Below are 56,836 nucleotides of genomic sequence, written 5' to 3'. Positions count from 1 at the left end.
TTCTACGTCGGGTTCGCCCCGCGGGTCGGCCGCGTCGACGGCGCCACGCTCACGAAGATCGCGGACCTCGCCGAGGCCCATGGCTCGGGCCGGGTGCGTACCACCGTCGAGCAGAAGATGATCGTCCTCGATGTCGAGGAGGGTCAGGTCGACTCGCTCGTCGAGGGCCTGGAGGCGCTGGACCTCACCGCCCGGCCGTCCTCGTTCCGGCGCGGCACCATGGCCTGCACCGGCATCGAGTTCTGCAAGCTGGCCATCGTCGAGACCAAGCAGCGTGGTGCGCAGCTGATCGACGAACTGGAGCGCCGTCTGCCGGACTTCGACGAGCCGCTCACCATCAACCTCAACGGCTGCCCCAACGCCTGCGCCCGTATCCAGGTCGCGGACATCGGTCTCAAGGGCCAGCTGGTCATCAACGACCAGGGCGAGCAGGTCGAGGGCTACCAGGTGCACCTCGGCGGCGCGCTGGGCCTGGAGCCGGGCTTCGGCCGCAAGGTCCGCGGCCTGAAGGTCACCTCGGACGAGCTGCCCGACTACATCGAGCGGGTGCTCAAGCGCTTCCAGGCCGAGCGCGAGGACGGCGAGCGGTTCGCCACGTGGGCGGCGCGCGCTTCCGAGGAGGCGCTGTCGTGAGCGAGCGTGCGGCGCCGTTCTACTGCCCCTACTGCGGCGACGAGGACCTGCGTCCGAGCGAGCAGGGTCATGGCGCCTGGGAATGCGGGGCCTGCAACCGCGCTTTCCAGCTGAAGTTCCTCGGGCTGCTCGCCCAGGGGCTGCAGCGTGCCGACAACGGAGGGGATGAGCGCAGATGACGACGGCTCAGGAAGAGCGTACGAGCGAAGGGTTGAGGCGGCTCGCCGAGCAGGCGGGCCGTGATCTGGAGGACGCCTCCGCCCTGGAGATCCTCCAGTGGGCGGTGGACACCTTCGGCAAGCGGTTCTGCGTCACCTCCTCCATGGAGGACGCGGTGGTCGCCCATCTCGCCTCCCGCGTGCTGAAGGGCGTGGACGTCGTCTTCCTCGACACCGGCTACCACTTCCCGGAGACCATCGGCACCCGGGACGCCGTCGAGGCCGTGATGGACGTCAACGTCATCACCCTCACGCCGAGGCAGACGGTCGCCGAGCAGGACGCGGAGTACGGCCCGAAGCTGCACGACCGCGACCCCGACCTGTGCTGCAAGCTGCGCAAGGTCCAGCCGCTGGAAGAGGGCCTGAAGGGCTACCAGGCGTGGGCGACCGGCCTGCGCCGCGACGAGTCCCCGACCCGGGCGAACACCCCGGTGGTCGGCTGGGACGAGAAGCGGCAGAAGGTCAAGATCTCCCCGATCGCCCGCTGGACCCAGGACGACGTGGACGCCTACGTCGCCGAACACGGCGTCCTGACCAACCCGTTGCTGATGGACGGCTACGCCTCCATCGGCTGCGCCCCGTGCACCCGGCGGGTCCTGGAGGGCGAGGACGCGCGCGCCGGCCGCTGGGCCGGGCGGGCCAAGACCGAATGCGGGCTGCACGGATGACGAGCGTGCTTTCGACGAACCAGGAGAACCAAGTGACCACCGGAGCCACCGTCTGGCTCACGGGTCTGCCGAGTGCCGGCAAGACCACCATCGCGTACGAGCTGGCCGCCCGGCTGCGCGGCGAGGGGCACCGCGTCGAGGTGCTCGACGGCGACGAGATCCGCGAGTTCATCTCGGCGGGCCTCGGTTTCTCCCGCGAGGACCGGCACACCAACGTGCAGCGCATCGGCTTCGTCGCCGAGCTGCTGGCCCGCAACGGCGTCAAGGCGCTGGTTCCGGTGATCGCCCCGTACGCGGACAGCCGTGAGGCGGTGCGCAAGCGGCACGACGAGAACGCCACGCCGTACCTGGAGATCCACGTGGCGACCCCGGTCGAGGTGTGCTCGGTGCGGGACGTGAAGGGGCTGTACGCCAAGCAGGCCGCGGGCGAGCTGACCGGGCTCACGGGGGTCGACGACCCCTACGAGGAGCCCGAGACGCCCGACCTGCGGATCGAGTCGCAGCACCAGAGCGTGCAGGAGTCCGCGGCGTCCGTGTACGCCCTGCTCAGCGAGAAGGGACTGGCATGACGACCGTGGCGACGACCGAGGAGGGTACGGGCACCCCGTACGCCCTCTCGCACCTGGACGCGCTCGAGTCCGAGGCGGTGCACATCTTCCGCGAGGTGGCGGGCGAGTTCGAGAACCCGGTGATCCTGTTCTCCGGCGGCAAGGACTCCATCGTCATGCTGCATCTCGCGCTGAAGGCGTTCGCGCCGGCCGCGATCCCGTTCTCGCTGCTGCATGTGGACACCGGACACAACTTCCCCGAGGTGCTGGAGTACCGGGACCGTGTGGTCGCCGCCCATGGGCTGCGCCTCCATGTGGCCTCCGTACAGGACTACATCGACCGGGGTGTGCTCAAGGAGCGTCCCGACGGCACCCGTAACCCGCTGCAGACGCTTCCGCTGACGGAGAAGATCCAGAGCGAGAAGTTCGACGCGGTCTTCGGCGGCGGCCGCCGGGACGAGGAGAAGGCCCGCGCCAAGGAGCGGGTGTTCTCGCTGCGCGACGAGTTCTCCCAGTGGGACCCGCGCCGGCAGCGGCCCGAGCTGTGGAACCTGTACAACGGCCGGCACGCCCCGGGCGAGCACGTCCGTGTCTTCCCGCTGTCCAACTGGACCGAGCTGGACGTCTGGCAGTACATCGACCGCGAGGGCATCGAGCTGCCGGAGATCTACTTCGCGCACGAGCGCGAGGTGTTCAAGCGCAGCGGGATGTGGCTGACGGCCGGCGAGTGGGGCGGGCCGAAGGACGGCGAGACCGTGGAGAAGCGGCTCGTCCGCTACCGGACCGTGGGTGACATGTCCTGCACCGGCGCCGTCGACTCCGACGCGACCACGCTGGACGCCGTCATCGCCGAGATCGCCGCCTCCCGGCTCACCGAGCGCGGCGCGACCCGCGCCGACGACAAGCTCTCCGAGGCCGCGATGGAAGACCGCAAGCGCGAGGGGTACTTCTAAGCATGAGCACGACCACGACCGAGGCGCTCTCGGCCACCACCCTGCTGCGGTTCGCCACCGCCGGCTCCGTCGACGACGGCAAGTCCACGCTCGTCGGACGGCTGCTGCACGACTCCAAGTCGGTCCTCGCCGACCAGCTGGAGGCCGTGGAGCGGGCGTCCGCGAGCCGCGGCCAGGACGGCCCGGACCTCGCGCTGCTCACCGACGGCCTGCGCGCCGAGCGCGAGCAGGGCATCACCATCGACGTGGCCTACCGCTACTTCGCCACGCCCAGGCGCCGGTTCATCCTCGCCGACACGCCCGGCCATGTGCAGTACACCCGCAACATGGTCACCGGCGCCTCCACGGCCGAGCTGACGGTGATCCTGGTCGACGCCCGCAACGGCGTGGTCGAGCAGACCCGCCGGCACGCGGCGATCGCCGCGCTGCTGCGCGTGCCGCACGTGGTCCTCGCCGTGAACAAGATGGACCTCGTCGACTACCAGGAGTCCGTGTTCGCCGCGATCGCCGAGGAGTTCACGGCGTACGCGACCGAGCTGGGCGTCCCCGAGGTCACCGCGATCCCGATCTCGGCGCTCGCCGGCGACAACGTGGTGGAGCCGTCCGCGACCATGGACTGGTACGGCGGCCCGACCGTCCTGGAGCACCTGGAGACCGTCCCGGTCAGCCACGACCTGGCGCACTGCCACGCCCGGCTGCCCGTGCAGTACGTGATCCGGCCGCAGACCGCCGAGCACCCCGACTACCGGGGGTACGCCGGCCAGATCGCGGCCGGCAGCTTCCGGGTCGGCGAGGAGGTCACCGTTCTGCCGTCCGGCCGGACGACGCGGATCTCCGGCATCGACCTGCTCGGCGAGCCGGTCGACGTGGCCTGGACGACGCAGTCGGTGACGGTGCTGCTCGCGGACGACATCGACGTCTCGCGCGGCGACCTGATCGTGCCGACGAAGGACGCCCCGGCCACCACGCAGGACGTGGAGGCGACCGTCTGCCACGTCGCCGACCAGCCGCTCACCGTCGGGCACCGGGTGCTGCTCAAGCACGGCACCCGCACGGTCAAGGCGATCGTCAAGGACATCCCGTCCCGGCTCACGCTCGACGACCTGTCCCTGCACCCGCACCCGGGCCGGCTCGTCGCCAACGACATCGGCCGCGTGAAGATCCGTACCGCCGAGCCGCTGCCGGTCGACTCCTACGCCGACTCGCGGCGCACGGGCTCGTTCATCCTGATCGACCCGAGCGACGGCACCACGCTCACCGCGGGCATGGTCGGCGAGTCGTTCGCGTCCCCGGAGCCGGTCAAGGACGAGGCCGAGGACGACGGGTGGGACTTCTGACATGAACCCGTACGACGTCTACTCCACGTTCGCGAAGGAGGGCGGCCGCGTCGGCAGCGGTGCCCTCGGCAGCGGGCAGGGCGGAGTGGCGCGATGTGTGCGTTGACGTACGCGCACCGCTTGCGCGCCCTCACCCCCCACCGCCTGCGTAAACGAAGACCTGCCGATCTCCCGGCCACGACCTGAGAGACCGTGACCGCCGGGCCAACGAGAGGAAAGCCTCCCGTGCCTGCCAACCGCTCGACGTTCCTTCGCCGCGGCATAGCCGTGGCCGTCGCACTCCCGCTCCTCACGCTCGCCGCCTGCAGCTACGGCTCCAAGGCCGACAAGGACAACACCACCAAGGTGGCCGCCGGGGCCAAGAAGATCGACGGACTCGACTCCGTCAAGATCGGCTACTTCGGCAATCTGACGCACGCCACGGCGCTGGTCGCCAACCAGAAGGGCTTCTTCCAGAAGGAGCTGGGCGCGACCGAGGCCAAGTACCAGGTCTTCAACGCGGGTCCCTCCGAGATCGAGGCGCTCAACTCGGGCTCCATCGACATCGGCTGGATCGGCCCGTCCCCGTCGATCAACGGCTACACCAAGTCCGACGGCAAGAACCTGCGCATCATCGGCGGTTCCGCGTCCGGCGGTGTGAAGCTGGTCGTCAACCCGAAGAAGATCAAGTCCCTGAAGGACGTCAAGGGCAAGAAGATCGCCACGCCTCAGCTGGGCAACACGCAGGACGTGGCGTTCCTCAACTGGGTGGCTGAGCAGGGCTGGAAGGTCGACCCGCAGAGCGGCAAGGGTGACGTCTCCGTCGTCCGCACGGACAACAAGGTGACCCCGGACGCCTACAAGTCCGGGTCCATCGACGGCGCCTGGGTGCCGGAGCCGACCGCGTCCAAGCTGGTCGCCGCGGGCGGCAAGGTGCTGCTGGACGAGGCCTCGCTGTGGCCGGACAAGAAGTTCGTGATCACGAACATCATCGTGTCCCAGAAGTTCCTCAAGGCGCACCCGAAGGCCGTCGAGGCGGTGCTGAAGGCGTCGGTCGAGACCAACAAGTGGATCAACGCCAACCCGGACGAGGCGAAGGCCGCCGCGAACAAGCAGCTGGGCGCCGACTCCGGCAAGGAGCTGCCGGCCGACGTCCTGGACCCGGCCTGGAAGTCCATCCAGATCACCGACGACCCGCTGGCCGCCACCCTCAACACCGAGGCGCAGCACGCGGTCAAGGCGGGCCTGCTGGAGAACCCGAAGCTGGATGGCATCTACGACCTCACTCTCCTGAACAAGGTCCTCGTGGCCGCGGGTGAGCGCTCCGTCAGCGACGCCGGTCTCGGCGCGAAGTAAGTCCGGATCCGAGTTCCCAGGAGGTGACGACCATGGCAACCGCCCTCGCCAAGGCCGCCGATGCCGAGGCAGTCGAGTACGCCGCCCGCATCGAGCACGTCTCGAAGTCCTTCGCCGGGCCGGCCGGGCAGCAGCTCGTCCTCGACGACATCACGCTGGATGTCGCTCCGGGCGAGTTCGTCACCCTCCTGGGAGCCTCGGGCTGCGGCAAGTCCACGCTGCTGAATCTGGTGGCGGGGCTCGACAAGCCCTCCGCCGGCGACATCGCGACCCATGGGCGGCCGGCCCTGATGTTCCAGGAGCACGCCCTGTTCCCGTGGCTGACCGCGGGCAAGAACATCGAACTCGCCCTGAAACTGCGGGGCGTTCCGAAGAACCTGCGGCGCGACCGGGCCGAGGAGCTGCTCGAACTCGTACGGCTGAAGGGCTCGTACGGCAAGCGGGTGCACGAGCTGTCCGGCGGTATGCGCCAGCGCGTGGCCATGGCCCGTGCGCTCGCGCAGGACAGCCAGCTGCTGCTGATGGACGAGCCGTTCGCGGCGCTGGACGCGATCACCCGCGACCTGCTGCACGACGAACTGACCCGGATCTGGGCGGAGACGGGGGTGTCGGTCCTGTTCGTCACGCACAACGTGCGCGAGGCGGTGCGGCTCGCCCAGCGGGTCGTGCTGCTGTCGTCCCGCCCGGGCCGGGTGGCCCGCGAGTGGCGGGTGGACATCCCCCAGCCGCGGCGCATCGAGGACGCGCCGGTCGCCGAACTGTCCCTCGAGATCACCGAAGTACTGCGTGGGGAGATCCGCCGACATGGCCAGCACTGAGACGAAGACCCCCGCGGACGCGGGCAGCGTCGAGGCGGGCCTGGACGCCCTGGAGACGGCCGTCACCGGCCGGACGCCGTTCCGGCAGACCTTTACGAGCAAGATCCTGCCGCCGCTCGTCGCCACCGCGCTGGTCCTGCTCGTGTGGCAGGCCCTGATCTCGTTCAGGATCGTGGACGACCCGACCAAACTGCCGTCCCCCGCCGACGTCGGCGCCGAGTTCAAGAAGGCCTGGCTCGAGGGCACGCTGTTCGACTACATCTGGACCAGCGTCTCGCGCGGTCTGCTCGGGTTCCTGTTCGCGCTGGCCATCGGCACCCCGCTGGGCCTGCTGGTGGCCCGGGTGAGGTTCCTGCGCGCCGCCATCGGCCCGGTGCTGTCCGGCCTCCAGTCGCTCCCCTCGGTGGCGTGGGTGCCGCCGGCGGTGATCTGGCTGGGCCTGAACAACTCGATGATGTACGCGGTGATCCTGCTCGGCGCGGTGCCGTCCATCGCCAACGGCCTGGTCTCCGGCATCGACCAGGTGCCGCCGCTGTTCCTGCGGGCGGGCCGCACGATGGGCGCGACCGGCCTGAGGGGCGCCTGGCACATCGTGCTGCCGGCCGCGCTGCCGGGCTACCTGGCCGGTCTGAAGCAGGGCTGGGCCTTCTCCTGGCGCTCGCTGATGGCCGCGGAGATCATCGCCTCCTCTCCCGACCTGGGCATCGGGTTGGGCGCGCTGCTGGAGAACGGCCGCAACGCCAGCTCCATGTCCATGGTGTTCGAGGCGATCTTCCTGATCCTGTTCGTCGGCATCGCCATCGACCTGCTGATCTTCAGCCCGCTGGAGCGGTGGGTGCTGCGCAGCCGCGGCCTGCTGGTGAAGGGCTGAGGCACGGCATGAGCGCTCCGGTTCTCCTCGTCATCGCCCACGGCAGCCGCGATCCGCGGCACGCGGCGACCGTGCACGCCCTGGTGGAGCGGGTGCGGTCGCTGCGGCCGGGGCTGCGCGTGGAGACCGGCTTCCTGGACTTCAACGTGCCCTCCGTGCAGGGGGTGCTGGAGTCGCTGGCGGCCGAGGGGGTGCGGGACGTCGTGGCGCTGCCGCTGCTGCTGACCCGCGCCTTCCACGCGAAGGCCGACATCCCCGCCGTCCTGCGGGACGCGCCGCCGCGGCTGCGGATCCGGCAGGCGGACGTGCTCGGCCCGTCCCCGCTGCTGCTGTCGGCGCTGGAGCGGCGGTTGTACGAGGCGGGGCTGAACCCCGCCGACAAGTCCTCCACCGGGGTCGTGCTGGCCTCGGCGGGGTCCTCCGACCCGGAGGCGATCGCGGTGATCGCCGATATCGCGCGGGAGTGGTGGCACACCGGTTGGTGCGCCGTGCGACCCGCGTTCGCCTCCGCATCTCTTCCGCGCACCGAGGACGCGGTACGGGAACTGCGCGCGGCCGGCTGCGAGCGCGTGGCCGTCGCCCCGTACGTGCTGGCGCCCGGGTTCCTCCCGGACCGCATCGCGCGGGGCGCGGCCGACGCCGATGTGCTGGGTGACGTGCTGGGCCCGGCACCCGAGGTGGCGCGGGTACTGCTGGACCGCTACGCCGAGGCCGCTCGGTCGGTCCCGTTGGCGCTGGGCGCCTGAGGCGGTCGCCCGGGCGGCACGGGCAGCCCGGGCGGTTCCGGGGTGGTCACAGTTCCAGCTCTTCCAGGAGCCGCCTGGTGAAGCCCAGGCTGCCGGTACCGGCCCCGGCCCCGATCACCACGACTTCCAGGTTGCTGCGGATCCGGCCCCGGTTGGGCGGCAGACCGTCGTCGACGGCCTGGGCCACCTCGGCCTGGACCACCTCTCCGTGCGGGACGAGGTGCGGGTACTCCACGCTGAGTGCGTCGACCAGCCCGTCGGCGAGCCGTGTCAGGGTTTCCAGGTCGTAACCGGAGTCGTGGCGGCGTGGGGTGCTGCCGTGGAAGTTGTAGGTGCTCAAGTCCTGTCCTCACTCCTGACCCGAGGGCCGGTCGGGCGCGGGCTACGGCGAAGGCGCACCGCCGAATTCGCTGGTGCCGACGACGTTACCGATGCGGTGGACCTCCCACCGACTCCCTACCGTGGACCTCAGGGTCGGTGACGCGGACAGAAGGCCGAAAACCGTCACCCGTTCGGGTGAATGACGTCCGTTGACCCGGCCGCGTCGCGTGCTCTCGCGCCGCCCGTCCGCCGTTGTGCGCCGGTCCCGCCCCAGGGACCGCGAGGTGGGTCCGGCACCGGGTTCGCGCGGGTCGGGTCCGCTCCGGGCGGCGGGGATCGTGGGCCGGTCGCGGTCCGGCGCTCCCCTGTGACGTCGGACCGCGACCGGCTCTTCGTTCTGCGTCCCGCCGGGCCCGCGTGTCACAGGGAACCGCCCGTCGTCGCTGCTGAGGGGCGGTTATCGGCCAACCTCTCGACGGGCATGGGAACTTGACACATCGGTCTCCGCCGTGATCGTGGCCGCGGGACCCGGATCAGTCGAAGCGGAGCGCTCCCGTGCGGGTGCGCTTGAGTTCGAAGAGGTCGGGGTGGCGGGCCAGCACCCGGAAGCTGTCGAAGAGTTCCGCCGCGTCCGCGCCGCGCGGAACGGCCCGCAGGACCGGGCCGAACCACACCGTGCCGTCGACATGGATGGTGGGCGTGCCCACGTAGCCGCCCGACTCCGGCTCGACGCCCGCCTCGTGGCTGCGGCGCACCGCGTCGTCGTACGACGGGTCGTGCGCCGCGTCCGCCAGCTCCGCCGCGAGCCCGAGTTCCGCCAGGGACTCGGCGACCACCACGTCGAAGTCCTTGACGCCCCGCTCGTGGATGCGGGTGCCGAACGCCGTGTACAGGTCGCGCAGCACCTTCTCGCCGTGCCGCTCGGCGGCTGCCACGGCGACCCGCACCGGGCCGATCGAACGGTCGACCAGGTCGCGGTACCAGTCGGGGAGTTCGTTGCCGATGTTGTGCAGGTAAAGGCTCATGGCGTGGAAGCGGAGGTCGAGCGGGCGGGCACGCTCGACCTCCAGCAGCCAGCGGGAGGTGATCCAGGCGAAGGGGCAGGCGGGGTCGAAGTAGAAGTCGACCCGGGTCGGCGTGGTCGTACGGCCGTTCTCGGAGTGCGTCATGACGTCGACGCTAGTGTGCGATTGGCGCAGAGTCCTGGTCCATTCGCCCGCTGATTCATTGGGCCACTTCGTCCTCGAAGACGTCGATCTCGATCTCCCGCAGACGGTCCGGCTCCGCGACGACGTCGATCCGGGTGATCGTGGCGTGGTCGTCGAACGTGAAGGCGAGGACCAGGCGCGGGCGCCCCTGCGGGGCCATGACCAGGCCGGGCCGGCCGTCGAGCAGGGCGACCCCGGTGACCTGGGCGCGGGCCATGGCGGCCATGGCGCCCTGGGCGACGGGTTCGGCGCCGCGGACGGTGATCGGCTCGGGCGTGGGGACGACCAGGGCGTCGGCGTGCAGCACCACGTCGGGGGCGAGCAGGGCGACCAGGGCCGCGAAGTCGCCGCCGCGGGTCGCGGCCAGGAACGCCTCGACGGCCGCGCGCCGGCGTCCGCCGTCCGCGGTCGGCGCGGGCGTCCGACCCCGGACCCGGCGACGGGCACGGCTGGCCAGCTGCCGGGTGGCGGCCGGGGTCTTCTCCAGCAGCGGGGCGATCTCGTCGAACGGCACGGAGAACATGTCGTGCAGGACGAAGGCGACCCGCTCGGCGGGTGCCAGGGTGTCGAGGACCACGAGCAGGGCGACACCGACCTCGTCGGCCAGCAGCGCCTCGCGGGCCGGATCGCCCGCGCCGTCCGACGGCGCCGACTCCCGTGCGTGGGCGGGCTCGTGGCCCTGCCCGGGCGCGTCGAGGAACTCCTCGCGCCGGTTGCGGCGGGCGCGCAGCAGGTTCAGGCAGACCCGGGTGACGACCGTGGTCAGCCAGCCGGTGAGGTTCTCGACCTCGCCGATGTCGCCCTGCCGGGCGCGCAGCCAGGCCTCCTGCAGGGCGTCGTCGGCCTCCGCCGCCGAGCCGAGCAGCCGGTACGCCACGGCCGTCAGATGCGCCCGGTCCGCCTCGAACCGCGCCGCCAGCACCGCCCCGACGTCAGCCGCGCCGGCCGCACCGGAACCCGCGCCTGCCTCTGCCCCTGCGGTCGCGTCCCCCGTGATGTCGTCCACCGCGCTCCATCCCCTCCACTCGCACGCCGGGCGCGCGCAGTCCCGCGAGCGGCCCGGTGCCATCGAAGCGCCGAACGCGCCCGGAGATCAACTGTCCGGAAGGTCACGCCGCCCCGGCCGACTCCATGACGAGGGCGACCAGGTCCGCCAGGACCTCTGGGGCGAGGAGGGCGATCGCCTCGACCGCCGGTACCCAGTTGCCGACGCTCAGGGCCTCCGCCACCAGGGCGCGGGCCTCGGCGCCGTGTTTGGAGGCGGGCCCCTCGTCCGGGTCGGCGCGGTCCGCCCCGGCCAGGGTGAGCGCGGCGCCGACGAGGACGCGCGCCTTCACCGCGGGGTCGGCGGCGGTGCGGCCGAGGTCGGCGGTCTCCCGGGTGAGGGCGATGGCGTCGTCGGTGTGTCCCGCCTCGCCCACGGCGCGGGCGACGTGGATGAGGGCCTGGACGCGATGGTCCACGTGGGTGAGCGTGCGGGCCAGCCGCAGCGCCTCGCTCGGGCGCCCCTCGGCGGCCAGGCGGCGGACCAGGCCGCCGAGTTCGTACTCCTGACGGTCCGTGTGGGTCATCGTCCCGATCAGCTGCAGCGCCTCCGCGAGGCGGCCCTGGTCGGTCAGGAGGGCCACGACGGACACGAGCGCCTGGGCCTGCCGGTCGGTGTAGGTGATGCCGCGGGCCAGCTCCAGGGCCTCGTCGGTGCGGCCCTCCTCCGCCAGGGCGCGGACGACGTCGGCCATGGCCTGGGCCCGTAACTTGCCGTCGGTGACGCTCGCGACCTGGGCCAGGGCCTCGTCCGCGCCACGGCCGCGCGCCAGCGCCCGTACCACGATGGCGTGCGCGGCGGAGCGCGGCTGGGCCCCGGGGACGGACCGCGCGACGACGAGGGCGGCGTCGGGCCGGTCGGCCTCGGCCAGGGCCCGTACCACGGCGTGCAGCGCCTCGGCCCGGAGCTCACGGTGCGCGAGCTCGCGAGCGAGCTCGCGCGCCCGGTCGGCGTACCCGGTCAGGGCCAGCGCCCGGACCACGGCGGCCATCACCCGGTCGCGTGACTGGCGTTCGGTGAAGTCATGGGCGAGCGCGAGGGCGTCGTCGACGCGGTCCGCCTCGACGAGTGCCCGGGCGAGGAAGGTCATGGCCTCGGCCCGCCGGTCGGGGCGGCCGATGGTCCGGGCCAGCTCCTCGGCCTCCGTCAGGCGGCCGGCGCGGGCCAGCGCCCGGACCGCGACCGCCAGGGTGGTGCCGCCCCGTTCGACGTCGTCGATCGCGCGGGCCACGGCGTGGGCGTCGTCGGGCCGGTCGGCGTCGGCCAGGGCCCGTACGAGGGCCGTGAACGCGTCGGCCCTCCGGTCGGGCTGGGTGATCGTCCGCGCCAGTTCCTCGGCCTCGGTCACCCTCCCCTCCCGGGCCAGGGCGCCCACCACGACCACCGACTGGGCGGCGGCCCGGCCGGGATCGTCGATCAGCCGGGCGGCGTCGGCGGCGATGTCGGTGCGGCCGGCCTCGGCGAGGGCCCGTACGACGGCCGCCTGAGTCTCGGAGCGGCGGTCGTGGTTGCCGGCGGCGCGGGCCACGGCCATGGCCTCGCGGGCACGTTCGGCCGCCGCCTGCCTGCGGCCGGCGCGGGCCAGTGCCCAGGCGGCGACGGACAGGGCGGCGGCCCGCCGGTCCGGGTTGGTCAGGGCGGGCAGCAGGCCGACGGCCTCGTCGGCGAGGTCGGCGGCCGCGTCCAGGTGGCCGGAGCGGGCGAGGGCCCGGGCGGCGTCCGCCGAGACCTCGGCCCGCCGGTCGGCGGTGCCGGCCGCTCGGGCCAGGGCCGCCACGTCGTCCGCCCGGCCCGGCTCCTTGGCCGTCATGCGGGCGACGCCCTCCAGGACACGCGCCCGCAGGGCGGGCTGGGTGATGCCCTGGGCGAGGGTGAGGACCTCGTCCACGCGGCCGGCGTCGGCCACCGTGCGCAGGGCGGTCACCAGGGCTCCGGCCTGGCCGTCGCGGTCGCCGAGCGCGCCCGCCGCGAGCACGATCTCCCGGGCGAGCGTGACGGCCTGTGCGGTACGGCCGGCCGCGGCCAGCGCCTGGGCGGCGACCACCAGGGCCTCGACCTGGGGTTCCGGGTCGTCGATGGCGTACGCCCGCGCGAGGGCGTCGTCCGGGCGGCCGGCGTCGGCGAGGATCCGGACGACGTCCACCAGGGTCCCGGCCGCCCGGTGCGGGCGGCGCGCCCGGCGGGCGAAGTCGGCGCCCTCCTCGGCGAGTTCGGCCATCTCCTCGGCGACGCGGACGGCGTCGTCGGTGCGGCCGGCGCCGATCAGCGCCTGCGCGACGGTCTTCAGCGGGTGGGCGCGCCGGGCCGGGGCGACGGTGCGCGCGTAGGCGTGGGCGTCGTCGACGAGTCCGGCCTCGGTCAGCCCGTACACGACACCGTTCAGGATGTGGCCGCGCACTCCGGGCTGGGCGTGGGCGCGGGCGAGGCGCACGGTCCGGTGGGCCAGGGCGAGCGTTTCCTCGGTGCGGCCGGCCCGGGCCAGGGCGCGCAGGACGTGGGTGTGGGCCTCGGCCCGCCGGCTCGGATCGTCGATGGTGCGGGCGAGTTCCTCGGCGGTGTCCGGATCGTCGGCGTCGGCGTGGGCCCGTACGACGTGGGTCAGGGCCGCGGCGCGCTGCGCGGGGTCGTCCAGGGTGCGGGCGAGGGCCTCGGCGTCGTCGGGCCGGCCGGCGCCGGCCAGGATGCCCGCGATCCGCTCGTGGGCGTGGGCGGGCAGACCCCCCGGGGGCAGGCCGGCGAGGAGGGCGAGGGCGTCGTCCGCGAGACCGGCCTGGGCGAGCGCCTCCACGACGTGCACGAAGGGGTGCGGTGGCGGCCCGGGTTTGGTGAGCGTCAGGGCCACCGCGGCGGCCTCGCGGGCGAGCTCGACGGCGGCCTCCGCGCGGCCCGCGTGGGCCAGCGCCCGCACCGGGACGAGCAGGGCCCGGGTGCGCCGTGCGGGGTCGCTGACGCCGCGGGCGGCCTCGGTCGCCTGGGCGATGGTGTCCGGGCGCGCGTCCAGGCGCAGGATCTTCGGCAGCAGGTCGACGAGCCGGGCGGGTTCGTTCAGGGACCGGGCCAGGGCGATGGCCCGGCGCGCGTGCCCGAGTTCGGCCCAGGTCAGGATCACGTCGTCGGTGGCCCGACCGCCGCGCCCGCGCAGGGCCTCCCGGTGCAGGGCCAGGCGCAGGCAGGCGTGCAGGTCGGGTTCGGGGGCGCGCAGGTGGAGACGGAAGGCGTCGGTGATCTCGGACAGGGCCTGGGCGTCCGCTCCCGTGGTCTGCCACAGGCGTTCGTGCCGTACGGGGTCGGTGGCCAGGTCGGTCAGGCGTGCGGCGTCGCCAAGTTGGCGCAGCAGGACGGGGTAGCCGACGAGGAGGTACTCGGGGGTGTCCGCGGGCCAGCCGGCGTCGCGCCAGGTGCGGGCGTAGGCGTGCACACGGGCCCGGTAGGTGTCGACGGAGCCGGACATCCGGCCGAGAACGCGCTGGTCGAGTGCGTCGTGGCCCAGGGAGAACAGGGGCTCCGGTTCCGTGCCGTCGAGGGTCCACTCGGCCCGGCGGCGGCGGAAGGAGCGGCCGGCTTCCCCGTTGAGGGTCTGGGTGACCTCCCACGCGGCCCAGCGGGGGCGGTCCTCACCGTCCGCGCCCTCCTCGCGGGCCATGTGCGCGAGGTCGGCGGCGCTGAGTCCGCCTCCCGCCGCCGCGGTGACGCAGGCCACCTCGCGGCCCAGCGCCGGTCCCTCCCACAGCTCCGTCAGGGCGCGCTCGGCCGCCTGCCGGGCGACCCGGGCGGCCGGGGAGACGTCGAGCTGGTGGTCGATGGTCCGGTCGTGCAGCGGGTGTTCGTCCAGTACGTCGCTGGGGACGGGCGGGTCCGGCCGCCCGGCGACGAGGACGGACAGCCCGTCCGGCGGCCGGCGCGGCAGCAGCGCGGCGATGCTGTGTCCGCTGCCGCCGTCGGGCACGCCGGTGTCCTCGTCCAGCCCGTCGACGAGCAGGACCAGCCGGCGTCCCGCCGCCCGCGCCTGTTCGGCGGCGCGCTCCAGGCCGAGCAGGAACTGCCCCTCGGAGGTGCACACCAGGTCGGGGTCGTGCAGGTACTCGCGCAGCTGGCCCTGCATGGCGGCGAGGAAGGCGGTCTGGTCGGAGCGGCCGAGCTGGCGGCGGGTGACGAAGAACGCCAGGACGTCCACGCCCTGCGGCGGGTCCACGACGAACTGGGCCATCAGCGCGGTCTTGCCGGACCAGGCGGGGGCGAGCCAGCGCCAGTACCGGGGTGCGTCGGGGTCGTCGGCCGTGCAGAAGGCCGTCATCCGGGCCAGTTCGGGCTCGCGGCCCTCGAAGGTCTCGGCGGCGAACTGCTGGCGCACTTCCAGCCGGTAGCCCGAGGCGGGCACGGGCGGGCGGCCGTGGACGGGGACGAGCACCGGGGCGCCCACGCCGTGGCGGCGCAGGTGCGCGGTGAACTCCGGGTCGCCGGCGAAGGCGTGGGCGGGTACGGCGTGCAGCCGCCGGTTCGCGTGCAGGTCGTTGTTGACGATGGTCACGCCGACCAGGCGGTCGCGGCAGAACACGGCCGCGCCGGAGACCCCGCGCCAGGCCTGCGAGCCGTCGGGGAGCCGGTCGGGGCCGGCGCTCTGGTCCAGTGCGTAGAGGTCGTTGACGCCGGAGCCGCCGGTCATGGGCTGCAGCCGGCCGCCGAGCTGCTCCACGACCCGTTCGCCGTTCGGGGCCTTGCTGTGCCAGGGGAATCCGACGCCCTTGTACCGGATCGGGTCGCTGCCGTCGGGGCGGCCCCAGCGGACCGTGCCCGGCACGTCGACCGGCCGGTCCAGCTCCAGCAGGGCGATGTCCAGTCCGCCGGGGCCGATCCAGCACGGGGTGGCGTTCCGTTTCTGGACGGCCGCGCCGTCGTGCGGATGTCCGACCCTGACCCTGATCCGGGGCCAGGCCCGGCCCGTCCTGCGGGAGGTGACGACATGGCGGGCCGACAGGACGAGACCGGGCGCGATGAGGTAGCCGGTCCCGGCGGACATGAGGTGCGTCTCGTTGCCGCAGCGGACGTCCGTCAGGCGCAGCCGGTACGCCTCAGTCATCCTCGCCCCAGGGGACGCCTACCTCCTCGTCGCTCACCTCGGCCAGCCCACCGCCGGTGGCACGGTCCTTGACCTTGAGCTTGAGCACCAGCTTGTGGGTGCGGGCCGAGGAGTGGTTCCCGCCGAGGTCCACGCTCGCCACGCCGAAGCTCAGCTTGCCGCCGCCCTGGCCCTGGTTGCGCAGCTCCAGCATGAGTTCCAGCTGGGCTTCCTCGATCTCGAAGGCGAACTGTTCTCCCGCGCCCTCGCTCTGGGCGTCGTAGAGTTCCCGCCGCAGTTCCGCGATCGCCGCCGCCAGTCCGACCTCGGCCACCAGGTCCCCCCGCGTTCCTCGGGCCGGTGTGCCGCCGGCCGTCACACTGACAGTTCTCTTCGATCCTACGTCCCGTCAGGAGCGCGGTCGAACAACGGCTACAGGAGCGACGGACCGTCAATCCACCGTCATTTCAACGAGTTTGAGCACGGTGTTCCAGTTCCGGCTGGTGGCGATCAGCCCCTTGGTGAGCCGGGGCCGGGACAGCGCCTCGGCGAGCTTGGAGCGGCCGAGGCCCTCCGGGGCGTACAGGTACAGGCAGCGGTCGCCGAGGCGGAACTCCTCGGGGAGGTGGGCGGCGGGGTCGATCTCCGCGAAGCGCTCGGGCGTGACCGGGGCGGAGAAGTAGGTGACGTGCAGCTGTTTGGGCGCCAGTTCGGCGGCCGGGAAGGGACAGGCGTCGGCCACCGCCTTCAGGTAGGCGTGGTCGCGCACGATCACGTCGACGGAGAACCCGAACCGCTCCTCGACGGCCCGGCCCAGCTCGGCCGCCAGGGAGTCCTCGTCGCCGTGGCCGGTGGTGAAGACGGCCTGCCCGCTCTGCAGATGGGTGCGTACGCCGTCGTAGCCGAGGCCGGTCATGAGGGTGCGCAGGTCGGCCATCGGGAGCTTCCTGCTGCCGCCGACGTTGATTCCGCGCAGCAGCGCCGCATAGGTCGTCATCCCGACACCATAGAGCGGCCGTCGTGCCCCGTGGGGGCGAGCACGACGGCCGCGCCCGGGGCGTACCGCCGGGCTGCGCGAAACTCTGACCGATCAGGCCGGTGCGGATCAACACCTGGATCAACACCTACACGCAGCTGTGATTTGTTCAACAAGGTTTCGTATTCACAAAGTGGATCTCTGTCGGCGGATCGGACACCGGGCGACCGGGAAGGGAGAACCGGAGGCCGGGACGAGTAACTCCGGCGGTCGCGAGGCGGCGTCCCCGGCGGTCGCGAGGGAGCATTCCCGGCGGTCGCTCCGGGGCGTCCCCAGTGGTCGTGACGGGGCACACCGGGTAGTCGCCACGGGCCGCCCTCGGCGGACAGGAGGGGGCATCCGAGGCGAAAGGGACGGCGCCTCCCCCCGCTCGGCCGGCGCATCCCCGAGACCCACCCCCGAGAACCCCCGATAGATGTAAGGGGCCATCGTCCTCCCCAGCGGTGAGCCGGGCCCTTCGGACTTCACCGAGCAGCACGACGAGACGTCCTTATCGGGCCCATACCTTCGAATCGAACGAAGTCAACGGAGTGAAACGACGTGGCGGCTGGGGGCCGTCACCGCACACAAGGGGGCAATCCCGTCATGGGGAACGGAGATTCGCGGGTGCGGGCGCGGGGGCTCGCGGCCCGCGCCGGCGGCTGGAGCGCGCGGCACCGATGGGCCGCCGTCGGCATCTGGGTGCTGTTCGTGGTGCTGGCGATGGGGCTCGGCTCGGCGGCGGGCCGGGTCGACGTCGACGAGGCCGACCAGCTCAAGGGCGAGACGCACACCGCCGCGAGGATCATCGACGACGCGGGGATCGAGCAGCCGGCCGGTGAGACCGTCCTGATCCAGGCGAAGGACGGTTCCGGCAAAGCCACGGACGCCGAGTTCAAGGCCGCCGTCGCGGACGTCGTCAAGGCGGTCGAGGGCACCGGCAAGGCCACGGATGTCACATCGCCCTACGACACCGGGACGATCTCCAAGGACGGGCGCAGCGCCCTGGTGCAGTTCGACATGCGCGGCGACGCGAAGACCGCCGCCGACCGGGTGGAGCCGGTGCTGAACGCCGTGGCCGGGGTGCAGAAGGCCCACGGCACGCTGCGGATCGAGGAGATCGGCGGCGCCAGCATGCAGAAGCAGTACAAGGACGCCTTCGGGGACGACTTCCAGAAGGCGGAGTACTCGGCGGTGCCGGTCGCGCTCGGCATCCTGCTGATCGCGTTCGGCGCGCTGGTGGCGGCGCTGCTGCCGGTGGGCCTGGCGATCACCGCGATCATGGCGACGATGGGCCTGATGGGCCTGGTCAGCCATCTGCAGCCGATGAGCGACACCGCCAACTCCGTGATGCTGCTGGTCGGCATGGCCGTCGGCGTCGACTACTGCCTGTTCTACCTGCGCCGTGAGCGTGAGGAGCGGGACGCCGGGCGGGACCCCGGCACCGCGCTGCGGATCGCCGCCGCCACCAGTGGCCGCGCGGTGATCGTCTCCGGTGTCACGGTGTGCGTGGCGATGGCGGGCATGCTCTTCACCGGTATCTCCACGTTCGAGGCGATGGGCCTGGCCTCCCTGATGGTGGTGGCGGTCGCCATGGTCGGCTCGGTCACCGTGCTGCCCGCGCTGCTGTCGCTGCTGGGCGAGCGGGTGGAGAAGGGCCGGATCCCGTTCCTCGGCCGGCGCCGCAAGAAGACGGGCGCCGACCAGGGCAGCCGGTTCTGGACCGCCGTGCTGCGCGGTGTGCTGGCCAAGCCGCTGATCTCCGTCGTCGTGGCGGCCGGTGCGCTGCTGGCGGTGGCGGCGCCCGCGCTGGGCATGAAGACCCAGCAGCTCACGCTGGACCAGGAGTTCGGAGACTCGCTGCCGATCGTGCAGACCTACAACCACATCAACGACGCGTTCCCGGGCGGCTCCGAGCCGGCCCAGGTGGTCGTCAGGGCCAAGGACATCAACGCCCCCGAGGTGAAGCAGGCGCTGAACGACTTCAAGCAGCGGGCGATCTCCTCGGGTGCCTCGCGCGGCCCGGTCGACATCAAGCTGCACGAGACGCAGAACGTCGCCGTGGTCTCCGTGCCGCTGGTCGGCGGCTCCGACATGGACCAGGCGATCAAGAGCCTCGACAAGCTGCGCGACGAGGTCCGGCCGGCCACCCTCGGCAAGATCGACGGCGTCCAGGCGCCGGTCACCGGGCAGGTCGCGGGCAACAGCGACTTCAACGACCAACTCATCGGCTCGGTCGTCCCGGTCTTCGCCTTCGTGGTCGTGTTCGCCTTCCTGTTGATGCTGCTGTCGTTCCGGTCGCTGACCGTCGCCATCACGTCGATCGTGCTCAACCTGCTGTCGGTGGGCGCGGCCTACGGCATCCTCGTCGCGGTCTTCCAGCACGGCTGGGGCGCCTCGCTGGTGGGCGCCGAGGGCGTGGGCGCGATCGTCTCCTGGCTGCCGCTGTTCCTCTTCGTGATCCTGTTCGGCCTGTCGATGGACTACCACGTGTTCGTGGTCTCCCGGATCCGGGAGGCGCGGATGCGCGGCCGCAGCACGAAGGACGCGATCCAGCACGGCGTGGTCACCACGGCCGGCGTCGTCACCAGCGCCGCCGTCATCATGGTCGCCGTGTTCGCGATCTTCGGCACGCTGTCCATGCAGTCCATGAAGCAGATGGGCGTCGGTCTGGCCGCCGCCGTCCTGATCGACGCGACGGTCATCCGCGGTGTGCTGCTGCCGGCCGTGATGGCACTGCTCGGCGAGCGCAACTGGTACCTGCCGAAGTGGCTGCACCGGCTGCCGGACCTCACCCACGACGAGTCGCCGGAGCCGGTCGCGGCGGCGGCCCCCCTGCACGGTGAGGGCGAGCGGCTGAGCGTCTGATCCCGGCCCCCCGGGCGCCAGAGGGCCCGTCGGTTCCCGCGAGGGAGCCGACGGGCCCTTCGCCGTGCGGAGTCAGCCCGGCAGCTCCGCCTCGATCAGGTCCGCCGCCCGCCGGGTTCCGCCTTCCTCGGCCATCTCCGCCTGGATCCCCTTCAGCCGCCGGGCGACCTCCGGGTCGTCGACGAGGGCCAGGGCGGCCTCGCGCAGGCGCTCCGCGGTGGCCTCCGCCGTGGGCAACTGCCGGGCGACACCGAGGGACTGGAGCATGTCCGCGTTGCCGAACTGGTCGACGGCCTGCGGTACGGCGATCATCGGGGTGGCGGTGGCAAGACCCTCCTGGCTGCCGCCCGCACCGGCGTGCGTGACGAACAGGTCGGCCTGCCGCAGGACCGCCAACTGCGGTACCCAGTCGCGCACTTCTACATGGGCCGGTACGTCGCCCAGCTCGGCCGGGTCCACGTGCCGGCCGATCTGGAGGACCATGTGCCAGCCGGGCAGGTCCCCGAAGGCGCGTACGCACTCCCGGTAGAAGGCGGGCTGCTTGGTGAAGGCGGAGCCGAGGGAGACGAGCACCACCTTCTCGGCGCCGGCGGGCCGCCGCCAGTCGCCCTGGTCGGCGCGGTCGCCCTGGCAGGCGCCGACGAAGGTGTGCACCCGCTCGTCGACCCGGTCGGCATGCGGCTGCAGGGCCTTCGGGATGAGGACGAGGGAACGCGCGGGGCGGCCGGCGAAGGGGTCGGGATGCTGAGTGATGCCGTTGTCCTTCAACCAGGCCTCGAAGCGGGCGTAGTAGGCCCGACCGCGCTCGGTCTTCCTCGGCTCCGCCCACATCGGCTCGGCGACCTCCTCCTCGTAGCCGTCCCAGGCGACGAGGTTCGGCGAGAGGGAGATCGCGGGCACGCCCCAGCGGTGGGCGAGGACGCGGGCGGGGTAGGAGGCGATGTCGTGCAGGACGAGGTCGGGCTCGTCGCCGTCGTAGGCCTCGATCAGCTGGGGCAGCGCCTGGATCGCGTCGTCCAGGAAGGGCTCCACGTTGTCGAGCAGGGTGCTGCCCCATGCCTCGGGGTCGGCGTCGGGGCCGGGCAGGGTGGAGGTGTAGGTCACGGGGCGGGCGCCGGTCGCGGCGGCCTTGTCGGCGAGGGCCGGCGGGATGGCGTACGTGACCCGGTGGCCCCGGGCGACGAGTTCGCGGATCACCTCCAGGCTGGGGTTCACATGGCCGTGGGCGGCGATGGAGAACATGGCGACATGAGCGGGGGTGGTCCTGGTGGTCATGCGACCGAGGCTAAACGAGACGAGACGTCTCGTTCAATTCGATTATCGAGGTCGTCCGAATGCGAGACTGGCCCCGGACCGGACGGACACGCAGGGCACGGAAGAACGGCACGGAGGCGGACGATGGACGAGGCACGGGCGCGGGACGTACTGGCCGCGGCGGAGGTGCTGCCGGGCACGGCACCGGACGCCCGGCTCCTCGCCCTCGGCGAGAACGCGGTGTTCGCCTCGGGCGGCCTCGTCGTCAAGGTGGGCCGCGACGCCGAGCTGCTGGAGCGGGCCCGCCGGGAGCTGGAGATCGCCGGCTGGCTGGAGGAGGCAGACGTACCGGCCGTGCGGGCGGCCGAGCCGAAGCCCCGGCTGGTGGACGGACACCCGGTGACCGTGTGGCACCGGCTGCCCGAGCCGGTGCGGCCGGCCGAGCCCGGGGATCTGGCCCGGCTGCTGCGGATCGTGCACGCACTGCCCACTCCCCCCTTCGCGCTGCCGCCCCGCGATCTGCTGGGCGGCGTGGAACGCTGGCTGCGGCTCGCGGGCGCCGCGATCGACCCCGGGGACGCGGCCTACCTGCGGGAGCGCCGGGACGGCTTCGCGGCGGCCGCGGCCGCGCTGACGCCCCGTCTGACGCCGGGCCCGATCCACGGGGACGCGCTGCCCCGCAATGTGCACGTCGGCCCCGAGGGCCCGGTCCTGGTCGACCTGGAGACCTTCTCCGCCGATCTGCGCGAGCACGACCTGGTGGTCATGGCCCTCTCCCGCGACCGCTACGGCCTGCCCGCCGAGGCGTACGACTCCTTCACCGAGGCCTACGGCTGGGACGTGCGCGAGTGGGAGGGCTGCGGAGTGCTCCGCGGAGCGCGGGAGACCGCCAGCTGTGCGTGGGTGGCCCAGCACGCACCGGCCAACCCGAAGGCGCGGGCGGAGTTCGAGCGCCGGGTGACGTCGTTGCGGGAGGGGGACGAGACGGTGCGGTGGTATCCGTTCTGAACCGGTGAGGAGGAGTTCCCGAAGCGGTGGGCAGGGGTTCCCGAACCGGTGAGGACGGGCTCAGACCTTCTCGTCCGCCAACTCCCGCAGCGGCCACGTCCCGTCGATCACCGCGTCCGGCTCCCCCTTGCGGCGCAGGAAGTTCTGGAAGTCCTCCGCCCACTCCGCGTACCACTCGATCTGGCTTCGGTGCAGGTCGGCCGGGGCCATGGCGGCGATCTTGGGATGCCGGGCGGCTATCGCGGAGGCGAGGCGCGCGGCGGCGAGGGCGTCGGCGGCCGCGTTGTGGGCGGCGTCAAGGACTATGCCGTACTCGGCGCAGACCGCTTCGAGGTTGCGCTTGCCGCGGCGGTAGCGGTCGACCCGGCGGTCGATGGTGTAGGGGTCGACGACCGGCGCGGGCAGGGCACCGCCCAGCCGGTCGGAGAGGGACGGCAGGCCGTGGCGGCGCAGTTCGGCGGAGAGCAGGGTGAGGTCGAACGCCGCGTTGTAGGCGACGACCGGCACGCCCGTCTTCCAGTAGGAGACCAGCACGTCCGCGATGGCGCCGGCCACCTCGTCGGCCGGGCGGCCCTCGGCCGCCGCGCGTTCGTTGCTGATGCCGTGCACCGCGACCGCGTCGGCCGGGATCTCCACGCCCGGATCCGCCAGCCATTCCCGGCGCCCCATGGGCTCACCGGCCCTGACCTCGATCACCGCGCCGGTGACGATGCGCGCCGCACGCGGATCGGTCCCGGTCGTCTCCAGGTCGAAGCCGATCAGCAGCTCCTGGTGCCAGCCCATGGGCGGCCCCCCTTCTTGGTGGTGCTTTCCCCCAGTGGCCTCCACCATCGCACGCGGCACTGACAATCCGAGGACCGCGTTCCGCTTACCGGATGGACAGTTCAGGACACCGGGCGCGAATCAACCCAAGCCAGCTCGAATTCCTCGCGATATGTAGGGAAGAGCCCGGATTCCCCCACGTCGTCCGACCTGACCACCCGGCTGCCGCCCCGCAGCACCAGCACCGGCGACTCCATCCCGCGCGCCCCGCGCAGATAGGACTGCACCACCGCGATGCCGTCGGAGCCGTCCCCGTCCACCAGGTAGGCGGTGAAGCGAGGCGTCTCGTCGTACACCTGGATCTCGAAGGCGCCCGGGTCGCGCAGCCGGGACCGCACCCGGCGCATGTGCAGGATGTTCATCTCGACCGAGCGGCTCAGTTCGCCCCGTTTCATCCCCAGTTCGCGCTCGCGGCGCTTCACGGCGCTGGAGGCCGGGTTGAGGAAGAGCAGGCGCACCCGGGTGCCGGTCTCGGCGAGCCGGACCAGACGGCGGCCGGAGAAGTTCTGCACCAGCAGGTTGAGGCCGATGCCGATGGCGTCGAGGCGGCGGGCGCCGCCGAAGAGGTCCTCCGCCGGGAACTGGCGCATCAGCCGCACCCGGTCGGGGTGGACCGCCACGACGTCCGCGTACCGGTCGCCGACCAGGTCCTCGACCGCGTCCACGGGCAGCCGGCGCGCGGAGGGCACGTCGCCGCCGGTGCCGAGCAGTTCCAGCAGCCGGGCCGAGGCCCGTTCGGCCTGGCCCAGCACGGTCTCGGACAGGGCCCGGTTGCGGGAGACGACGTTGCGGGTCACCTCCAGCTCGTCCAGGGCGAGTTCGACGTCCCGGCGCTCGTCGAAGTACGGCGCGAAGCACGGCCAGTGCTGCACCATCAGCTCGCGCAGCTGGGGCAGGGTGAGGAAGCTGAGCACGTTGTCGTCGGCCGGGTCGAGCAAGTAGCCCTTGCGGCGGCTGACTTCGCGGACGGCGACCGCCCGCTGCACCCACTCCTGCCCGGCCGGGCCGGCCGCGGCCACCACCCATTCGTCGCCGTGGACGGGCTCGTAGACGGGACGCAGGACGGCGGCCACGACCGCGCGCAGCCGCTGTTCGACGAGGTTCAGCCAGATGTACGCCCGGCCGGCCCGCTGGGCGCGGGTGCGCACCTCGCGCCAGGCGTCGGCGTCCCAGTCCAGTTCCGGCCCGATGGACCCCGCGTCCATCGGACGGGCCAGGGACACCGCGCCGGGCGGGACCTCCGTGGAGTTCCCCTCGTGACCCTCGTCACCAGGGGGCAGCTCCAGCCCTCCCGAGCCCACCCGCGCACCGCCTTCCGTCCCCGGTCATGCCCCGTCCCAACGATCAAGGAAGGGTACTCCGGGAGCGGTCGGCGGTGCAGCCGGATGGACAGGTCGGTTTCTCAACTGCGCGGCCGCCAGTGGCCGTTCTGCCACCCCAGCTCGTCGGGAGTGAGCGGATTCATAGCCGTGACGTCGCGCGGAGCGATGGCGAAGCCCTGCCAGTGGATCGGCATGGGCTGCTGGTCCTCGTCCCGTGCGATGTGGTGGAAGCCGACGTTCATCCAGACCACCGGGTGAGTCAGGGTCTGGCCGTTGACCCACTTGTCGACGGACTTGCCCGCCCCGGCCGGGCAGGCGCCCGGGTTGTTGCTGGCGAACTGCTCGCACTTGTTGTACTCGGTGAAGTACACGTCGTGCCGGGTGAAGCTGCGGCCCGGGTACTTGGTGGTGGGTCCGGGGACGATCTCGTACGAACGGGCGTGCCCGTCCTTGTTCTTGCCGGTCGCGCTGACCATCCGCCACCAGCGGTAGGTCTTGTAGTCGCCGCCGAGTTCCTTGGTGACCGGGGTGCGGGTGGTCTTGTTGGTGGGCGCCTGGCGGCCGGGGGCGGGCGGGGTGACGGCCGAGTCGTACTGCTCGACCTTCGTCTTGGAGGAGCCGTCGAGGCCGAAGTCCAGCCGCCAGAAGACGTTGTGGCTGTGGCTGGTGGCGTAGGCCTTGGCGCCCTTGCCGATGGGCCAGCCGCGGCCGTCGCCGGCGTCGTAGTCGTCGTAGGAGAGGCTGCCGGTGGCGCCGACGTTCATGTTGACGGTGCCGTCGTCCTGGAAGCGCCACTCGGTCATGTACTCGTACCAGCCGACCTGGTTGACCGTGTAGACGAGCAGGTCCTTGCCCTGGGTCTGGAAGACCTTGTTGGCGCTGTCGCCCTGCATGCGATAGGCGTGGCCGCGCGAACGCGTGGTCGTGCACAGGCCGTTGACGTTCTCGTGCTCCGGGTCCCAGGCGTCGGGGACCTTGATGGTCTTGATGGTGCCGCCGGGGCACTCGCCCGGCGCCAGGTTCACCAGGCCCTGGGCGAAGCCGAAGCCGGTCAGGTCGTCGTACTCGACGCTGCCGTCGTCGTAGGGGACGTCGATCTGGGCGAGGCGGGCGCTGTTGAGGACCTTGATGGGCTGGGCCTCACCCTTGGGCTGGTAGGAGACGTTCTCCAGGACGAGGCCGGCCTTGCTGTCGTAGCGCCAGCACATCCGCCAGGTGGTGCCGGTGGAGAGCTTCTGCTCGATCCGGTAGGCGGCGCTGCAGTCGGCGGCGGCCGCGCCCGCGGCTCTCGGCTGGGTCTTCGGCTGGGCCGCGGCCGGTCCGGCGCCGGCCGTCGCTCCGGCGGCCAGTGCGGCGACGGTGAGGCCGACGGCCGCGCGCGTGCGCGTGCGGGCACGCCTGATGCTGTTCTCACGCATGAAGAAGTGGCTCCCTTGCAGGCCTTGCAAGTTGGAAAAATGGACGAACTGGAACCGCCGGGCTCAGTGGCGGTCGAGCCTGGCGACCTTGCGCGCGCTCAGGTCGACGACGAACCACCGGGCGTCGATCCAGGGGCCGTTCTTGACCTTCGGGAACAGCCGCACGCAGCGGTGTTCCCCGCACTTGTCGAGCGCGCCGGGCTGACCGCCCGGGATGGCGCGGTAGACGGCGCCGTTCAGCAGCAGCTGGTCCGGGGAGGTCAGTTCGTGGCCGGTGGCGTCCTTGTAGTCGGCCTTGAGGTCGGCGCCCAGCGGGTCGGCGATCAGCAGCCTGGCCGCCTCGGCGTTCTCGGCCCGGCTCAGGGGCGGCTGGACGCCGTGCTGGCGGGTCGTCCGTTCGACCTTGCCGGTGTCCAGGTCGACCGTCCTGGTGACCAGTTCGTCGGTCTTGTAGTCGTAGAAGGTCACGTCCGCCCGGCGTGGCGCGTTCGGGTCGTCCAGTTCGTCCGCCGTGGCCGGGTCGGCGAGGTCGACGCCGAGGCGCTGGGGGCCCCGGCCGCCGTCGACGGTCTCGCCCGCGTTCAGCAGCTGCCCGTTCAGGGCAATCTTCTCGACCCGCCGGATCTCGTCGCCGGTCAGCGGGTCGCGGCCCGTGCCCTTCTTCCCCTCGGCCGGCGCCCGCTCCACAACGCCGGGCCGGACGGCGTCCGGCCCCTGCCCCGCCTGCTGCCCGGCCTGTGTGCCCCCGCCCTTGCCGCCTCCCTCGTCCGCTCCCGCCGTGCCCGGCAGGGTGATCCCGACCATCACCGCGGTCCCGGCCACCGCCAGGGCCGCACCCGCCACCACCTTGCCCAGATGGCGGCGCACTATCTCGTGCACATCTTCCCCCTACTCCCCCGACATCCCTGGGAGTACGTGTTGCCCCACTGGTTCGGCGCACGGCGGCTGGTCGGGCCGCCGTGCGCACTGGTCGGCCGGTAAGAGGGGCGTGAGCCGGGAGAGGTTCCGTCACTTTCGGGCAGACTCGGAGCCAACGCGGCCCCGGCGGGGCGGCACACCTGGAAGAGTCGTGTCCATGCAGGTCTGGCCTGGAGAGGCGTATCCGCTCGGCGCCACCTATGACGGCGCCGGAACCAACTTCGCGGTGTTCACGGAGGCCGCGCACCGAGTAGAGCTGTGTCTGCTGCACGACGACGGCTCGGAGACGGCGGTGGAGCTGCGCGAGAGCGACGCGTTCGTGCGGCACGCGTACGTGCCGGGCGTCATGCCGGGACAGCGGTACGGGTTCCGGGTGCACGGCCCGTACGACCCCGGCCGGGGGCTGCGCTGCAACTCGGCGAAGCTGCTGCTCGACCCGTACGCGAAGGCGGTCAGCGGGGAGGTCCGGTGGGGCGAGGAGGTGTACGGCTACCACTTCGGCGCCCCCGACCGGCGCAACGACCTGGACTCGGCCCCCCACACCATGACCTCGGTGGTGATCAACCCGTACTTCGACTGGGGCGACGACCGTCCGCCGCGCACCGGGTACCACCACACGGTGATCTACGAGGCCCACGTCAAGGGCCTGACCATGCGCCACCCGGGCCTCCCGGAGGAACTGCGCGGCACGTACGCGGCGCTCGCCCACCCGGCGATCATCGAACACCTGACCAAGCTCGGTGTGACGGCGCTGGAGCTGATGCCCGTCCACCAGTTCGTGAACGACCACCGGCTGGCCGACCTGGGCCTGCGCAACTACTGGGGCTACAACACCATCGGCTTCTTCGCCCCGCACAACGCGTACGCCTCCTGGGGCGACCGCGGCCAGCAGGTCCTGGAGTTCAAGTCGGCGGTCCGCGCGCTGCACGAGGCCGGGATCGAGGTCATCCTGGACGTCGTCTACAACCACACCGCCGAGGGCAACCACCTGGGCCCGACGCTGTCCTTCAAGGGCATCGACAACCCCTCCTACTACCGGCTCGCGAACGACCCCCGCTACTACACGGACACCACGGGCACCGGGAACTCGCTGCTCATGCGGTCCCCGCACGTGCTCCAGCTGATCATGGACTCGCTGCGCTACTGGGTGACCGAGATGCACGTCGACGGGTTCCGCTTCGACCTCGCGGCGACGCTGGCCCGGCAGTTCCACGAGGTGGACCGGCTGTCCTCGTTCTTCGACCTGGTGCAGCAGGACCCGGTGGTCTCCCAGGTGAAACTGATCGCCGAGCCGTGGGACGTGGGCGAGGGCGGCTACCAGGTGGGCAACTTCCCGCCGCTGTGGACCGAGTGGAACGGCAAGTACCGCGACACGGTCCGGGACCTGTGGCGGGGCGAGCCGCGGGCGCTGGCCGAGTTCGCCTCCCGGCTGACCGGCTCCTCGGACCTCTACCAGGACGACGGCCGCCGCCCGCTCGCCTCCATCAACTTCGTGACCTGCCACGACGGCTTCACCCTGCACGACCTCGTCTCGTACGACCAGAAGCACAACAAGGCCAACGGCGAGGACAACCGGGACGGCGAGAGCCACAACCGGTCGTGGAACTGCGGCGTCGAGGGCGAGACCGACGACCCGGACGTGCTCGCGCTGCGCGCCCGCCAGATGCGCAACTTCGTCGCCACGCTGATGCTGTCCCAGGGCGTGCCGATGATCAGCCACGGCGACGAGTTCGCCCGCACCCAGCGCGGCAACAACAACGCCTACTGCCAGGACAACGAGCTGGCCTGGGTGGACTGGCCCGAGGACGGGAACGCGGACGGGACCGGGACCGGGGACGGGGACGGGGACGGGGACGGGGACGGGGACGGGGACGGGGACGGGGACGGGGATGAGGACCGGGACAAGGGCGGCGGCGACCTGCTGGAGTTCGTCCGCGCCATGGTGTGGCTGCGCCGCGACCACCCGGTGTTCCGCCGCCGGCGCTTCTTCCACGGCCGCCCGGTGGAGGGCACCCACGACGAGCTGTCCGACATCGCCTGGTTCACCCCGGAGGGCCGGGAGATGACCCAGCGGGACTGGGACTCGGCGCGGGCGTCCGCGCTGACGGTGTTCCTGAACGGCAACGCGATCTCCGAGCCGGGGCCGCGCGGGGAGCGGATCAGCGACGACTCCTTCCTGCTGATGTTCAACGCCTCGCCCGGGCCGCTGGACTTCGTCGTACCCGTCGACCACGGACGGCAGTGGCAGGTCGTCGTCGACACGGCCGCCCCGGACGGGGTGCCGTCGGGCACGGGTCCGAAGGTCGCGGCCGGCGACCGCATCACCCTGCCCGACCGCAGCATGACGGTGCTCCAGCGGCCGGCCTGACCTCCTCCCCGCCGCCGCCCGGCACGTACGCCGGACGGGCGAGGGCGGGGACGCGTGCGGGGGCCGATGACACGAAAGGGGGCGGGCTGGGTACGTAGGTCACCATGACCTCTGCGCGACCCGGACCGGGGGTGCCCACGGCCACCTACCGGCTGCAGCTCCAGCCCGCGTTCCCGTTCGCCGCCGCCGCGGCGGCCGTCCCGTACCTGGCGTCGCTCGGCGTCTCGCACCTGCACCTGTCCCCCGTCCTGGAGGCCGTCCCGGGTTCCACGCACGGGTACGACGTCACGGACCACGCGCGCGTGCGCGAGGAACTCGGCGGCGAGGAGGGGCTGCGCGCGCTGGCGCGCACCGCGCGGGAGCACGGTCTGGGCCTGGTGGTGGACATCGTGCCGAACCACATGGCCATGGTGCCCCGGCACAACCACGCCCTGTGGGAGGTGCTGCGGGAGGGTCCCGGGTCGCCGTACGCGCGCTGGTTCGACATCGACTGGGAGGCGCAGGACGGCCGGCTGCTGCTGCCCGTGCTCGGCGGACCGGTCGGCGCCGAGCGGGACCACCTGGTGGTCGACGGCGGCGTCCTGCGCTACCACGACCACGCCTTCCCGCTGCGCGAGGGCACCGAGGACCTGCCGCTGCCCCGGCTGCTGGACGCGCAGTGGTACCGCCCGGTGTGGTGGCGCCTGGCCCGCACCGAGCTGAACTACCGGCGCTTCTTCAGCATCTCGGAGCTGATCGGGGTCCGCGTGGAGGACCCGGCGGTGTTCGAGGCCACCCACGCCACGATCCTGCGCCTGCTGAGGGAGGGGGTGATCGACGGGCTGCGCGTCGACCACCCCGACGGGCTCGCCGACCCGGACGGCTATCTGCGGCGGCTGCACGAGGCGACCGGCGGACGCTGGACCGTCGTGGAGAAGATCCTCGCCGACGGCGAGCGCCTGCCGGCCTCCTGGCCCGTCGCGGGCACTACGGGTTACGACGCCCTGCGCCAGGTCGACGGCCTGTTCACGGACTCCGCCGGCGCCGGTGAACTGCTCGACCGCTACCGGGGTTTCGCGGCCCCGCAGACGGACCGGGGCGGCGACTGGGCGGCGACGGTGCGGCGGGCGGCCTACAAGGTGCTCACGCACGAGCTGGCCGCCGAGACCGACCGGCTCACCCGGGTGGCCGACCGGCTGTGCGGCGCCTCGCCGGACCTCTCGCTGCGCGACCGGGCTCCCTGGGCGCTGCGCACCGCCCTGGAGGAGCTGCTGGTACGGATGCGGGTCTACCGGCCGTACGCCTCCGAGGACGCCTCCGCCGTCGTCACCGAGGAGTCCGCCGAGGAGGCCCGACCGGCCTTCGTGGTGCCCGAGGAGGCCGGGGCCGTCGACGTCGTACGCCGGCTGCTGGTCGAGCCCCTCGGCGACGGGCCGGCCGTGGACCACGCGGACCGGACGGAGCTGTACACGCGGTTCGCGCAGACCGCGTCGGCGCTGCGCGCCAAGTCCGTGGAGGACACGGCGTTCTACCGGTACGTGCCGCTGCTGTCGGCGACCGAGGTGGGCGGCGATCCGGGCCGTCCCGGTGTGTCACCTGAGGACTTCCACGCGTACTGCGCGCGCGTGCAGCGCGACTGGCCGGTCACCGGCACGGTCGTCACGACGCACGACACCAAGCGCAGCGCCGACGTACGGGCGGCCCTGGCCGTGCTCACCGAATGCCCGGGGCGCTGGGCGGAGTTGCTCGCCGAGGTGAGCCGCGACGAGGAGGCCGTCCCGGACGGGCAGCTGGCCTGGGCGGCCTGGCAGACGGTGTTCGGGCTGGGCCCGGCGGAGGAGGAGCGGATCCAGGGGGCGCTGCTGAAGCACGCGCGCGAGGCGGGCCTGTACACCAGCTGGACCGAGCAGGAGCCGCCGTACGAGGAGGCGGTGGCGGCCTTCGTCGCGGCCGGGCCGTGCGGGCCGCCGGGTGAGCGCGTGGCCGCCTTCCGCAAGGCGCTGGAGCCGCACATCCGGGCCAATGTGCTCGGCACCGCCCTGGTCCATCTGACGATGCCGGGGGTGCCGGACGTGTACCAGGGCACGGAGAGCGAGTACCGGGCGCTGGTGGACCCGGACAACCGGCGGCCCGTGCCGTTCCCGCCGGAGGCGCCCGGTGAGAAGGACGCCCTGACGGCGGCGGCACTGCGGCTGCGCGCCCGGCGGCCCGCCGCCTTCGGCCTGGCGGCGACGTACGCCCCGCTCGCCGCGGACGGCCCGGCCGCCGGTCACTGCGTGGCGTTCGCCCGCTCCGGCGAGGTGGTCACGGCGGTGACCCGGCTGTCGCTGCGGCTGGCGGCGGCGGGCGGCTGGCGGGAGACACGGCTGCCGCTGCCGCCCGGGCGGTGGGCGGACGTACTGGCACCGGGACGGGAGTTCACGGGGCAGGCGCGCGTGGCGGACCTTTTCGAGGGGCTCCCGGTGGCACTGCTGGAGCGCGTCGGGGACGGTGGCGGGGAGCGCGGCGGGGCGGGCGGCGGGGCGGAGGGCTGAGCGGCGAGTGCGTGGCGCCCGGCACGCCGTGGAACGCGTCCGGGCGCCCCCTGGAGCCTCCCCCTCCATGTGCTTGACAGTTCACCCATGCCGTGCGGCACTTGGAGGGCGACGCCAGGCAGACACAAATCGGGGGTGAGTCTCCTGCCGGAGCTGCGCTACCCCAGCGTTTCCGAACTGGTCGCCTTCGCAGGGACGTTGGCCGCTCAGGAGCCCGGACTGTGCACGCTGCGTCAGGTGGGCCTCTCGCGGGCCGGCCGGCCCCTGCACCTCTTGTCGGTAGGGCACGCCCGGCGGGCCGTGCTGGTGGTGGCGGGCGCCCACGCCAACGAGCCGACCGGGGGCTCCACCCTGCGGATGCTGGCCGAACGGGTGTTGGCGGAACGGGAGTTACGAGCCGGGACATCCTGGCACTTCCTGCTGTGCGCCGACCCGGACGGCGCGAGTCTGCATGTGACACCGGCGCCGCGCAGCCTGCTCGACTACCACCTCGGCTTCTACCGGCCGACGGGCGCGGAACAGCCCGAGTGGGCGCCGTCGGTGCTGCCCCCGGACCGGCTGCCGCCCGAGACGCGGGCGCTGACCGGCGTCATCGACGAGCTGCGCCCCTATCTGCAGGTGACCCTGCACGGCACCGATCTGGGCGGCAGCTGGGTCCAGCTGACGAAGGACGTGCCGGGACTCGCCGAGCCGTTCGCCAAGTCGGCGGCGGAGCTGCACATTCCGGTGGAGACGGGCGCCTCGGACGCGGCGGGCTGGCCGTCCTCCGGGCCGGGCGTGCACGTCATGCCGGGCCCGGACTCACGGGTCGCCTACCCGAGCATGCCCGACGACGCGCGGCACAGCACCTGGTACCACGCGCACCGCTACGGCGGCCTGACGGCGGTGGTGGAGGTGCCGATGTGGGCCAGCGACCTGGTGGACGACCCGGCGCCGCACCCGGCGCCGGCGGCGGCCATGGGGCGGCTGGCCGCGCGGCTGCTGCGGGACTCGGTGGAGGTGGAACGGGTGCTCGCCGACGCGCTGCCCCGGCTGGACGGCGCGGACGGGCCGCTGCTGCGGGCGGCCCGCTGGGCCCTGGGGCTCATCCCGGGCCTGGCACAGGACTGGATCCACACCCAGCCGGCCGGTACGACGATGGCGTACGTCGGCAGTGTGGACGCCTTCGGGCGACGGCTGCCGCTGCGGGCGGCGGCGATGCTGCTGCGGGTGCTGCGGGAGACGGACGACCGGGCGGCGCCCCGGCTCGAACAGCTCGTCGCCACCTGGTGCGAGGCCTTCGCCGATCGCTTCCGGGCCCGCTGGGTGCCGTTGGACCACCAGGTGGAACATCAGGCCCGGACGGTACTGGTGGCGGCCCGGCAGGCTCGTGAGCATGTGGCGTGAGGCGCCATGCGCGGATCGCGTGGGGGCTCTGAGGGGTGGGTCTGAGACCCCGTGTGCGGATGGCCTGCGGGCCCTGAGGGTGGCCTGAGGGCCCCTGCGCGGATGCCTGCGGGCCCTGAGGGTGGTCTGAGGGCCCCTGCGCGGATGGCGTGAGGGGCCTGAGCGGGTGGCGTGGGGGTCGTGCGCCACCCGCCGGCTTCGTCGGCGGCGGGGCTCAGCCGTCCAGGGCGAACACCCATCCGGTCCGCGCGTTCATGACGCACCTGCTGGTGTACGTCTCCTGGAAGGAGATCGTCCGCCCGTTCCACCGTCCGTACGCGCGGGCGGTCACGGGGGCGTAGATCATCGTGCAGAAGACGTTCTTCTGCGGGATGCGGGCGATGTCGCCGTCGTCGGCGGCTAGTTCGGCGCACGCCTCGGCGGCGTGCGGGTGGCCCAGGGGCGGGTCGCACAGCAGCAGGGTGCCGCGCGTGTCGCCGGACTGCGTTTCGCCGCGGGTGACGGTCAGGTGGAGCCAGTTGCCAGCCTGCGCGTCGCGGGGCGCCGCCTGGGCGGGGCTCGCGGCGACGAGTCCGGCGGCGGCCAGCAGGGCGCCGGCGGCCGCTGTCGCTCGGGTGAGGTACGTCATTCCCGGTGCATCGGCACGACCTCCTGTGTTCCCCACCCCGGCTCACCCGAACGGGAGCCCACGCGCGCGTGGCCGAGCGCCAGTTCGAACGCGCCCAGGACGACGCGGGCCTGGTACTCGGCCTGGCGGGCGACCGGGATCCAGCAGGCGCCGAAGCCGTCGCGGTACTCGGCGCACCAGGAGTCGATGAGGCGGTCCAGGAGCGGCAGGGCGCCGGTCGGGTCGTGGCCGGTGCCGCGCACGAGCCGGTGCAGCAGCCCGGCGGTGCGCAGCGCCAGACGGCGCCCGGAGATGCGCAGGGCGGCCAGGTGGGCGTTGCTGAGCGGCGGCAGCGGGCGGGTGCCCAGGGTGTCGGGAGTGCCGGGGGCGGCGGTGTCGGGGTCCCAGGCGTCGGCGAGGCCGGGGCAGACCAGCAGGTAGTCGTCGACCGGCGCGAGCAGGCGGGCCGCGTCCGGCGCCGCGGCCAGCCGGGGGCGCACGGCGGCCAGGATGTCCGTCAGGATGCGGCTGTCGTGACGCAGCGCCCGGCTGACGGCCCGCAGCTCCGCGTCCCGGTCGGCGGGCGGGGAACCGTCCTCGACGCAGGCCACGCCCCACATGGGGGCCTCGACGACCGCGGTGACGGTGCCGTGCCGGTACGGATGGAACCAGGTGGACTCCACGGCTGCCTCGGCGATGGCCGCGGCCAGGTCGCCGCGGCGCGGCGGCGGGATGTGGTAGACGGCGGGGTCGACGGTGGGCCAGTACAGGGTGTCGTAGGCGCCGAGTTCGCGCGGGATGCCGAGGGCGGCGGCGATGCGGGCGAGGCGCCCGCCGAGGCCGGGCAGGTCGCGGGTGAGCTCCACGAATCCGCCGCCGACGTCGACGCCGTGCAGCGAGCACTGCAGGAAGGGCCGCAGTTCGTCCTGGAGGCCGAGCAGGGCACGGGTCTCGGGCAGGGCGGCGGCCTCGGCGCCGTCCGGCAGCCATTCGGGCTGCTCGAGGAAGCCGGGCCGGAAGAAGTTCCGGAAGTAGTGGCCGAGGGTGTAGGGACCGGCCAGCCAGCCCTCGTTGCGCCGGGAGCCGTCCGGGTCGAGGCAGAGCAGCAGGTTCCAGGTGGTGTCGGCGTCGTCGGTGATCCCGGGGTCGGCGAGAGCGCGTTCGGCGAGGGTCAGGACCGTGGCGCCGCCGACGGGTTCGTTGGCGTGGGGTCCGGCGACGACGAGTACCTGGCGGCTGCCGTGGCCGACCGACAGCAACCAGAGCGGCGTTCCGGCGCGGGAGGTTCCCACGCGGCGCAGCACGGCGTCCCTGGGGTGGCGCGCGGCGAGCGCCGCCGCCCGCGCGGTCAGCTCGTCCACGGACGGGTAGCGGAGGAGGGGCGGCAGAGCACACCTCCACACAGTGAGGCCATCGGTTTCACCGGATGCACACGAGACGCACACGGCGTACGCACAGTCAGTCACGACTCGTGACGTACGTCAACACCACGGCATGCAAAGCAGTTTCCGCCATGATGGCCGAAAGCGTCTCAGTGCGCAGCGAGCCGGAACGCCATCCGCCCGAACCCCACCAGATCGCCCTCGCGCACGACGACGGAGCCGACCACGCGGCGGCCGTTGACCGTGGTGCCGTTGGTGGAGCCGAGGTCCCTGAGGACCCACAGGCCGCCCTGCCGGCGCAGTTCGGCGTGCACCCGGGAGACGGTGTCGTGGTTGAGGCGCAGCCCGTTGGCGGGGTCGCGGCCGATGCGCAGCGGATGGCCGTGGTCCGGGTGCGGCAGGAGCAGCTTGGGCAGCCGCTCGGCCTGCCAGGCCAGGCGCAGCCGTACGGTGAAGCCGGAGACGGCCTCGACGGTGCCGAGCACCGCCCGGGAGAACCGGCTCTGGCGGGGCAGGTCGGCGGTGAGGACGGCGAGTTCGTCGGCACGGCGAGCGGCGAGCGCGAGTTCCATGCGGCGCACGAACGTGTCGTGCGACAGCCGGCCCATCGCGACGCCGTCTCGCAGCACCTGCAGCACCTTGTCCCGCTCCGCGTCGGAGAGCCGCGCGGGGTATGTGGGGAACTCGAAGGACGACGTCACGCTCGTGATTGTCGGTCAGTGAACCCCGGGTGTCCAGAAACGGCGGAACCGGTGCCCACGCGCGTGCACTTCCGCGACACCCGCCGGAAAAGGCCGGATCCGAAAGCGGATTGATCGTTTTCGGGGCACGATGGACGCGCTACATCACGGTGAGCAGACGAAGGGGAACCGTCCGTGCAGTTCGAGGTGTGGGCACCGCAGGCAGACCGTGTGACGCTCCAGTGCGACGACGCCACGCGCGCGTTGGAGCGCGATCCCGGGCGGGCGGGATGGTGGACCGGGGAGGCGGCGGCCGGGGACGGCTCGCGCTACGGCTTCGCGCTGGACGACGGTCCCGTACGGCCCGATCCGCGCTCGCGCCGCCAGCCGGACGGCCCGGACGGCCTGAGCGCGGTCGTCGACCACGAGCGGTACGCGTGGCGTGCCCCGTGGGCGGGGCGCGGACTGCCGGGCGCGGTGCTCTACGAACTGCACGTGGGGACATACACCCCCGAGGGCACCCTCGACGCCGCCGCGGACAGGCTGGGGCATGTGGCCGAACTCGGGGTCACCCACGTCCAGTTGATGCCTGTCTGTCCCTTCCCCGGGCGGCACGGCTGGGGGTACGAGGGGGTGTCGCCGTGGGCGGTGCACGAGCCGTACGGCGGTCCCGAGGCGCTGAAACGGCTCGTGGACCGGGCGCACGAGCTGGGTCTCGGGGTCGTCCTGGACGTCGTGCACAACCACCTGGGCCCCTCGGGCAACCATCTGCCCGCGTTCGGGCCGTACTTCACGGACACGCACCACACGCCCTGGGGCTCCGCGGTGAACCTGGACGCGCCCGGCTCGGACGAGGTGCGCGCGTACTTCCTGGGCAGCGCGCTGGCGTGGCTCAGGGACTACCGGCTCGACGGGCTGCGCCTGGACGCCGTGCACGCGCTGCACGACACGCGCGCGTGCCACTTCCTGGAGGAGCTGTCCGCGGCGGTCGACGGTCTCGCCGAGGAGGTGGGCCGGCCGCTGTTCCTGATCGCCGAGTCCGACCTGAACGACCCGCGGATCATCGCCCCGCGCGCGGAGCACGGCCTGGGGGTGCACGCGCAGTGGAACGACGACTTCCACCACGCCCTGCACACCGCGCTGACCGGGGAGTCCCAGGGGTACTACGCCGACTTCGCGCGCGCCCCGCTCGCCGCGCTCACCAAGACGCTCACCGGCGGCTGGTTCCACGACGGCACGTACTCCGGCTTCCGGGGCCGCAGCCACGGCCGCCCGCTGGACCGCGCGCGCGTGGGCGCCCACCGTCTGCTCGGCTACAGCCAGACCCACGACCAGGTCGGCAACCGCGCCCAGGGCGATCGGCTCGCCGCCCTCGTCTCTCCCGGTCTGCTGGCCTGCGCGGCCACGCTCACGCTGACCGCGCCGTTCACACCGATGCTGTTCATGGGCGAGGAGTGGGCTGCGGGCACGCCCTGGCAGTTCTTCACCGACCACACGGACCCTGAGCTCGCCGAGGCGGTACGGCGCGGCAGGCGACGGGAGTTCGCGGCGCACGGCTGGGCCGAGGGGGACGTACCCGACCCGCAGGACCCGGCGACCCGGGAGCGGTCCTGCCTCGACTGGTCGGAGCCGGAACGCGAGCCCCACGCGCGCGTGCTGTCCTGGTACCGGCGGCTGATCGCGCTGCGCCGGGAGCAGCCGGACCTCACCGATCCCGACCTCGCCGACACGAAGGTGGCGTACGACGAGGAGCGCCGCTGGCTGGCGTTCCGCCGCGGGGACGTCCGGGTGGCGGTGAACCTGGGCAAGGACCCCGCGGCGATCCCCCTGGGCACCGACCACCTGGAGGTCCTGGCGGCCTGGGACCAGGTGGACACCCCGGGCCCGGACGGCCTGCTCCAGGTGCCGGGCGAGTCCTGCGTGGTGCTGAAGCAACCCTGAGCGGGGGCGTGCGGGCGCTGGGGGTGAGCCGTCGAGGGAACACCGCGTCGGCCAGGTCCCGGCGCGCGACTGCGCCGGGCGAGCCGCGCCGGGCACGCCCGGGAGGACACCTCGCCCGAAGCCGCGGCAGGGCGCAGGCCCGGTCCGTGCGGCGGCGGACGGGCCGGGCGTTGCCGGGCCTCAGGGGACGGGCCGTCGGATTGCCACAGTCGGCCCAATCGCGGCGCGACACCCTGCAGGCGGTGGCTGGGGCTGTACGGGGCCAGCAGAACGCCTCGCGCGCGGCGGTGACGCGGCCCATGGCCCAAGGCATTCCGGGCCCCCTGAACGCCCGCCGGAAGGCACGGCCGGCCTGTTGCGGACGCGGCACCACGCGAACCGTGCCGGGCGGGCCGGGCATGCCCGGGGAGGGTGCCACACGCGGAGGGGCGGCGCGGCCCAGGCCCGGTCCGTGCGGTGGCGGGTGGGCCGGGGCCGGGGTGAAGGGGGCCTAGGGCTCTGCCTCGTCGTCCTTGAACTCGCTGACCCGCTCCAGCAGGATCGGTTCCCAGGCGCGGCGCAGCTGGGTTCTGAGCAGGGGCAGGGAGCCGGGGGCGCGGCCTTCGAGGTGGTCGGTCAGGCGGATGACGGTGTCGCAGCGGGCGAGCCACAGGCCGCGCAGGCAGGGGCGGGCGCCGTAGCCGGCGAGGGTGGCGGCGCGGACGGCCGCCGGGGAGCCGACCGCGACCGCGAGCCCGGCGATGTCCTCTGCCGGGTCACCGATCGCCGCCTCGGTCCAGTCCAGGATGCCGCGGACCCGCCCGTCGGCGCTGACCACCACGTGCTCGCCGGTGAGTCCGTGGTGGGTGAGCACGGCGGCGCCGGGCTGCGTGGCGAGCTGCGCGGCGCCCGGCGGGGTGAGCTGGTGCAGCCGCGCGGCGTCGAACTCGTCGGCGGCGGCGAGCCGTTCGGCCGCGTGCACGGCCATGCGGCGCAGCGCCTCCAGGGACCGCGGGGCGGTGCGTGGCACGCCGAGCGTCTCGGCCTGCCGTACGGGCACCGCGCGCAGCCCGCTGAGCAGCCCGGCGAGGTCGGCCTCGCCGACGGCGGAGACGTCGTGCTCGTCCGCGGTGCCGCCGGGCAGCTTGGTGTCGAGCGTGTAGGCGAGGCCGGGCGCCCAGTCGCCGTGCGCGACGCTGGTCGGAAGGGCGACGGGGACGTGCGGGCGCACCACGTCCCGCAGGCGCAGCTCCCGGCGGCGGCGCACGGAGGCCTCGCGGTCGGGCGCGAGCCGCAGCACATGGCGGGTGCCGACCCACCAGGTGTGCTCGCGGCCCTCGGCGACCGGCCGGACGTCGGGTCCCGCGGTGCCGTTCGCGGTCTCCTTGCCCGCCGTGCCCTCCTTGCCCTCCTTGCTCGCCTTGAGGGTCTCCTTGAGCAGCGAACGCACCAGTCTGCGCACGGTGTCCGCGGTGGGTGTCGGTGCCTGGGTCATGGGTCGCGTGGTCGCCGTTCTGGGATGTCGTCGAAGGGGTGTCTGGGGGCTCTCTCAGTCCACTATGACCATCTCTCGGGTGGTGTCGTTGAACCGGCGCCCGCCGTCCTCGGTCACCGTCACGATGTCCTCGATGCGCACCCCGAAGCGGCCGGGCAGATAGATGCCGGGCTCCACGGAGAAGCACATGCCGGGCACGAGGGGCTGTTCCTCGCCCTCGATCATGTACGGCGGCTCGTGCGTGGTGACGCCGATGCCGTGCCCGGTGCGGTGGATGAAGTACTCGCCGTACCCGGCGTCGGTGATCACCGCGCGCGCGGCGCGGTCGACCTCCTGGCAGGCCACGCCGGGCCGCACGGCCCGGAAGCCCGCCTCCTGGGCGGCGCGCACGATGTCGTGGACCCGGCGCTCCTCCTCGGTCGGCTCGCCGACGTGGACCGTGCGTGTCGTGTCGGAGCCGTAGCCGTCCTTGAGGCCGCCGAAGTCGAGGACGACCATGTCGCCGTGCTGGATGACGCGGTCGCCGACCTCGTGGTGCGGGTTGGCGCCGTTGGGGCCGGAGCCGACGATGGTGAAGTCGACCTGGGAGTGCCCGAAGCGGCGCAGCAGGTCGGCGAGGTCGTGGCCGACGTCGGACTCGCGCCGGCCGGCGAAGGGAACCTTCCGGATCTCCTCGAACGTTGCGTCGGCAGCCGCTCCCGCGGCTGCCAGGAGCTCCAGTTCGGCCGCGTCCTTCACCGCGCGCAGCATGGGCAGCGCGTCGGTGAGGGCGGCGTAGGAGGTGTCCGGCAGGGTGCGCTGGAAGCCGAGCAGGTGCATGGCCCAGGTGTTGTCGCTGATGCCGAAGCGTCCCCGGTCGTCGAGGAGGCCGGCGGTGACGGCGTAGGGGTCCTTGCCGTCGGTCCAGTCGCGCAGGGTGAGCGCGGTCGCGCCGGCCGCCGCCTCGGCGTCCGGCGCCTCCAGGGTGGGCACGACGAGCACGGGGTCACAGCCGGGGGCCAGGACCAGCACGGTGAGCCGCTCGGTGACGGCGGTGGGCGTGTACCCGGTCAGCCACACCATGTCCGGGCCCGGTGCCACGAGCAGCCCCGCGAGGCCGGCATCGGCCGCCGCACGCGCGGCGCGCTCCATCCGGGCCCGGTAGTCGTCGGCGGTGAAGGGCGCGGGCGTACTCCTGGTCATCCGGGCCTCCGAGCGCGGTCGAGGTGACGGGACGAAGCGGTCTCGGGCAGCATCCTGCCCGGCCGAACAGGGCGACGCGAGCCGATCGCGGAGTCCCGCGACTGCGGTCCGTGGTGACGGCGGTCGGCATGGGGCCATCATGGCGCGCGAGGCGGGGGGTGACCAGCGGGTTTCCCGGTACGGCCGGGGGCGCGGGCCGGCACTCCGGCGGAGCGGGACAGCGGTCCGGCGGAGCTGTGCGGCGGTCCGGCGATCCGCCCTGGTCAGGTCACCAGGCCCGGAACGACGGTCAACTGCTGGTAGCCGCCGCTGCGGTGGCGCACGGTGAGGGTCACCTCCGTGCCGGGGCGGGCCTCGGTGACGGCCCGGGCGAGGTCGGCCGCGCTGTCGACGCGGGCGGTACCGAACTGGAGCAGGACGTCACCGCGGACCAGGCCCGCCGTGTAGCCGGGGCCGGGGACGTGGACGCCCGTCACCAGCGCCCCCGCCTTCTCGGCGTCGACGACCTCCACACCGAGGGTGGCCCCGGGCCGGGCCGCGGCGGGGCTCGGGGTGACGGTGGGTGCCGCGGGCACGGGCTTGACCGGGGCGGCGCGCGGCGCGGCCTGCCGCTGCAGCTCGGCCAGCTTGCTCATGCCGATCACCGTGGCGCCCACCGTGCCGAGTCCGACCCCACAGAGCACCAGGGCGGTGCCGATGATCAGGCAGAGCAGCAGGGCCCTGATCCGCCGGCCCCGGCGCCGGGCGGCATGCGGGCGCCGGGCGGCACCGGTCGTACCGCTGTCCCGCCGCTCCTGACCGGGCATCGGCTTGGGACGCAACGCAGTCTGTTCCATGGTTTCGCTCGCCTCCGGCTGGAGCTCTACCCGGGGCGCGGGGCCACCAGAAGACACGAACGAGTGAGACTGGCCGGAGGGTGGCGCAGGGTAGCCATGCAGGGTCCCGCCCTCAGGTGCCGAGACGATCCGACCGGCGGCGGTCCCCCCTCAGGCGTCGAGACGGCTTCAAACCCCGCGCCGGCCCTCAGCTCCCGAGCCGTTCCCCCACCAGTCCCCGCACGACCTCGGCGGCCGCTCCGCCCGGTGTGCCGCCGTGCACGAGTTCCGTGCGATGGACGACCCGGGGTGCGGTGAGCGGGACGGTCACCGTGCCCGGTACGCCGGTGGCCGTGGAGCGGGGCAGCAGGGCGAGGCCGTGGCCGGCGGCGGTGAGGGCGGTGAGGGTGCGCAGGTCGGTGCCCTCGTAGCGCAGGGCGGTGCGGAAGGCGCCGCCGCCGTTCGCGGCACGCAGATGGGCGAGGGGCAGGGCCGCGTCCGGGGCGTCGATCCAGCGGGCGTCGGCGAGGTCGCCCAGCCGCAGCCCGGACCGTCCGGCCAGGGGGTGCCCGGCGGGGAGCAGCACGGCGACGGGTTCCTCCACCACCCCGTGCGTGGTCAGCGGCGCCACGTCGGGCAGCCGCAGCGGGTCGCTGGGCGCGGCGAGCCCGTCGACCAGGCCGAGGTCGGCGGTGCCGGTGGCGACGGCGGCCGGGATCTCGTCACGGGTGAGGACGCGCAGCGTCACGCCCGCGGGCGGGAGCGCGCCGAGGACGCGGGGGCCGAGCGCGGTGGGTGTGGTGGCGAGGGTGAGGCCGTGCGCGGGGGCGGCGGCCATACGGACGACGTCGGCACGGGCCGCGTCCAGGCGCAGCAGCAGCGGACCGGCGTGTTCCAGGAGGCGTTCGCCCGCCGCGGTGGGTGCGACCGGACGGCGGGTGAGCAGGGGCGCGCCGAGGTCCTGTTCGAGCGCCGCGATGTGCTGGGAGACCGCGGACTGGGTGTAGCCCAGCTCGCGCGCGGCCTCGGAGAAGGAGGCGAGGCGCGCCACGGTGACGTACGTGCGCAGCAGGTGCGGGTCCATGCCGGACAGCATCCCATTCCATCAGCAGTGCTTATCGATGGTCCAGAAATCATCGTTGGACGTGAACCATGGAGGCCGCCCACGATGAACGGCATGACGAACACCGCGGCTCGCACCGCCACCCTCGCCCTCGTCGGGGACCGCTCCCCCAACGTCGTCTCGCACACCCGCGTCCCGCTCCTGCTCGACGCCCTCGCCGCACGCGACCGGCTGGTCCTGGACGCCTACTGGATCCCGTCCGAGGACGCGGAGGCGGAGGGCGCGGTACGCGGTTTCGACGCGGTGTGGGTGCTGCCGGGCAGCCCCTACCGCAGCGAGGCCGGCGTCCTCGCGGCCGTGCGCACCGCGCGCGAGGAGGGCATCCCGTTCCTCGGCACCTGCGGCGGCTTCCAGCACGCGCTGCTGGAGTTCGCCCGGAACGTGTGCGGGCTGACCCGGGCCGCGCACGCCGAGAACGACCCCGACGCCGACGACCCGCTCATCGAGCCGCTGGCCTGCTCCCTGGTGGGCCACGAGGCCGCGGTGACGCTCGAACCGGGTTCCCTCGCCCACTCGGTGATCGGCTCGGCGCGCACGGTGGAGCGGTACTTCTGCGCGTACGGCCCCTCTCGCCACCTCGACACCCTGCGCGCGCACGGCCTGCGGCTGTCCGGGCACGACGAGGACGGACAGGTCCGCGTCGCCGAACTGCCGGACCACCCCTTCTTCCTGGCCACGCTGTTCCAGCCGGAGCTGTCCGGCGACGGCTCGCGCCCCCATCCGGTCGTACGGGCACTGGGCCGCGCCGCGGCCGAACACGCCTCACGGGCACGCGGCGCGGCCTGAGCCGACCTCGGCGTCACGGCCTGAGCCGGGCCCCGGCGCCGCGGCCCGTCCTCCGTGCCACGGACCGGCCTCCGCGCCACCGCCCCGCTCTGGCGTGACCGCCCGGCCTCGGCGTCACCACCCCGCCCAGCCGCCGCACCCGGGCTCAACCCGCCCTCCACGCACGGCGGAACCGTGTCTCTGCGCACGGCAGAACCGGGCCTCGCACACGGCCGGTGCCGGGCTGTCAGTGGTGGCTGTTACGTTCGGTGACATGACCGATCACGCCCTGCGGCTCCTGCGGCAGCACCGGCACCTCGCCGAACTGGCCGCGTTCCCCTTCGGCTTCGACCTGGACCGCGCCGCCCATGGCCATGTCGAGGCGGTCCGGCTGGCATCCGGCGGCCCGCTGGAGGTGCTCGCCGGGGACGACACGGGCGGTACGTACTTCCTGTGCGCGGACGGGTCGATGCTGTACGCCGACTCGGAGGGCTCGGCCGGGATCATCGGCACCGGCGTCGACGAGGCGCTGGAGATCATGATCGGTCTGCCCGGCTGGCACGATTACCTGGACCTGTCCCCGGCGGACGGCGAGGAGGCGATCCTCGCGTGCGTGGCCGAGACCGAGGACGGGATCCGGGAGTACGCCGGCATCGACGCCGAGCGCGCCGAACTGCGCGCCGCGCTGGGCCTGCCCGAGCGGTCCCCGGTGGAGCTGATCGCCCTGCTGCACCGGGCACTCCTGCGCACGGAACCGGACCATGTGCTGCTCAACGCCGACGAGGGCATGGCGTACGAGCTGCTCGACGGGCATCCCCGCCCGCCGCTGTGGGAGCCGGTGCTGGAGCGCGGCCGGGCCGACCTCGCGCTGCTGCGCGCCGGGGACGCGGCGGCGCGCGAGGCGGTGGCCGGGGATCCGGTGCGGCGCCGACTGGTGCTGCGGGCCGCGCAGTTCGACCGCTCGGACGGCGATCTCGGTCTGCTGAGGGAGCTGCTGCGCCGGGAGGCGGAGTCGTCGATGTCCGACGAGCTGCGGCTCGCGGCCGTCCTGGTGGGCCTGCACGGAGACCCGGCGGACCTGCCGCTGCTGCACGCGGTCCGGGACACGGACTTCGACACCCACTGCGGGCTGGGCGGGATCCCCGAACCGGACGCCGACGGGGCGGAACTGCGCCGCTGGGCCGAGGAGCTGGACGAGTGCCTGTTCGGCACGGATCCGTCCGACGAGCCGACGGGGACCTGGACCGACCTGGCGGCGGCCCAGGGGCTCACCGAGCTGGCCCGGGTCACCCTGATCCGGCAGCTGGACGCCCTCGTCATGAACCAGAGCATGCTGCGGCGGCCCGGCTCCCCCACCACCCTCGACCCCGCGCCGCTCAGCTCCCTTGCCTACGACTTCGAGGAGCTGGGCGACCTGGAGCAGGCGCTGCGTGCCCGGCGGCTGTACGCCGCGCTCCAGGAGACCGCCTGGGACCGGATATCGGCCCTGCGGGACCAGGCCCGGCTGGAGCGCTCCACGGGCCGGCTCGTCCCGGCCGCGCGGACCCTCGCCGTGCTCCGCTCCGTCCTGGACGCGCCGGGCGACGACAGCCTGGCGCACTGGCAGGAGGCGAACCTCGGCCGGTTCACAGCCCAGGAGCACTACGCGCTGGTCCTCGCCCTGGCCGCAGCGGACCTCACCGAGGAGGCCCGCTCCGTCCTGGCGGCGGCCGACGCGATCCGCGGGGAGTTGCGGGGCCCGATCATGCGAGGGCTGGACGACCTCGCCGCGGAGGTGGTGGAGCGGATCGGCGGCGTCAGCTGACCAGCAGGACCGGGGCCGGCGCCCGGTCGGGCAGGAAGCCGTGGGCGCGGCGGCCGAGCCACTCCGCCTTGTAACGGTCGACCTCCCGGTGCCAGTTCAGGATGCCCGCCAGCCAGTTCTGCAGATCCAGGACATAGCCGTCCAGGGCCGTGCGCGCCTCCTCGGACAGCTGGAAGTCCTCGTACAGCGCCGGCAGTTCGTGCGCGACGACGTGCTCGAACTGCTGCATGCGCTGGGTCATCAGATCGTGGACGACGCCGAGCGCGGCCGGGTAGTCCACGCCGAAGAAGTTCTGCACGACGAGGATCGCGTTGTGGATCTCGCCCCCGTACTCGATCTCCTTCTGGTACGAGAAGACGTCGTTGAGCAGGCAGGCGTAGTCGATGGCCGCGTTCTCCAGGGAGCGCACGGGGCCGCTGCGGTACACCTCCGGCGGGATCGCGGGGCCCTGGCCCATCCGGCACAGGCTCAGGGTGAGGTCGGAGCCGAAGGTGGCGCGGCGCATCTCCAGGTAGTCGACCGGGTCGGGGACGCGGTTCTGCAGCTGGTTGGACAGCTCCCAGATCCAGCTCTCGGTCATGCTGTCGACGGCCGTCTTCAGGGTGCGCCGCTGGTCGGGGGTCATCCCAGCCGTCGTCCGCGCCCACAGGTCGATCAGGCCGCGCTCCATGGCGTTGCCGGGGGCGACGGCCGGTTCACCCTCCACCGGCATGCACCGGGAGAGCCGGGCGGTGGTCAGGCGGGCGGCAGCGAGGTCGCGGCGGTGGCCGAAGACCAGGGGGTAGTAGTCGTCGCCGTACGTGCCCCAGGCGAGCCACTGGGCGCTGAGGTCGAGGGCCTCGGGGGTGGCGTCGGGGTCCAGTCCGGCCGAGCAGAGCGCGAGGTCGTGGGCGGCGAGCTTGTCCTCGTCCCAGACGCCCTCCTGGAGGATGCCCATGCGGTGCGACCAGGTGACGAGGTGGCGGCGGGCGGTGTCGAGGTGCGGGCTCAGCTCCAGGGTGAACGGCATGGGGAAGTCGGGCAACAATGCGGGGCCGACCTTCTGGAACGGCACATGGGCGTAGGCGCGCAGGCGTTCGGCGGCGGCCGAGGCGAGCAGGGCGCCGACGTCGGCGGCGGAGGTGCCGGGGCCGCCGAGCAGCTGCCAGGGCGAGTCGGTGCGCGCGCCCTTGTTCATGTAGCGGCTGGAGCGCAGGTGCCACTCGTGGCCGCCTGACTGCCAGTCCTGGAGTCCCTTGGTGTAGGCGGCGACCGCGGCCATCTCGTCGGGCCTGAGCCCCGTCTCCAGGGCCACGGCCGGGACCTCGGTGAGCGCGGTGTGCTCGAACTGGTGCAGGCGCGAGGTGAGGATGTCGTTGACGGTCTCGGCGGCCTCCTGGGTGGTGCAGCCGAAGAAGGTCTCCAGCACGAGCACGCCGTTGCTGTTCTCGCCCTCGTCCTCGACCTCCCGCTGGTAAGAGAAGAGGTCGTTGCGCAGGTGGACGGCGTCGGAGAAGGTCTCCATGAGCACCCTGAGCGGCCGGGTCCCGGACACGGCGGCGGGCACCTCGGCGGTCGCGTACTCCACGAGCCCCGCCGACCAGGGGGCGCCGCCCACCTTGCGGCGCATCTCGATGTACTCGACCGGGTTGGCGATCCGTCCCTCGTTGATGTTGGACAGCTCCCACATCGACTCGTTGAGCAGATGCTCGGTCGCCACGGAGAAGCGCCGGCGCCAGTCGACGGACATCGACGGCACCGTGCGCCGCCAGAGGTCGGCGAGGCCCGCCTCCACCGGGTTCTCCGGCTCCGGCATCGGTGTCGTGGGGTCGATAGGCATGAACAGCGGCAGGCGGTCCAGGTGGGCCTTTCCGGCGGCGCGGTCCTGGGTGCGTTTGAACATGTCCAGGAAGTGGTCGTCGAAGAAGAACACCCAGACGTACCAGTCGGTGATGAGCGAGAGGGCGGGGCCGTCGCAGTCGGGGTGGGTGTAGGCACACAGGAGCCCGTAGTCGTGCGCCTCCAGGTCGGCCTGCGCCCAGATCCCGGAGCCCTCGAGCATGCCCATCTCGCGCGCCCACGCCGTCGAGTGGGCACGGGCCTCGTCGACATGGGGGTTCAGCCGCGCGGGATACGGCATGTAGAAGTGCGGGAGTTCGAACGGCTGCGTCATGGCCGGGCCCTACCCGCGGCCCCGGAGCCGCATCCAACCGGCGGCACATGATCACACCATCGCGTGAAATGCCACGGAAGCCGTGAACTGTCAACAGACTGTGTGGCGTTGGGGGAAGCGGACAGCAGGCGACCGGGCGCGGACCGGTCGCGAGGACGCGTTGTCCGCGCCCTTGCCGAGCCCCCGCGCGCGGGCCACCGTATGCGCATGACCTCCTTCGTGCTGCCTCATGAGGTGCACGGCGACGGCGCCCACAAGGTGTTCGCCGTGCACGGCTGGTTCGCCGACCGTTCCGCCTACGCGCCCGTCCTGCCGGACCTCGACCGCACCACCTTCACCTACGCGTTGGTCGATCTGCGCGGCTACGGCGAGGCCCGGGACGCCGCGGGCTCGTACACGACCGCCGAGGCGGCCGGGGATCTGGTGGAGCTGGCCGACCGGCTGGGCTGGGACCGGTTCTCGGTGATCGGACACTCGATGGGCGGCGCGGTGGCGCAGCGGCTGCTGTCGGTCGCCCCGCGGCGGCTGCGCCGGATCGTGGGGGTCTCCCCCGTGCCCGCCTCGGGGCTGCCGCTGCCCGGAGAGCAGGGCGTGCTGTTCGCGGACGCGGCGCACAAGCCGGAGAACCGGCGCGCGATCATCGACATCACCACCGGCGAGCGCCGTCCCGCCGCCTGGCTGGACCGGATGGTGGACCGCTCGCTGAAGTGCAGCGACGCGAAGGCGTTCCGGGCCTGGCTCGACTCCTGGGCGGGGGACGACTTCCGCGCCGACGTCGAGGGCGGCGAGGTGCCCGCGCTGGCGGTGGCCGGGGAGCTGGATCCGGCGCTGTCCCCCGAGCTGATGCGGCAGACGTGGATGTCCTGGTACCCGCGCGCCGAGCTGGTGTCGCTGCCGTGCGCCGGGCACTACGCCATGGACGAGACGCCGCTGGAGCTGATCTCCGCGGTGGAGGACTTCCTGGGCGCGGACACCGCCGGCGAGGACGACGCGGCGTGAGCGTGCCCCGGGCCCGGCCGGTGCCCGACGTCTTCGACCCGCGCCGGTACGCCGCCGGGGTGCCCTACGCCGACTACCGGCTGCTGCGCGACGAGCATCCCGTGGCCTGGCAGGACGAGCACGAGGTGCTGGGCTGGCCGGCCGGGCCCGGGTTCTGGGCGGTGACCCGGCACGCGGACGTGGTCCGCGTGTTCAAGGACTCGGCGACGTACTCCTCGTACCTCGGCGCGACCCAGATCCGCGACCCCGATCCGGACGACCTGCCGTTCATCCGGCGCATGATGCTCAATCAGGATCCGCCGCGGCACGGGAGGCTGCGGCGGCTGGTGAGCCGGGCGTTCACGCCGGGCCGCGTCGACCGGTTCGCGGCGCTCGCCCGCGACCGGGCGCGCACGCTGCTCACGCGGGCGGTCGGCCAGGCGCGGAACGGCGACGGCACGGTCGATCTGGTCGCCGCCGTCACCGACGAGTACGCCCTGCTCAACCTGGCCGATCTGCTCGGCGTTCCGGAGAGCGACCGGCGGCTGCTGCTGCACTGGACCCAGCGGGTCATCGGCTACCAGGACCCGGACGAGGCCGGTCCTGCGGTGCTGGACGAGACGGGCAAGCCGGTCAACCCGCGTTCCCCGGCGATGCTGCGGGACATGTTCGCCTACGCGCAGCAACTCGCCGCGCACAAACGGCGCCATCCCGCCGACGACATCATCACCACGCTCGCCCATGACTCCGAACTCGCCCCGGCGGAGCTGGAGATGTTCTTCTTCCTGCTCACCGTCGCGGGCAACGACACGGTGCGCAGCGCGGCCCCCGGCGGACTGCTGGCGCTGGCCGAGCATCCGGAGGCGTACGAGCTGCTGCGCGTGGGGAAGGCCGGCCTGCCGTCCGCGGTCGACGAGTTGCTGCGCTGGCATCCCCCGGTGCTGACCTTCCGCCGGACGGCCGCGCGGGACACCGTGCTGGCGGGCCGCCGGATCCGGGCGGGCGACAAGGTCGTGGTGTTCCACGCCTCGGCCAACAGGGACGAGCGTGTCTTCACCGCACCGGACCGGCTGGACCTCGCCCGCACCCCCAACCCCCACGTGTCCTTCGGGGACGGACCGCACGTGTGCCTGGGCGCCCACTTCGCCCGGCTTCAGCTGCGGCTGCTCCACGAGGAGGTGCTGCGCGCGCTCCCCGGCCTGCGCCTGGCGGCGCCGCCGCAGCGCCTCGTGTCCAACTTCATCAACGGCATCAAGTCACTCCCCGTCCAGACCCTCCCCGCCGTCCGCGCCGTCCGCGCCCCGTGACGGGTCGACCTGGATCAGGGCGTGGGTGCCGGTGACGCGCCAGCCCTGCCCCTCCGCCTCGACCAGGGCGGCCTCGGTGGCCGCGGACAGGCCGGTGACCACGTCGGACTTCAGGGTGCGCAGGGCGGCGACCGGGCCGGGGAAGTAGGCCGTCACCTCCTGGAAGGGCGTGGTGGGCGGCCACATCCGGTCGCCCACCAGTCGGCGGTAGTTGAGGTCGCCCTTGAGGATCGTCAGGGTCGCCGAGGCGAACTCGGCGCGCAGGTCGTCCGGCATGCCGGCGTACGGCAGCGGGGCGGCGGCGAACGGGTGGGCACGCACGGTGAGACGGCCGTCCGCCATGGCCGACCAGAGCACGCTCCCGTACGCCGCGGCGGCTCCCGGCGCCGACCGGATCCGGCTCAGCGCGTCGACCACGTCGGAGGTCGTGGCGTCGGAGACGTAGTACGGGTACGGCTTGACGTGCAGGAACGCCCGGTGGATCCGGCCCTCGGCGAGGAGGTGGGCGATCAGCAGCAGGTCGGGGACGAGTTCGCGGCCCGCGTTGTCCGCGACCAGGCAGAGCGTGCCGGCGCCGGAGGGCGGCAGCAGCGACCAGAGGGTCTCGCTGTCGTCGGCGACCAGGCCCGGCGCCGGTTCGTGATCCTCGGCGCCGCCGGCGGAGAGACGGAAGCCGAGGTCGGCGCGGTTGCCCCACAGCGAGCCGTGCAGCAGGGCGCGGTCCCGCTCCGGCTGCGGCCGGTCCTGGAGCGCGTCGAGCGCGGCGAGTTCCGCCTCGGTCTCCAGGGTGTCGAGTTCGGCGCGTTTGAAGGGGCGGAAAGGGTCGATGCCCTGCCAGGGGCCCGGCCTGAAGTAGCCGACGGCGTCGAGCAGCCGGCGGTAGAAGTAGCTCTCCGACCACAGCCAGGGCACGTCGAACCAGGACTGCCCGACGTGGGTGTGCAGCCCCCAGTCACGCCATCGGTCCCGGTCGTCCGCGTCCTCGGGCAGCGGTTCGATCACGCCCTCGGTGCAGCTCATGAGCAGCTCGTCCAGCGCGCGGTGCTGCCCGGGACCGTAGGGGAAGGCGTCCCGCACCTGCCGGATGATCGCGGGGTGGCGCTCGGCCAGCACGCTGTGCGGGAACGCGCCGGGTTCGTCGCCGAGGATCACGGGCGCGGTGGGGGTGTCGGGCATGCCGGTCACCGTATCGCGCGGCTCCCCGGGTCAGCCGGTTCTGATCTCCCGCTCCAGCTGCGTGGCGAGGGTCAGATAGCGCGGGCGGCGGTGCACCGGGACCAGGCCCCGGATCATCAGGAACCACATCTCGGCCACCCTGCGGGGCAGCCGTCCGACCGGTTCGAGCGAGCGCCCGGCCACCCGGGTGCCCACGAAGAAGCAGACGAGGGAATGGGCGACGACCCCGACGTCGATGTCCGCGTGCACATCGGACTCCCTGACCGCCCCGGAGAACTTGCGGGAGGCGAAGTCCAGCCACTCGGTGAAGGGGTGCCTGAGCGGCGCCCGCACGGCGATGTCGGCGGTGGCGAGCCGGAGCCCGGCGCGCGGCACCGGGTCGTCCACGGCGAGCCGGGCGACCCCGAACGTGGTGCGCATCAGGGACTCCAGCGAGGAGCAGCCGCGGCCCTCGACGTCGGCCACCACCTGCTGCGATGCCGCGGCCTGCAGCTCCAGGATGGCGTGGGCGAGGTCCTCCTTGGCGGCGAAGTGGAAGTACAGCGCGCCCTTGGTGACCTGAGCATGGCCGACGATGTCGCTCAGACTGGTGGATTCGTAGCCCTGGCGGTCGAACAGGTCGGCGGCGGCCGTGATGATCGTTGCCCGGGTCTGCTCAGCACGTAACTGCCTCGCCATCGACCGACCCCTCTCTCACCCCATGAACGAACGGGACACGCGGTTTGTTTTAACCCCTCGCATACGATAACTCACCGACCTGGAACGGGAGTCAGCCGGGTCGGCAAGAAAGTCGGCATCGGTCAGGGGACGTTCGCCCCTTGCCCTCGTGGGCTGCGGGGACGTCTTCGCGGGTCGACCGAGGGCTGCTGGAGGCGTGTACCGGGCGCACCGGGCGCACAACAAAACCGCAGGACCGGTCCGTGTTCGTCGTGGCGGTCGGAGCTTCGTATGCCGGAGGGGAACTGAACGCCCCGAGCCCGCGACCCGTACTGGTCGCAGCAGACCCCCGTTCCCGTGCGCGCCGAGGAGGCGTCCCGGATGACCCGGACAACTCGGATGACCGCCCGCCTGAGCGTCACGGCGGCCGCCGCGGCGGCCCCGCTCCTGTTGCTGCCGTGGGCGGCGGGGCCGGCCCAGGCGCACGGTGCCCCCACCGATCCGGTCAGCCGGGTCTACGCCTGCTCGCCCGAGGGGGGCGACGCGAACCGGTCGGCGGCCTGCCGGGCGGCCCTCTCCGCCAACGGCGGCCCCCTCGGGGCGTGGGACAACCTGCGGGTGGCCGGGGTGAACGGCCGTGACCGGCAGGTGATTCCGGACGGCAGGCTGTGCAGCGGCAACCTGCCCGCCTACCGGGGCCTCGACGTGGCCCGGCCGGACTGGCCGGCGACTCGCCTGGCCCCGGGCGGCCGGCTGACGATGACGTACGCCTCGACGATCGCGCACACCGGCACGTTCCGGCTGTACCTCACCAGGCCCGGCTACGACCCCGCGAAGCCGCTGAAGTGGTCCGACCTGCCCGAGCGCCCGTTCGCCGAGGTCACGGACCCGCCGCTGACGAAGGGGGCGTACCACATCACGGCGACCCTGCCGAAGGACCGGACCGGGCGTCAGATGCTGTACACCATCTGGCAGAACAGCAGTACGACGGACACGTACTACTCGTGCTCGGACGTCGTGTTCCCGGGGGCGGCACAGGCGACAGGGGACTCGAAGCAGGCGCGAGGAGGCACGAAGACGCCGGACACGAAGGCGCCGGACACGAAGGCCCGGGGCACGAAGGCGCCGGACGCGAAGACACCGCACGCGCATGCGCCGGGTACAGAGACACCGCGCACGAAGACACCGGCCTCCCCCGGTGACAGCACGCCCGTGGCCGAGGAGACCCGCACGGACACGGGTCCCTCGGCCCCCTTGCTGGCGGGCGGCGCCGCCGCGGTGCTGGTGCTCACCGGGGGCGCCGCCCTCGTACTGCGGCTACGACGCCGCTGATCCCGGTCGGGGAGATCAGTTGACGAAGACCGGGACGCCCGCGTCGGTCACGGGGGCGTACTTGGCGCTGAAGTAGCCGCTGGCGGGACAGAGCGACGAACCCGAGCTCTTCGTGAACTGCTGGTCGGTGAAGGTGATGCTGTTGTCCGCGTTGGCGGCCTGCGCCGTCAGGCTCGGCGCCCGGTAGACGCAGGTGATGGTGCCCAGCAGGGTGCGCAGCTTGCCCGTGGCCTGGATGGCGGAGCCACTGGGAGGCGTCACGGTCAGGGTGCCGTCCGAGGTGATCGTCGCGCTGTAGGGCAGGTTGTTGATCGTGATGCTGTCGACGCCGAGCACGCCGGTGATGTTGCTGGTGCAGTTGGCGAGGGTGTGCGCGGTGACGGACTCGGTGGCGGTGCCCGGCGCGGTCGGGTTGCCGGTCACACTGGCCGTGAACTGGGACGTCGTGCACTTCACGCCGCTGGTGCTGTTCGCGGTGGTGTAGAGCGTGGCGGCGGTGCCCGCGGCCAGCGGCGCGGTGACGGTGTCGCCGACCGCGACGGCGCTGCCGCCGGCGGCGCCCGTGGTCAGGACGGCGTCGCTCGCCGAGGCGGGGACGGCCGCGGCCACCGTGAGCGCGGTGACGGTGCCGGCGAGGGCGAGGAGGGAGCGCTTGCGCATGCGGGTGCCTCTCTTCCGAGGTGGGGGGACAGAGGTGGGGGGTGGGGGACGGCGATGCGAAGCGGTTGCTGTCGGCGGGGACGAGCGAGGTCGAACGGTGCCGGGAGCAACGCGGAACGGTGCGGAACGCGATGCCGAGCGCGTGCGGTGGAAAGCCGGGAACACGGCCCACGCCGCTCGGCGGATCCGGCGCCACGGATCCGAGGGAAACAGGGAGAGTTGTAGACCCGCTCAACCATCAACGTCAAGGCATGGCAAGGGAGTTGATGCGCCCTCCGCTGGTCGCACCAGCCCGTTGCGGCAGCGCCGGGAGCGGTCTGCACATACCCGACACCCTCTTTTCACAAGCACCTTGACCCCTCGCTGTAACCGGCGGTAACTTCCCCGAAGGCTACTGCCACGTAACGAGAAAGCCCTTGCATCCGCCGGGAGTGCGAGGAGGAGTGTGCGGCAGCCGCTGTCCGCGCCAGGACAACGCGCCACCTGAAACCCCACCCGCATTGATCTATGCCTCTGGGAGCAGACATGGCCTCGTCCCCGGACCTCCCGTCCACCGACAACACCCCCGAGACCTCCGAGACCCCGGAGAGACGGGGACGCGTCCGGCTGCGCCGGGCCGCCGTGATGGCGGTGCCCGCCACCCTGGTGACCGCGGGCCTCGCGATCCTCACCGCGCAGGGCGCGCTGGGCGTGCAGTTCGCGATCTCCGGCATGCCGTTCACGGTCACCGCGACGGAGCTCGACGGCACGGGCTTCGAGCAGTTCGGCGGGCTCGACAACATGGCGGAGGGCAGCCCGAACGCCGGTGACACCGGCGGACAGGTCCTGGTCGTCACGTCCGCGATCAAGAACGCCACGCTCACCAAGCTGTGCCAGAGCGTCGACCTCGGCGGAACCAACCTGCTGATCACCGCGGGCAGCGGCGAGCACAAGGTGACCGCGACCGATCTGACCACCGATTCGACCGAGCTGTCGGGCGACGCGGCGTTCGACAACATCGAGATCGGCAACGACGCGAGCACGCTGACCAAGGCGAACGCCAAGGGTCCGATCGGTGTCTTCAGTCAGCAGGCCGACACCGTGCACATCGCCAACCTGCGGCAGACCAACTACGCCACCACCGCTGGCGTGTTCAAGCTGCCCGGTCTCAAGCTCGGCTTCAGCGACTCGGGTTGCTGACCCCGATGCCGGAGCGTCCACGCACGGGAGTGCGGCCCGGCTTCCGCGACTGGCGGGCCCGCCGGCCGTTCTGGGGCGGGCTGCTGCTCGCCCTGGGCGGCGGCGAGATCCTGTTCACCGAGAAGGCCTCGATGAAGGTCGTCATGCACATCGGCATGCAGGGACTGGCCGGCTATCTGCTGCCCGCCCTGATGGTGCTGCTGGGCCTGCTGGTCCTCTTCAACCCCGCCCAGCGGCTGTTCTACTCCCTCACCGGAGTCATGGTCTCCCTGGGCACCTGGCTCACCTCCAACCTGGGCGGCTTCCTCGTCGGCCTGCTGCTCGGCGCCCTCGGCAGCTGCCTCACCTTCGGCTGGCTGCCCGACCAGGAACCCCGGGTGTCCCGCCGCGGGCGCCGCAAGCAGGCGCAGGCCGCCGCCCCGGAGGGCGGCGGCCTGCGCGAGAGTGCCGGCGAACCGGTGTGAGGCGCGGGCTCGGTCAGCCGAGTCCGGCGGACCGGAGCCAGGCCTTGGCGACGTCCAGCGGGTCCTTGTTCTGCGACTGCACCTGGGTGTCGAGGTCCCGCAGGGTCGCCGTGTCCAGCTTGGCGGAGACGGCGTTGAGCACGTCGACGCCCTCCTGGGGCAGGGCGCTCTTGTACACGAGGGGCTGGACGTTCTCGAACCCGAAGAGGTTCTCCGGGTCCTGCAGGACGACGAACTTCTCCTTGGCGATGACCGCGTCGGTGCTGAAGATGTCCGCCGCCTGCACGGCGTTCTTCTTCAGCGCCGCCTGGGTCAGCGGGCCGCCCGCGTCCAGCGCCTTGAAGGACTTGAACTCGAGGCCGTACACGTCCTTCAGGCCCACCAGGCCCTGGTGGCGGGTCTGGAACTCCGGCGACGCGCCGATGACCAGGTCCTTCGCGACGCCCTTCAGGTCGGCGATGGTGGACTTCTCCGTGAGCCCGTACTTCTTCGCGGTCGCCGCGTTGAGCGTGACGGAGTCCTTGTCCTCGGCCGGCGAGGGCTCCAGCAGGGTCAGCTTGGGGTCCAGCTTGGCCTTGATGGCGGCGGTGGTCTCCTCGGCCGTCTTCGGGGCGGCCTTCTGGTCGAGGTACGCCAGCAACGCGCCGTTGTACTCGGGCAGGACGGATATCGTGCCGTTCTTCAGCAGCCCGTAGGTGGTCTCGCGGCTGCCGATGTTCGGCTTGTAACTGACCTTGATTCCCTTGGCCTTGAGGGCTTCGCCGTAGATGTCCGCGAGCAGGATGCTCTCGGCGAAGTTGTTGGACCCGACGACCACGGAGTCGCCGCTCGCCTTGCTGTCCGTCAGGGGGTTGCCCCCGTCGTCGGAGGAGTTGCAGCCGGCCAGCAGCGCCGTCGCCGCCGCGAGTGCGACCACTGCCGCGCCTCGGTTCCTCCGGATGGGCCTGGTGATGCGGTTCGTGGAAGTCACGCGTTGATCCAATCCAGCCGGTTCTTCGCCAGTCAAGTGTCCTCAGGTCACCGATTGGCCTCGATGGGTGCGGAGTTGTCCGCGACGCGGGCGTCCGTCAGTCGCTCCTCCGTACCCCGGGCGACACCGCGATCCTGGCCACCGCCCAGAACACCACGAGGGTCGCGAGGGCCAGGCCGGCGACCAGGGTGGCACCGCCGACGACCTTCTCGTAGTTCTTCTGGTAGAGGCCGTCGATGATGTAGCGGCCGAGGCCGCCGAAGCTGACGTAGGCGGCGATGGTGGCCGTGGAGACGATCTGGATGGCGGCCGTGCGCAGCCCGCTGAGGATCAGGGGCAGCGCGACCGGGATCTCCACCTGGAGCAGAATGCGCGGCTCGGTCATTCCCATGCCCCGCGCGGCGTCCACCGGGGACGGCTCGACGGCGCGGATCGCCTCGTAGGTGGTGACCAGGATCGGCGGTACGGCGAGCACGACCAGCGGGATCATCACCGGCAGCGTGCCGAGCCCGAGCCAGATGAACATCAGCACCAGCAGGCCGAAGCTGGGCAGGGCCCGGGCGGCGGTGGCGATCAGCGCGAGGACGTTGCCACCCCGCCCGAGGTGGCCGGTGACCAGCCCCACGGGCAGGGCGATCAAGGCGGCGAGGGCGAGGGCCTCCAGCGAGTACCCGATGTGTTCCAGCACGCGGGTGGGGATGCCGTCGTAGCCGTGCCAGTGGGCGCCGTCGGCGAAGAAGGCGCGGGCGAAGTCCAGAACGTTCACCGGGCGGCACCCTTCTTCGGCATCCAGGGGGTCAGCAGCGCGCGGACGAGGACCAGCAGCGCGTCGACCAGGATCGCCACGACCGCGGTGGTCAGCACGGAGTTCACGGCGAGCGCGGGCCGGTGGTACAGGTTGGCGTCGTTGAGCATGTTGCCGAGGGCGCCCTGGTTGCCGATGAGCATGCCGACGCTGACCAGGGAGATGCTCGACACGGTGGCCACCCGCAGGCCCGCGATGATCGCAGGTACGGCGATCGGCAACTGCACCTGGAGATAACGCCGTACCGGCCCGAAGCCCATGGCCTGGGCCGCGGCCAGGGTCTCCGGCGGCACCGAGCGGACCCCGTCCACGATCGCAGGGACCAGCACGACCAGGCTGTACACGGCGAGCGGGATCATCACCGTGGTCTCGCTCTGGCCGGTGTAGTCGATGAGGACGACGAAGAAGGCCAGCGACGGGATGGCGTACAGCACGGTGGTGACGCCGAGGACGGGCGGGTACAGCCAGCGGAAGCGGACGCAGAGCTGGGCGACGGGCAGCGAGACGAGGAGTCCGGCCAGCACCGGCAGCAGGGCTTCCCGCAGGTGCAGGCCGATCAGGCCGGTGTAGCTGTGCTGGAGGTCGCTGGGCAGGTCGAAGAAGCCGTTCATCGCGCGGCCTTCGCGTCCTGCCGGCCCTCGGTGCCGTCGGCGCGGCCCCCGTCGCGGTCGACGTGGTCGCCGTCCCGATCGGCGCGGCCCCCGTCGCCGTCGGCGCGGGCTCCGTCCCGGTCG

General features: G+C 72.9%; 47 protein-coding genes and 1 pseudogene (1 of these 48 cut by a window edge). 23 read left to right on the top strand and 25 right to left on the bottom strand.

Annotation, left to right across the window (positions count from 1 at the left end):
* From ABZ865_RS01190 to ABZ865_RS01145, 10 genes are all read left to right on the top strand, one after another.
* Positions 1 to 633, top strand: the 3' portion of a protein-coding gene (locus tag ABZ865_RS01190; RefSeq protein WP_361222189.1) for a nitrite/sulfite reductase. The gene continues 1,068 nt to the left of window position 1, outside the view; 633 of the gene's 1,701 nt are visible here — the last part of the coding sequence; its start codon lies off the left edge, out of view; the stop codon is at positions 631 to 633.
* Positions 630 to 812 carry a hypothetical protein gene (locus ABZ865_RS01185; protein WP_100828898.1) on the top strand — a complete coding sequence of 61 codons (183 nt, stop codon included), beginning with the start codon at positions 630 to 632 and terminating at the stop codon, positions 810 to 812. The genes ABZ865_RS01190 and ABZ865_RS01185 overlap by 4 nt, the downstream gene beginning before the upstream one ends.
* The gene (locus ABZ865_RS01180) at positions 809 to 1,519 is read left to right on the top strand and encodes a phosphoadenylyl-sulfate reductase (protein ID WP_361222187.1); all 711 of its coding nucleotides are present in this window, start codon (positions 809 to 811) and stop codon (positions 1,517 to 1,519) included. The genes ABZ865_RS01185 and ABZ865_RS01180 overlap by 4 nt, the downstream gene beginning before the upstream one ends.
* Entirely contained in the window at positions 1,516 to 2,088 is a 573-nt protein-coding gene (gene cysC, locus ABZ865_RS01175; RefSeq protein WP_361222184.1) for an adenylyl-sulfate kinase, read from the top strand. Before ABZ865_RS01180 ends, cysC begins: the two co-directional genes overlap by 4 nt.
* The gene (gene cysD, locus ABZ865_RS01170; protein WP_361222182.1) at positions 2,085 to 3,020 is read left to right on the top strand and encodes a sulfate adenylyltransferase subunit CysD; all 936 of its coding nucleotides are present in this window, start codon (positions 2,085 to 2,087) and stop codon (positions 3,018 to 3,020) included. The genes cysC and cysD overlap by 4 nt, the downstream gene beginning before the upstream one ends.
* 2 nt (positions 3,021 to 3,022) lie before the next feature.
* Positions 3,023 to 4,357, top strand: coding sequence for a GTP-binding protein (locus ABZ865_RS01165; RefSeq protein WP_361222180.1), 1,335 nt, complete (start codon positions 3,023 to 3,025; stop codon positions 4,355 to 4,357).
* 225 nt (positions 4,358 to 4,582) lie between these two features.
* Positions 4,583 to 5,692 carry an aliphatic sulfonate ABC transporter substrate-binding protein gene (locus tag ABZ865_RS01160; RefSeq protein ID WP_361222178.1) on the top strand — a complete coding sequence of 370 codons (1,110 nt, stop codon included), beginning with the start codon at positions 4,583 to 4,585 and terminating at the stop codon, positions 5,690 to 5,692.
* 32 nt (positions 5,693 to 5,724) lie between these two features.
* On the top strand, positions 5,725 to 6,510 hold the full coding sequence (locus ABZ865_RS01155; RefSeq protein ID WP_361222176.1) for an ABC transporter ATP-binding protein: 786 nt from the start codon (positions 5,725 to 5,727) through the stop codon (positions 6,508 to 6,510).
* On the top strand, positions 6,497 to 7,381 hold the full coding sequence (locus ABZ865_RS01150; RefSeq protein ID WP_361222174.1) for an ABC transporter permease: 885 nt from the start codon (positions 6,497 to 6,499) through the stop codon (positions 7,379 to 7,381). The genes ABZ865_RS01155 and ABZ865_RS01150 overlap by 14 nt, the downstream gene beginning before the upstream one ends.
* Before the next feature lie 8 nt (positions 7,382 to 7,389).
* Entirely contained in the window at positions 7,390 to 8,127 is a 738-nt protein-coding gene (locus ABZ865_RS01145; protein WP_361222172.1) for a sirohydrochlorin chelatase, read from the top strand.
* 46 nt (positions 8,128 to 8,173) lie between these two features.
* Here ABZ865_RS01145 and ABZ865_RS01140 read toward each other — a convergent pair whose 3' ends face one another.
* From ABZ865_RS01140 to ABZ865_RS01115, 6 genes are all read right to left on the bottom strand, one after another.
* A complete protein-coding gene (locus ABZ865_RS01140; RefSeq protein ID WP_361222170.1) occupies positions 8,174 to 8,467 on the bottom strand; it encodes a hypothetical protein in 294 nt (97 codons plus the stop codon).
* A 514-nt stretch (positions 8,468 to 8,981) separates the two neighbouring features.
* A complete protein-coding gene (locus ABZ865_RS01135; protein WP_361222168.1) occupies positions 8,982 to 9,617 on the bottom strand; it encodes a DsbA family protein in 636 nt (211 codons plus the stop codon).
* Between the two features lie 55 nt (positions 9,618 to 9,672).
* On the bottom strand, positions 9,673 to 10,575 hold the full coding sequence (locus ABZ865_RS01130) for a sigma-70 family RNA polymerase sigma factor (protein WP_361224279.1): 903 nt from the start codon (positions 10,573 to 10,575) through the stop codon (positions 9,673 to 9,675).
* 190 nt (positions 10,576 to 10,765) lie between these two features.
* On the bottom strand, positions 10,766 to 15,778 hold the full coding sequence (locus tag ABZ865_RS01125) for a trypsin-like serine protease (protein WP_361222166.1): 5,013 nt from the start codon (positions 15,776 to 15,778) through the stop codon (positions 10,766 to 10,768).
* Positions 15,771 to 16,091 (bottom strand): trypco2 family protein, encoded by a 321-nt coding sequence (locus ABZ865_RS01120; protein WP_361222164.1) that lies wholly within the window; start codon positions 16,089 to 16,091, stop codon positions 15,771 to 15,773. Before ABZ865_RS01120 ends, ABZ865_RS01125 begins: the two co-directional genes overlap by 8 nt.
* A 117-nt stretch (positions 16,092 to 16,208) precedes the next feature.
* Positions 16,209 to 16,754, bottom strand: coding sequence for a DUF1697 domain-containing protein (locus ABZ865_RS01115; protein WP_361222162.1), 546 nt, complete (start codon positions 16,752 to 16,754; stop codon positions 16,209 to 16,211).
* A 624-nt stretch (positions 16,755 to 17,378) separates the two neighbouring features.
* Between ABZ865_RS01115 and ABZ865_RS01110 the strand changes: the two genes are divergently transcribed.
* Positions 17,379 to 19,640 carry an MMPL family transporter gene (locus tag ABZ865_RS01110; protein ID WP_361222160.1) on the top strand — a complete coding sequence of 754 codons (2,262 nt, stop codon included), beginning with the start codon at positions 17,379 to 17,381 and terminating at the stop codon, positions 19,638 to 19,640.
* Positions 19,641 to 19,712: 72 nt separating this feature from the next.
* Here the strand turns inward: ABZ865_RS01110 and mgt are convergent.
* Positions 19,713 to 20,961 (bottom strand): annotated as a pseudogene (gene mgt / locus ABZ865_RS01105) (macrolide-inactivating glycosyltransferase).
* Between the two features lie 77 nt (positions 20,962 to 21,038).
* Here mgt and ABZ865_RS01100 point away from each other — a divergent pair.
* Positions 21,039 to 21,902 carry an aminoglycoside phosphotransferase family protein gene (locus ABZ865_RS01100; RefSeq protein ID WP_361222158.1) on the top strand — a complete coding sequence of 288 codons (864 nt, stop codon included), beginning with the start codon at positions 21,039 to 21,041 and terminating at the stop codon, positions 21,900 to 21,902.
* A 60-nt stretch (positions 21,903 to 21,962) separates the two neighbouring features.
* On the opposite strand, the gene ABZ865_RS01095 is transcribed toward ABZ865_RS01100, so the two are convergent.
* The 4 genes from ABZ865_RS01095 to ABZ865_RS01080 form a co-directional block, all read right to left on the bottom strand.
* A complete protein-coding gene (locus ABZ865_RS01095) occupies positions 21,963 to 22,685 on the bottom strand; it encodes a 3'-5' exonuclease (protein WP_361222156.1) in 723 nt (240 codons plus the stop codon).
* A 101-nt stretch (positions 22,686 to 22,786) separates the two neighbouring features.
* Complete coding sequence (locus ABZ865_RS01090; protein WP_361222154.1) at positions 22,787 to 24,025, bottom strand: SAV2148 family HEPN domain-containing protein; 1,239 nt, start codon at positions 24,023 to 24,025, stop codon at positions 22,787 to 22,789.
* Between the two features lie 101 nt (positions 24,026 to 24,126).
* Entirely contained in the window at positions 24,127 to 25,464 is a 1,338-nt protein-coding gene (locus ABZ865_RS01085; protein ID WP_361222152.1) for a copper amine oxidase, read from the bottom strand.
* Positions 25,465 to 25,527: 63 nt separating this feature from the next.
* Positions 25,528 to 26,343: a Tat pathway signal sequence domain protein gene (locus ABZ865_RS01080; protein WP_361222150.1), complete on the bottom strand. Its 816-nt coding sequence runs from the start codon at positions 26,341 to 26,343 to the stop codon at positions 25,528 to 25,530.
* Between the two features lie 196 nt (positions 26,344 to 26,539).
* Here ABZ865_RS01080 and glgX point away from each other — a divergent pair, with 196 nt between their 5' ends.
* The 3 genes from glgX (at position 26,540) to ABZ865_RS01065 (ending at position 32,649) form a co-directional block, all read left to right on the top strand.
* The gene (gene glgX / locus ABZ865_RS01075) at positions 26,540 to 28,750 is read left to right on the top strand and encodes a glycogen debranching protein GlgX (protein WP_361222148.1); all 2,211 of its coding nucleotides are present in this window, start codon (positions 26,540 to 26,542) and stop codon (positions 28,748 to 28,750) included.
* Between the two features lie 104 nt (positions 28,751 to 28,854).
* Positions 28,855 to 31,263, top strand: a complete 2,409-nt coding sequence (gene treY / locus ABZ865_RS01070) for a malto-oligosyltrehalose synthase (protein ID WP_361222146.1) — start codon at positions 28,855 to 28,857, stop codon at positions 31,261 to 31,263.
* Positions 31,264 to 31,398: 135 nt separating this feature from the next.
* Positions 31,399 to 32,649 (top strand): M14 family zinc carboxypeptidase, encoded by a 1,251-nt coding sequence (locus ABZ865_RS01065; RefSeq protein ID WP_361222144.1) that lies wholly within the window; start codon positions 31,399 to 31,401, stop codon positions 32,647 to 32,649.
* Positions 32,650 to 32,863: 214 nt separating this feature from the next.
* On the opposite strand, the gene ABZ865_RS01060 is transcribed toward ABZ865_RS01065, so the two are convergent.
* The 3 genes from ABZ865_RS01060 to ABZ865_RS01050 all read right to left on the bottom strand — a co-directional run bounded on the left by ABZ865_RS01060 (position 32,864) and on the right by ABZ865_RS01050 (position 35,339).
* Entirely contained in the window at positions 32,864 to 33,277 is a 414-nt protein-coding gene (locus tag ABZ865_RS01060) for an SSI family serine proteinase inhibitor (RefSeq protein ID WP_361222142.1), read from the bottom strand.
* On the bottom strand, positions 33,274 to 34,659 hold the full coding sequence (locus ABZ865_RS01055) for a M14 family zinc carboxypeptidase (RefSeq protein WP_361222140.1): 1,386 nt from the start codon (positions 34,657 to 34,659) through the stop codon (positions 33,274 to 33,276). The genes ABZ865_RS01060 and ABZ865_RS01055 overlap by 4 nt, the downstream gene beginning before the upstream one ends.
* 128 nt (positions 34,660 to 34,787) lie before the next feature.
* Positions 34,788 to 35,339 (bottom strand): DUF1707 and FHA domain-containing protein, encoded by a 552-nt coding sequence (locus ABZ865_RS01050; protein WP_361222138.1) that lies wholly within the window; start codon positions 35,337 to 35,339, stop codon positions 34,788 to 34,790.
* 174 nt (positions 35,340 to 35,513) lie between these two features.
* On the opposite strand from ABZ865_RS01050, the gene treZ reads away from it, so the two are divergent.
* The gene (treZ, locus tag ABZ865_RS01045) at positions 35,514 to 37,259 is read left to right on the top strand and encodes a malto-oligosyltrehalose trehalohydrolase (RefSeq protein ID WP_361222136.1); all 1,746 of its coding nucleotides are present in this window, start codon (positions 35,514 to 35,516) and stop codon (positions 37,257 to 37,259) included.
* A gap of 490 nt (positions 37,260 to 37,749) precedes the next feature.
* On the opposite strand, the gene ABZ865_RS01040 is transcribed toward treZ, so the two are convergent.
* The 4 genes from ABZ865_RS01040 to ABZ865_RS01025 form a co-directional block, all read right to left on the bottom strand.
* Entirely contained in the window at positions 37,750 to 38,733 is a 984-nt protein-coding gene (locus tag ABZ865_RS01040) for an aminoglycoside phosphotransferase family protein (protein WP_361222134.1), read from the bottom strand.
* Between the two features lie 54 nt (positions 38,734 to 38,787).
* Positions 38,788 to 39,915 carry an aminopeptidase P family protein gene (locus tag ABZ865_RS01035; RefSeq protein WP_361222132.1) on the bottom strand — a complete coding sequence of 376 codons (1,128 nt, stop codon included), beginning with the start codon at positions 39,913 to 39,915 and terminating at the stop codon, positions 38,788 to 38,790.
* Positions 39,916 to 40,178: 263 nt separating this feature from the next.
* Positions 40,179 to 40,751 carry a PDZ domain-containing protein gene (locus ABZ865_RS01030; RefSeq protein WP_361222130.1) on the bottom strand — a complete coding sequence of 191 codons (573 nt, stop codon included), beginning with the start codon at positions 40,749 to 40,751 and terminating at the stop codon, positions 40,179 to 40,181.
* Positions 40,752 to 40,938: 187 nt separating this feature from the next.
* On the bottom strand, positions 40,939 to 41,814 hold the full coding sequence (locus tag ABZ865_RS01025; RefSeq protein WP_361222128.1) for a LysR family transcriptional regulator: 876 nt from the start codon (positions 41,812 to 41,814) through the stop codon (positions 40,939 to 40,941).
* Between the two features lie 93 nt (positions 41,815 to 41,907).
* Here ABZ865_RS01025 and ABZ865_RS01020 point away from each other — a divergent pair, with 93 nt between their 5' ends.
* Positions 41,908 to 42,639 (top strand): hypothetical protein, encoded by a 732-nt coding sequence (locus ABZ865_RS01020; protein WP_361222126.1) that lies wholly within the window; start codon positions 41,908 to 41,910, stop codon positions 42,637 to 42,639.
* 253 nt (positions 42,640 to 42,892) lie between these two features.
* Positions 42,893 to 44,422 carry a hypothetical protein gene (locus tag ABZ865_RS01015; RefSeq protein WP_361222124.1) on the top strand — a complete coding sequence of 510 codons (1,530 nt, stop codon included), beginning with the start codon at positions 42,893 to 42,895 and terminating at the stop codon, positions 44,420 to 44,422.
* Here the strand turns inward: ABZ865_RS01015 and cyc2 are convergent.
* Entirely contained in the window at positions 44,415 to 46,574 is a 2,160-nt protein-coding gene (gene cyc2 / locus ABZ865_RS01010; RefSeq protein WP_361222122.1) for a germacradienol/geosmin synthase Cyc2, read from the bottom strand. The two genes, ABZ865_RS01015 and cyc2, sit on opposite strands and share 8 nt — an antisense overlap.
* A gap of 207 nt (positions 46,575 to 46,781) precedes the next feature.
* On the opposite strand from cyc2, the gene ABZ865_RS01005 reads away from it, so the two are divergent.
* Together ABZ865_RS01005 and ABZ865_RS01000 are read left to right on the top strand one after the other, a co-directional pair.
* Positions 46,782 to 47,573, top strand: a complete 792-nt coding sequence (locus tag ABZ865_RS01005) for an alpha/beta hydrolase (RefSeq protein WP_361222120.1) — start codon at positions 46,782 to 46,784, stop codon at positions 47,571 to 47,573.
* Positions 47,570 to 48,859, top strand: a complete 1,290-nt coding sequence (locus ABZ865_RS01000; RefSeq protein ID WP_361222118.1) for a cytochrome P450 — start codon at positions 47,570 to 47,572, stop codon at positions 48,857 to 48,859. Before ABZ865_RS01005 ends, ABZ865_RS01000 begins: the two co-directional genes overlap by 4 nt.
* On the opposite strand, the gene ABZ865_RS00995 is transcribed toward ABZ865_RS01000, so the two are convergent.
* Together ABZ865_RS00995 and ABZ865_RS00990 are read right to left on the bottom strand one after the other, a co-directional pair.
* Entirely contained in the window at positions 48,809 to 50,035 is a 1,227-nt protein-coding gene (locus ABZ865_RS00995; RefSeq protein ID WP_361222116.1) for a damage-control phosphatase ARMT1 family protein, read from the bottom strand. The genes ABZ865_RS01000 and ABZ865_RS00995 overlap by 51 nt on opposite strands.
* A 30-nt stretch (positions 50,036 to 50,065) precedes the next feature.
* Positions 50,066 to 50,713 (bottom strand): ScbR family autoregulator-binding transcription factor, encoded by a 648-nt coding sequence (locus tag ABZ865_RS00990; protein ID WP_361222114.1) that lies wholly within the window; start codon positions 50,711 to 50,713, stop codon positions 50,066 to 50,068.
* A gap of 360 nt (positions 50,714 to 51,073) precedes the next feature.
* On the opposite strand from ABZ865_RS00990, the gene ABZ865_RS00985 reads away from it, so the two are divergent.
* Positions 51,074 to 52,024, top strand: a complete 951-nt coding sequence (locus ABZ865_RS00985) for a lytic polysaccharide monooxygenase (protein ID WP_361222112.1) — start codon at positions 51,074 to 51,076, stop codon at positions 52,022 to 52,024.
* Positions 52,025 to 52,039: 15 nt separating this feature from the next.
* On the opposite strand, the gene ABZ865_RS00980 is transcribed toward ABZ865_RS00985, so the two are convergent.
* Positions 52,040 to 52,684, bottom strand: a complete 645-nt coding sequence (locus ABZ865_RS00980; RefSeq protein ID WP_361222111.1) for a Tat pathway signal sequence domain protein — start codon at positions 52,682 to 52,684, stop codon at positions 52,040 to 52,042.
* 525 nt (positions 52,685 to 53,209) lie between these two features.
* Between ABZ865_RS00980 and ABZ865_RS00975 the strand changes: the two genes are divergently transcribed.
* Together ABZ865_RS00975 and ABZ865_RS00970 are read left to right on the top strand one after the other, a co-directional pair.
* Positions 53,210 to 53,863, top strand: coding sequence for a DUF6230 family protein (locus tag ABZ865_RS00975; protein ID WP_361222109.1), 654 nt, complete (start codon positions 53,210 to 53,212; stop codon positions 53,861 to 53,863).
* Positions 53,864 to 53,868: 5 nt separating this feature from the next.
* A complete protein-coding gene (locus tag ABZ865_RS00970) occupies positions 53,869 to 54,327 on the top strand; it encodes a DUF6114 domain-containing protein (protein ID WP_361222107.1) in 459 nt (152 codons plus the stop codon).
* Between the two features lie 13 nt (positions 54,328 to 54,340).
* On the opposite strand, the gene ABZ865_RS00965 is transcribed toward ABZ865_RS00970, so the two are convergent.
* The 3 genes from ABZ865_RS00965 to ABZ865_RS00955 form a co-directional block, all read right to left on the bottom strand.
* Positions 54,341 to 55,297 carry an ABC transporter substrate-binding protein gene (locus ABZ865_RS00965; RefSeq protein ID WP_361222105.1) on the bottom strand — a complete coding sequence of 319 codons (957 nt, stop codon included), beginning with the start codon at positions 55,295 to 55,297 and terminating at the stop codon, positions 54,341 to 54,343.
* Positions 55,298 to 55,394: 97 nt separating this feature from the next.
* Complete coding sequence (locus ABZ865_RS00960) at positions 55,395 to 56,063, bottom strand: ABC transporter permease (protein WP_361222103.1); 669 nt, start codon at positions 56,061 to 56,063, stop codon at positions 55,395 to 55,397.
* Positions 56,060 to 56,713 (bottom strand): ABC transporter permease subunit, encoded by a 654-nt coding sequence (locus ABZ865_RS00955; protein ID WP_361222101.1) that lies wholly within the window; start codon positions 56,711 to 56,713, stop codon positions 56,060 to 56,062. The genes ABZ865_RS00960 and ABZ865_RS00955 overlap by 4 nt, the downstream gene beginning before the upstream one ends.
* Between the last annotated feature and the right edge of the window lie 123 nt (positions 56,714 to 56,836).

This window comes from Streptomyces sp. NPDC047085 (assembly GCF_040643735.1).
GTDB lineage: Bacteria > Actinomycetota > Actinomycetes > Streptomycetales > Streptomycetaceae > Streptomyces.
Note: the sequence above shows the minus strand (reverse complement) of the source record. Positions and strands in the feature narration are given on the sequence as shown.

Excerpts from the sequence above, each read along its gene's own strand:
- ABZ865_RS01180 (WP_361222187.1), top strand. The coding sequence starts at position 809 with ATGACGACGGCTCAGGAAGAGCGTACGAGCGAAGGGTTGAGGCGGCTC.
- cysC (WP_361222184.1), top strand. The coding sequence starts at position 1,516 with ATGACGAGCGTGCTTTCGACGAACCAGGAGAACCAAGTGACCACCGGA.
- cysD (WP_361222182.1), top strand. The coding sequence starts at position 2,085 with ATGACGACCGTGGCGACGACCGAGGAGGGTACGGGCACCCCGTACGCC.
- ABZ865_RS01165 (WP_361222180.1), top strand. The coding sequence starts at position 3,023 with ATGAGCACGACCACGACCGAGGCGCTCTCGGCCACCACCCTGCTGCGG.
- ABZ865_RS01155 (WP_361222176.1), top strand. The coding sequence starts at position 5,725 with ATGGCAACCGCCCTCGCCAAGGCCGCCGATGCCGAGGCAGTCGAGTAC.
- ABZ865_RS01150 (WP_361222174.1), top strand. The coding sequence starts at position 6,497 with ATGGCCAGCACTGAGACGAAGACCCCCGCGGACGCGGGCAGCGTCGAG.
- ABZ865_RS01145 (WP_361222172.1), top strand. The coding sequence starts at position 7,390 with ATGAGCGCTCCGGTTCTCCTCGTCATCGCCCACGGCAGCCGCGATCCG.
- ABZ865_RS01135 (WP_361222168.1), bottom strand. The coding sequence starts at position 9,617 with ATGACGCACTCCGAGAACGGCCGTACGACCACGCCGACCCGGGTCGAC.
- ABZ865_RS01125 (WP_361222166.1), bottom strand. The coding sequence starts at position 15,778 with ATGACTGAGGCGTACCGGCTGCGCCTGACGGACGTCCGCTGCGGCAAC.
- ABZ865_RS01115 (WP_361222162.1), bottom strand. The coding sequence starts at position 16,754 with ATGACGACCTATGCGGCGCTGCTGCGCGGAATCAACGTCGGCGGCAGC.
- ABZ865_RS01110 (WP_361222160.1), top strand. The coding sequence starts at position 17,379 with ATGGGGAACGGAGATTCGCGGGTGCGGGCGCGGGGGCTCGCGGCCCGC.
- ABZ865_RS01100 (WP_361222158.1), top strand. The coding sequence starts at position 21,039 with ATGGACGAGGCACGGGCGCGGGACGTACTGGCCGCGGCGGAGGTGCTG.
- ABZ865_RS01095 (WP_361222156.1), bottom strand. The coding sequence starts at position 22,685 with ATGGGCTGGCACCAGGAGCTGCTGATCGGCTTCGACCTGGAGACGACC.
- ABZ865_RS01085 (WP_361222152.1), bottom strand. The coding sequence starts at position 25,464 with ATGCGTGAGAACAGCATCAGGCGTGCCCGCACGCGCACGCGCGCGGCC.
- glgX (WP_361222148.1), top strand. The coding sequence starts at position 26,540 with ATGCAGGTCTGGCCTGGAGAGGCGTATCCGCTCGGCGCCACCTATGAC.
- treY (WP_361222146.1), top strand. The coding sequence starts at position 28,855 with ATGACCTCTGCGCGACCCGGACCGGGGGTGCCCACGGCCACCTACCGG.
- ABZ865_RS01060 (WP_361222142.1), bottom strand. The coding sequence starts at position 33,277 with ATGACGTACCTCACCCGAGCGACAGCGGCCGCCGGCGCCCTGCTGGCC.
- ABZ865_RS01040 (WP_361222134.1), bottom strand. The coding sequence starts at position 38,733 with ATGACCCAGGCACCGACACCCACCGCGGACACCGTGCGCAGACTGGTG.
- ABZ865_RS01035 (WP_361222132.1), bottom strand. The coding sequence starts at position 39,915 with ATGACCAGGAGTACGCCCGCGCCCTTCACCGCCGACGACTACCGGGCC.
- ABZ865_RS01030 (WP_361222130.1), bottom strand. The coding sequence starts at position 40,751 with ATGGAACAGACTGCGTTGCGTCCCAAGCCGATGCCCGGTCAGGAGCGG.
- ABZ865_RS01025 (WP_361222128.1), bottom strand. The coding sequence starts at position 41,814 with ATGGACCCGCACCTGCTGCGCACGTACGTCACCGTGGCGCGCCTCGCC.
- ABZ865_RS01020 (WP_361222126.1), top strand. The coding sequence starts at position 41,908 with ATGACGAACACCGCGGCTCGCACCGCCACCCTCGCCCTCGTCGGGGAC.
- ABZ865_RS01015 (WP_361222124.1), top strand. The coding sequence starts at position 42,893 with ATGACCGATCACGCCCTGCGGCTCCTGCGGCAGCACCGGCACCTCGCC.
- cyc2 (WP_361222122.1), bottom strand. The coding sequence starts at position 46,574 with ATGACGCAGCCGTTCGAACTCCCGCACTTCTACATGCCGTATCCCGCG.
- ABZ865_RS01005 (WP_361222120.1), top strand. The coding sequence starts at position 46,782 with ATGACCTCCTTCGTGCTGCCTCATGAGGTGCACGGCGACGGCGCCCAC.
- ABZ865_RS00995 (WP_361222116.1), bottom strand. The coding sequence starts at position 50,035 with ATGCCCGACACCCCCACCGCGCCCGTGATCCTCGGCGACGAACCCGGC.
- ABZ865_RS00990 (WP_361222114.1), bottom strand. The coding sequence starts at position 50,713 with ATGGCGAGGCAGTTACGTGCTGAGCAGACCCGGGCAACGATCATCACG.
- ABZ865_RS00985 (WP_361222112.1), top strand. The coding sequence starts at position 51,074 with ATGACCCGGACAACTCGGATGACCGCCCGCCTGAGCGTCACGGCGGCC.
- ABZ865_RS00980 (WP_361222111.1), bottom strand. The coding sequence starts at position 52,684 with ATGCGCAAGCGCTCCCTCCTCGCCCTCGCCGGCACCGTCACCGCGCTC.
- ABZ865_RS00975 (WP_361222109.1), top strand. The coding sequence starts at position 53,210 with ATGGCCTCGTCCCCGGACCTCCCGTCCACCGACAACACCCCCGAGACC.
- ABZ865_RS00970 (WP_361222107.1), top strand. The coding sequence starts at position 53,869 with ATGCCGGAGCGTCCACGCACGGGAGTGCGGCCCGGCTTCCGCGACTGG.
- ABZ865_RS00955 (WP_361222101.1), bottom strand. The coding sequence starts at position 56,713 with ATGAACGGCTTCTTCGACCTGCCCAGCGACCTCCAGCACAGCTACACC.